Below are 57,671 nucleotides of genomic sequence, written 5' to 3' on the forward strand. Positions count from 1 at the left end.
CGCATGATTGCGCGCGAAGCCACCGACCTCTACGAGTTCCGTCGCGTGAACTACGCCGACGGCTGGGACGGCGACGACGCCGATCTCGGCTGGGTCGACGAAGAGATCGTCAAACGCCCGCGTCGTCGCGCCGCGCACTGACGTCGCGACCGGAGCACCGCCTAGCCGCGGTGCTCCAGCGCGAGGTATTCGGCCGACTGCATCTCGATGAGCCGTGATGCCGTGCGCTCGAATGCGCCGGCGAGTTTCTGCCCCGAATACAGCTCCGTCGGGCCGCCGTCGGCGGCGCAGACCAGGTTGACGTGCCGGTCGTAGAGCTCGTCGATCAGGTGCACGAATCGGCGCGCGGGATCGGCTCGGGTGTCGTCGAGTTTCGGAATGCCGCCGACGAACACCGTGTGGTGCTCGGTCGCGATCTCGATGTAGTCGCTGGCCGCGCGCGGGCCTTCGCAGAGCGCGGCGAAGTCGAACCAGACATGGCCGTCGCTGCAGCTGCGTACCGGGATTTCGCGGCCTTCGATGTGCAGCGGCGCATGCGGCACCGGTGCGTGCGCGGTGAGCTCCTGCCAGCGCGTCGCCAGCCACGCGTCGGACCCGGCATCGAGCGGCGCGCGGTAGACGGGTGACTTCGTCAGCGCACGCAGGCGGTAGTCGGTGACGCTGTCGAGGTAGAGCACCTTGGTGTTCGCTTCCAGCAGCCGGATCGCGGGCAGGAAGCGGTCGCGTTGCAGTCCGTCCTTGTAGAGGTTCTTCGGCGCGGTGTTCGAGCTCGTCACCAGCGCGACGCCTTCGGCGAACAGGCGCTCGAGCAGGCGGCCGAGCAGCATCGCGTCGCCGATGTCGTTGACGAAGAACTCGTCGAGCACCAGCACGCGCAGGGTCTCGCGCCACTCCTTCGCGATGATCGCCAGCGGGTCGCTCGCACCGGCATGCGTACGCAACGCCTCGTGGATCTCCCGCATGAAGCGATGGAAGTGCGTGCGCTGCTTCTCCGGGAACGGCAGCGATTCGTAGAACAGGTCGATCAGGAAGGTCTTGCCGCGCCCGACGCCGCCCCAGAGATACAGACCCTGCGGCGCGGGGGGGCGCTTGCCCGACAGGCGATCGAACAGACCCAGCTTCGGCGGATCGAGCAGCGCGGCCTGCAGACGGTCGAGTTCGGCGAGTGCGGGGCGCTGGGCCGGATCGGCCTGCCAGTCGCCACGCGCCACGCCTTCGTCGTAGAGCCGGGACGGCGTGCGGACGCCGCTCATGCCGCGCCGGCGCCCGGCGCCGCGTCGGACGAGGTTGCTTCGTGCAGCACCGCATGCACGCCGTCCTTCATCGCCTGCCGTAGCTCCATCAGCTTGCCGTGGAAGAAGTGGCTGGCACCCGGGATGCGGAAGACCGTCGGCGGCGCGCGCATCTCGGACAGGCGATCGAGCCAGTCGTAGACGCGCTGCGGCTCGACGATCTCGTCCGCATCGCCCTGGATGACGAACCACGGGCCGGTGTACAGGCCCATGTTGTCGAAATCCCAGGCGCGGCCGGCGGGCGGGGCGATCGAGAACAGCAGGTCGGGCTGCAGCTCGTCGGCCATGCGCAGCGAGACGAACGCGCCGAAGCTGAAACCGCCGAGCCAGAGCGACGCGCCCGGCTTTTCGCGACGCACCCAGTCGACCACCGCGCGCAGGTCCTCGGACTCGCCGATGCCGTTGTCGAAGGTGCCCGCGCTCTTGCCGACGCCACGGAAGTTGAAGCGCACCGTCGTCGCACCGAGCTCGCGCAGCGCGCGCGCGGCCATGGTCACGACCTTGTTGGTCAGGCTGCCGCCTTCGGTGGACAGCGGATGGCAGACGATCGCGACGACGTCGCGCGCGGCGACGTCCGCATCGGGCGTATCGACGACGGCTTCGATCGGGCCGGCCGGGCCGTCGAGGGTGACGGCTTCGACACCGGCCGGCGGCGGACTGGGGAATGCGGGATTCGACATGCGCGGCAGCGTACGCGGCGGGGCGTGGAAACGACGACGCCGCCCGGAGGCGGCGTCGTGGCGCTCGGTGTGCAGGGCCTTACTTGAGGTTGGCCAGCATCCAGTCGACCGTGGCCATGACCTGCTCGTCGGTCAGCGCCGGGTTGCCGCCCTTGGCCGGCATCACGCCCGCCGCGCCCTGGAAGCCTTCGATCGCGTGCTTGTGCAGCGTGTCCTTGCCCTTGGCGAGGCGCGCATCCCAGTGCGAGTGGTCCAGCGTCGGCGCGCCGCCGGCGCCCGAGCCGTGGCAGCCCGAGCACAGGTTGCCGAAGATGACCGAGCCGTCCTTGGTACCGCCGTAGGCGACCTGCGAAGCGGCCGCGGCTGCGGCGGCCGCAGCCGCGGCGGCCTGCTGCGCGGCGCCGGTCTGGCCGGCATAGACCGCGCCGGTCGGCGCGATGCGGTCCTCGGTGAGGCGCTTGACCGCCGGATCCTGGTCGTGCGGCAGCGTGCCGTTGATGTACATCGCCGCGAGGATGAGGCTCAGCATGATCAGCACGAGGAAGCCGATCACCATCGAAAACTTCTTGAGGAACACCAGGTCGTAATTGCGCACGATCCACCTTGGGCGCGCTTGCGGGCGCGCGGGGCCGAAATTGGGTCGGAGCGGTGGACGTCGCGGGGCGCCGCCACCAGGCGCGGCAGTTTATCACCGGCCCCGTGGCGGCGGACCTGCACGGTGCCTCAGGACATGGGATTCGCCGGCGGCGGCGGGTCCGGCGGCAGCGGGATGAACTCGCCGTGGTCCAGATCCGGCAACTTCATGCGCCCGGCGCGCCAGTCGGCCTTGGCCTCCTCGATGCGGTCCTTGCGCGAGGACACGAAGTTCCATTCGATGAAGCGCGGCCCCACCGCCTCGCCGCCCAGTGCCATCACCGTGGCCGGCCCGCGCGCAACGACCTCGGCGCTGCGGCCCGGCGTCAGCACCGCCATCTGGCCGACGCCGAAGCGCTGGCCGTCGATCTCCGCCGCGCCGCGGGCGACGTAGAACGCGCGTTCGGGATGATCCGGCGGCAGCACGAAACGTGCGCCGTCTTCGAGGTCGAGGTGCAGGTAGAACAGCGGCGACGACCCCGGCACCGGTGCGATCAGGCCCAGCGCAGTGCCGGCGATCAGTCGCCCGCGCACGCCGGCCTCGTCGAACGCCGGCAGTTGCGCCGCGTCGACGTGCACGAAACCCGGATCGGTTTCCTCCAGATGGTCCGGCAGCGCGACCCACGCCTGCAGCCCGTCCAGCCGGTCGCCCTGCGCGCGCGCCTTCTCGAAGCGCTCCGAATGCGTGATGCCGCGGCCGGCCGTCATCCAGTTCACCTCGCCCGGGCGGATCGCCTGCTCGGAGCCGACGCTGTCGCGATGCATGATCTCGCCATCGAGCAGGTAGGTGACCGTCGACAGGCCGATGTGCGGATGCGGCCGCACGTCGACCGTGCGCGGGATGCCGGGCGGAAAGTCGGCCGGGCCCATGTGGTCGAAGAAGATGAAGGGCCCGACCATGCGATGCAGCGGCGCAGGCAGCACGCGGCCGACCTCGAAGCCGCCGAGATCGCGACGGCGGGCGGGAATGACGAGCTGGATCATGGACGCGGCTCCGGTGCGGACGTCGTCGTTATAGGCGCGATGCGCCGCGGCCGCGAGGTCGATGGATGGAACGGGCCGGTGCGGCATTACGACCGGCGGTTGCGCCGGCGGCGGTGCGCTCCACAATCGGCGCATCGAAGGGGAGCGGCATGATCGAAGTCGAAAGCCTCACCAAGCGCTACGGCGAGTTCACCGCCGTGGACCGGTTGTCCTTTGCGGTGCGGCCCGGTGAGGTCATGGGCCTGGTGGGCCCGAACGGCGCGGGCAAGACGACGACGCTGCGCTGCGTCGCCGGCATCATCCCGGCGTCGCTGGGCACGATCCGCCTCGGCGGGGTCGACCTCGCGAGCGATCCGGTCGGCGCGAAGCGCACGATGGCGTTCATTCCGGACGAGCCGCGCCTGTTCGACTACCTCACCGTCGCGCAGCACCTCGCCTTCATCGCACGGCTCTACGGCGTCGGCGACTACAAGGCGCGTGGCGACCAGCTGCTCGCGGATCTCGAGATGTCGGACAAGCAGGATCTGCTGCCGGCCGAACTCTCGCGCGGCATGAAGCAGAAGCTCGCGATCGCCTGCGGCCTGCTGCACGGCCCGAAGGCGGTGATCTTCGACGAACCGCTGACCGGCCTCGATCCGCGTGGCATGCGGCGCATGAAGGACATGATGCGCAGCCTCGCGGCGCAGGGCGCGTCGATCATCCTGAGCTCGCACCTGCTCGGGCTCGTCGAGGAAGTCTGCACGCACCTGCTCATCCTCAAGGACGGCCAGGCGATGGCGAACGGCCCGGTCGCCGACATCCGCGCGAAGTTCGCCGGTGACGGCGCGACGCTGGAGGACGTGTTCTTCCTCGCCACCGAAGACGCACCGGGCGCGACGCCCGGATGAATACCGTCGTTGGCGCATTGGCGTACATGCAGACGCTGTCGCTGGCCAATCGCGTCCGCCAGCGCGTGCGCCGGCTCAAGCAGCCGAAGTACCTGATCGGTGCGATCGCGGGTGCGGCGTATCTGTATGCGTTCGTGTTCCGCCACATGCTCGGTCCGCACAGCAACGACGTGCGCTTCATGATGCTGCCGCCCGGCATGGGCGAGGTGATCGCATCGCTCGCGGCCGTGGGCGTGCTGCTGTTCATGCTGTCGGCCTGGATCTTTCCGAGCGATCGCGCGGCGCTGCGTTTCAGCGAAGCCGAGGCCGCCTTCCTGTTTCCCGCGCCGATCTCGCGCACGGGGCTGATCCACTTCAGCGTCATCCGTTCGCAGCTGCTGCTTTTCGTCTCGGTGTTCCTGCTCTCGCTGCTGCTGCAGCGCGGGCGCGCGATGGGAATCAACCCGTTCCAGTACGCGACCGCGCTCTGGCTGATCGTCGCGACCACGCGCCTGCATTTCCTCGGTGCGTCCTTCACGCGCGAACGCTTGCTTGATCTGGGCGTGCGCCCCATCTGGCGACGCCTGGTCGCGATCCTCGTGCTCGTCGCGATCGCTGCGCTGTGCATCGTCTGGGCACGCGACCACGCGCCGCTACCCGCCAATCTCGAAGGCCCGCGCGAAGTCACCGCCTATGTCGCGTCGGTGCTCGATGCCGGCCCGATGCACTGGCTGTTGATGCCATTCCGCGCGCTCACCGCGCCGATGATCGCGACGTCTACTGCCGCGTTCCTGCGCGCGCTGCCGTGGGCGCTGCTGATGTTCGTGCTGCACTACATCTGGGTCGTGCGTTCGCAGGTGTCGTTCGAGGAAGCGAGCATCGACCTTGCGCGACGCCGCGCCGAATCCGCCGCGGCGAATCGCGACGGCCGCACTCGCCTGCGCGCGGCGCCGACGCGTGCGCGCAAGGCGCCGTTCAACCTCGCACCGCGCGGGTTCGCACCGATCGCGTTCCTCTGGAAAGGCCTGATCGCCGCCGGTCCGTTCTGGCGTGCGCGCACGCTGCTGGTCGCGGTCGTGCTGCTGCTGGCCGCCACCCAATGGCTGGGCGCGCATCCGATCGGTGCCGCGTTCCTGAAAGTGATCGGCGTGGTGAGTCTCGCGGTCGCCGGCTGGAGCACGGTGGTGGGCCCGATGCTCGTGCAGGGCAGCCTGCGCACCACGCTTGATCATCTCGACGTGCTGCGCGCGACGCCACTGCGCGGCTGGCAGATCGCGCTCGGCCAGCTGCTCGCGCCGATCGCGATGCTGGTGCCGGTGCAATGGTTGATGCTGCTCACCGCCGAGCGCGCGTTCTCGAACCTCGCATGGCTGACGCCGGGCCTCGTCGCCGCATTCGCATTGGCTGCGATCGTGCTCGCGCCGGTGGTGTGCGCCGTGATGCTGTGCGTGCCCTTCGCCGGCATGCTGGTGTTCCCGGGCTGGAGTCCCGGCGGACGCGGTGGCGGCGTCGAAGTGATGGGCCAGCGCATGATTTTCGGTGGCGTGTACCTGGTCACGCTCGCGATCGCGCTGGTGCCGGCGACGATCGTCGCCGGCGCCCTGCTCTGGGGAATCAAATTGATTGGCGGCTGGGCGCCCGGGATCGCGGTGGCATCGATCGCGGCGGCAGCGGTCCTCGGTGGCGAGGCGATGCTGCTGGTGCGCTGGCTCGGCGGGCGCATCGAACGCTTCGACGTGTCGACCGAGCTGCGCTGAGCGCAGCGTCGAGGCGTCCCGTCGCGCACATCGCCGCGCGTCGCCCACCGGCGCGCGCGATGTCGACGCCCGCTACAGTCGGCACAACGCCCGACGGAGCCGCGTCATGTCCATGGCCCACCACGACACCGCCGCGCGCCGCTGGTTCGGGCGGGCGTATGCCGAGCTGCACGAGGGCGAGCAGCGCGTGATTCAGCGCGCGGTGGAGCGACGCCTGCTCAGCACCGACACGAATGCCGCGTTCGCCGGCAAGCTCACCTTTGGTGAACGGCTCGCCGACCGCGTCGCGCAGTTCGGCGGCTCGTGGACCTTCATCATCCTGTTCGCGCTGGTGCTCGTGGCGTGGGTGCTGGTCAACGCCCGCCTGCTCGCGAATCCGTTCGACCCCTACCCTTTCATCTTCCTCAACCTGATGCTGTCGATGCTCGCCGCGGTGCAGGCGCCGATCATCATGATGAGCCAGAACCGGCAGGCGTCGAAGGATCGCCTCGATGCCGCGCACGACTACGAGGTCAACCTCAAGGCGGAAATGGAGATCATGGCGCTGCACGAGAAGCTCGACGCCATGCGCGATGCGCAGCTCGCCGATCTGCTGCGGCGTCAGGAAGAACAGCTGACGATGATCCGCACGATCGTCGAGCGGCTCGACGCGCGCTGAAGCGAACGCTCAGAACAACAGGCGCACGTTCGCCTGCACCTGCAGTTCGCCCTGGCGCGGGTCGACGCCGTCGCGGCGGCGCTGGTTGCGGGTGCTATCGATCTGCAGCACTTCACCGGTCACGCGCCAGCGATCGTCCGGTCGCCAGTTGAGTGCGAGCGTGAACGCGTGGCCGTGCTCGTCCATCGCGAACATGCCGCCACCGGGCGTCTGCTTCGCCTGGAACAGATCGATGCGCGCGGCAGGCCGCCATGCGCCAACGTCGTACGCGGCAAGCAGATAACCGGCGGCGAAGCGCGTATCGACCTGCAGGTCCGGCACCGGCTCGATGATGGTGCTGCCGCGCATGGCCTGCGCGATCACCAGCGTGTCGCCAAAGCGATGCTGCCCGCCGACGCTGGTGAAGCGGGTGCGCCAGCCGTACAGCTCACGCCCGGCGTAGTCGACCTCGCGCGCCGGGTCGGTGCGGTTGTCGTAGACGATCGCGGTGAGGCGATCCTGCGCGGGTGTCTGCCAGTCGATCGCTGCATAACCGCCGATGCGGTGATCGATCTCGAGATAGGGCCGGAAGCGCACCGGGACGGTGCCGCCGAACAACGCCACCACGGAATCCGGCTCGCGCAGGCTGCCGTCGAGGCCCGACACGATGTCGTGCATCGCCCAGCCACGCGTCGCCAGCAGCTCGCCGGCCGGATCGTTCTTCTGGAACAGCGCGAGGCTCGCGCTCAACGTACCGCGTACACCGCGGTGTTCGACGCGGCCTTCCACGCCGAGCGTGCGCAGCTCTTCGCCCACCCAGGTGTTCAGCGCGGACGGCGTGATCGTGTATGGACTGGTCCAGCCGATCGCATCGTTCTCCAGTGAGATCGGTGGGAAGAACATGCCGGCCTTAACCGAGCCGCGCCACGCACTCGTCGAGACCGGGCGCCAGCGCACCCAGGCATCGAGGACATCGAGCGGCTTGCGCGACTCCGGTGCGTAACGCACCTCGGCGGAAGCGAGCAGTGCGGGCGTGATCTGCCAGTCGGCGAGCAGCGCGCCGTGCACGTCGAAGTGCCCGTCGCCCGCGCCAAGACGTCCCTTGCCGAGGCCGCCGTCGAATCCGCTCGCGCTGTCGGCCGTCGTCGTGCCGACGCGTCCATCGATCGCGCCCTGGACATGGAACGACTGCGCAGCAACAGGCGTGCACGTGATGCACAGCGTCGCGGCGACCGACAGCGCGCGGGGACGAAGGCGACGGAGTGCGCGCAACGTCACGACGACACCTCGCGCGCGGCGACGAACGCATCGAACGCCGACACCGCCATCGGTCGCGCGATCAGGAAGCCCTGCGCGTGGTCGCAGCCGATGCCGGCGAGATAGTCGAGCGCGGCCGGATCCTCCACGCCCTCGGCGGTGACGTGATAGCCGAGCGCGTGGGCGAGCTCGACGATCGACTTCACGATCATGCGGTCCTCGCGCGAGTGCGCCAGTGGCGCGACGAACGCGCGGTCGATCTTGAGCTCGCGCACGGGCAGGCGGCGCAGGTAGGCGAACGAGGACTGGCCGACGCCGAAGTCGTCGATCGACAACGCGATGCCCTGGTCGGCGAGGCGGTGCAGCACCGGCAACGCGGCTTCGGGATCGCGCATCAGCGCGCTCTCGGTGATTTCGAGGACGACGCGATCGGCGGCAAGGTGGTGCGTGGCCAGCAACGTCGCGATGCGACGCGGCAATTCAGCATCCTCGAGGTCGCGCGCCGACACATTGAGCGCGACGCGCACCGCACGCCCCGCGCTCTGCCAGCGGCTGGCCTGCGCGATGCCCGCATCGAGCACCCAGCGCGTCAGGCGGCGGATGTTGCCGGTTTCCTCGGCGAGGCCGACGAAGACATCCGGTGCCAGCGGCCCGCGCTCGGGATGCGACCAGCGCACCAGGCCCTCGGCGCCATCGATGCGTCCACTGGCGAGATGCAGCTTGGGCTGGAAATGCAGCGCGAGCGCGTCACCACCGAGCGCGCGTTGCAGGTCGCCCATCAGCGAAAGACGTTCGGGACGATGCGGATCCGTCGCGGCGTCGTAGATCGCGACCGGCTCGTCGGCGCCGAGTGCGGCGATCAGCGCGACATCGGCGCGACGCAGCAGCGTCGCCGCATCGCGCCCGTGCAGCGGCGACAGCGCGATGCCCACGGCCGGCGCGAGGTCGAGCCGCAACTCCGCTTCGCGATACGGGTCGGACAGCACGTCGATCAGGCGAAGCGCGCAGTTGTGTGCGTCGCGTGGCGAGGTGTTGGGGAGAAACACCGCGAACTGACTGTCGGTGACACGCGCGATGAGCGCGGCACCCGCGGGACCGCTCAAGCGCTGCCCGACTTCGTGCATCAGGCGATCGCCGACGCCATGACCGAGCGTCTTCACGATCGCCGGTGCACGTTCGAGGCCGACCATCAGCAGTGCCGCGTCGCCGTCGACGTCGTCGAGCGCGCGTTGGATCGAGGCTTCCGCCGCGCTGCGGTTCGCCAGGCCGGTGACCGGGTCGTGCGTCGCCTGGTGGACGATGTGCGCTTCGCGTTCGCGGATCGCCTGCGTCATCGAATCGAACGCGGCGGCGAGCGCACCGATCTCGTCGTCGCGTGCGGGTGCATCGACGGGCGCGTAGTCGCCGGCTTCGATGCGGCGTGCCGAGGCGGCAAGACGCTCGACCGGGCGCGACACGCCCCGCGCGATCAGCCATGCACCGATCAGGCCGACGACGAGGCCGAAGCCGAGCAGGCCGGCCCAGGCGATCGCGACCGCGCGGTACGGCTGCAGCGCGGCGTCGACCGAATAGCCGAGCACGGCCGCCACCGCCGGGCTGCTGCGCGAATGATCGAGCGGCACCGCCTGCACCACGTATTCGCGGCCATCGAGCGTGGCGAGTTCGGGCGAACGGGGCAGCGTGTCGCCACGAGCGGCGATCGCCGGTGTCAGCGCGCTGTTGCCGGTGCCGCGCGCGATCGCATGCCAGCGTCCACCTTCGCGCGCGGCGAGTTCGACTTCCTTGGGCAGCGCCGACTGCGCCTGCAGCTTCGCGAGCAGCGCGTCGTCGACCGGGATGGCGGCTGCGATGTAGCCGACCAGATCCGGCGCGAACACCGGCACGACCACCATCCAGTTCGCACGTCCGTTCGCCGCGACCACCGCCGCCGCCGGCTGCTGCGGCGCGCGCGCGACGAGGTCGGCATACGGGAACGCGGCACCTTCTGCGAAGCGCCCCGCGGTGTCGGCTTCGACGCGGCCGTCGAGGCCGACCAGCAGCATCTGCGTCGCACCGACGCGGCGTCCGTGATTGCGCAGTGCCGACAGCACCGTGTCGCGATCGCGTTGTGCGATCGCCGATCGCAGCGCGAAGTCGAGCGACAGCACCTGCACGCTGGACGCGACGCGCGCGGACAGATCGTCGAGCTGGCGTGCGAATGCGCCCGAGGCGACGTCGAGCTGGCGGCGGCCTTCGTCGATCAACGCACGCCGCGTCACGCCGTAGACGAGCCCGGCCGTGAGCGCCTGCACCACGATCAGGATCGCGACGAGGAACAGCGCCAGGCGCGAGCGGAACGTCATCGCATCAGTACCGGGTGCGCTCGCGGTCGAACTGGAAGCGCAGGTCCGGCAGCAGCGTCAGTGCGAACGGCACGCGACGGCGATCGTCGGCCGCGAGTACCACGCCGTTCTGCACGAGGTCCGGCTTCGCGGGCGGCAGGCGCGGGTGCCAGACGCGGATGTCATAGGCACCCGCGGGAAGATCGTTGAACACGACGTGGCCGCCTGCGTCGGCATGCGCGCTCCACGGGGCGTCGGTGACGTAGAGGTAGGCGATCATGCCGTCGTGGATGTTGCAGCCGATCGCGACGACCCCCGTGCGCGGCAGTTTCATCGCCGGCGCGCTGTCGTGCGGCGCGATCACGTATTCGAACTGCTTCACCGGCGAGAACGAATAAACATGATGGCGCGTGGTGTCGCTGTTGCGGAACACCACCGCATCGCCCGGGTGCGCAAGCTCCACGTAGGGCTGGAACATCAGATCCTTCTGATCGATCGAATGCGTCGTCGCCGCGCCGGCTTTCGCACCGCTGCCGTCGCGACGCAGCAGCGTCACGACCGCATCGGGCACGGGTTTGCCCTGGCGATCGGTGATATCGACCGTGAGCTGGGCCGCCGCGGCGTGGCCGCCGGCGAGCATCGCCCCAAGCACGATCAGTGCTGCCCCTGCCCGCATGCCGTCCCCTCGAATTGCCGCCGGACTGCAGTCCGAACCCAGCCTACACCGGCCGCGGTGCGCGGCAACGGTACTCCATCAGACGTTGTCGACCGGCGGCGCGGAAGCTTGAGCGGGGAACGATGTGCACTTCAGTCCGCGAGCGGGGCGTCGTTGCACGCGGGCGCGTCGTCGCGACCCGTGTTTTGATGGGCGAGCGGTCGACGTCCAAGCGCGTGCACGCACACGCTCGCGGTACCCGTCGCGCAGGCGGACGATGCCGCCGCGCTCGCTGGTATCGCGCGTGCGTCGCGTTGCGCAGGCTTCGGGCAAACGACGGATTGCACGCGGCACGAGCCGATGCCATGCGCGAGCGATGCACGCGTCGACCGCACCTCGCACCGACGAGGTCGCTCAGGGCGCACCGCCTACGATGGGCAGCCCGAGCGGACGCCGCGTGCCATCGATGCCGAGCCCGTACATCAGCGAACGCGCGATGCGCTCCGCATGCTCGACGAAGCGCTCGGCCTGGCCCGGCGTCAGTTCCGCGCGCGCGGTGGCGGCCCATAACGCCAGCCAGTCTGCGAAGTGCGCGGCCGCGATCGGATGCGGCCGATGCACGGCCATCGGCCGCCCCCGATAACGCCCGGTCTTGAGCTCGATCGACGACCAGAAGTCCACCAGCGTCGCCTTGTGCGCCGGCCAGTCATCGACCGCGCGCGCGAACACCGGCCCCAGCGTCGGATGCGCCTGCACGCGGTCGTAGAAGCGGTCGACGAGCCGGGCGATGTCGGCTTCGGTGAGGGGCGTGTCGGTCATGCGCCCAGTGTTGCGCGCGGGGGCTGCATCGCGCCTTGACGGTGGGTCAAGTGGAGCGCGAGGCGCACACGGCATCGCGATGGGCGTCGGGGAACAGACGGACGACTTCTATCCGCGGGCAACAAGACCATCCGCAAGCGGGCTGCGATCGAAACCTTCAAGTTAAAGGCGTTGCGACGTCCGATGGCCTCGGGAGTCGCACATCCTCTCTACGGAGTTCGACGGGGCATGCATCGCATTCAGCAACCCTCGGGACGGGGCTGATATAGTCTTGTGACGTCGGACACACCCGAAGTGTGCCGGCATAGGGGGAATGTTAATGATTACGGACGCGGGATCGCTGGCGGCGATCCGGCCGGAGGCTGTGCAGCCTCCTCAGGATTTGGCGCTGGTCGGCCTCGTTACGCTCGCCCAGTTCCACGGCATCGCGGCGGACGCCGCACAACTGTCGCATCAGTTTGGCCGGTGCGATGGAGACGACGGCGGGGTAGCGCTGCTGCTTGTCGCGAAGTCGCTTGGACTGAAAGCAAAGCTGATCCGCCAGCCTGCGCATCGCTTGGCGATGGCCGCGTTGCCCGCCCTCGCGTGGGATGTCGACGGCAGCCCCTTTGTCGTCGCGCGCGTCGCTGAGGACGGGGTTCTGATCCATGACCTCGCGGAACGACGCCCGCGGCAGCTGTCGCGCAGCGACTTCGAGGACCGCTATGGCGGCCGCCTGCTGCAGCTCGCTTCCCGCGCGTCAGTGCTCGGCGATCTGGCGAAGTTCGACTTCACCTGGTTCATTCCGGCCGTCGTGAAATACCGCAAGTTGCTGATCGAAGTGCTGGTGGCCTCGCTCTTCATCCAGCTGCTCGCCTTAGTGACACCGCTGTTCTACCAGGTCGTCATGGACAAGGTGCTGGTGCACCAGGCGTGGACGACCCTGCACGTCATTACCTTCGGTCTGGTGTCGATCGCGATCTTTGATGTGGTGCTGACCGGCCTGCGCACCTTCATCTTTTCGCACACCACCAGCAAGATCGATGTCGAGCTCGGCGCGCGGTTATTTCGACACGTGCTGTCATTGCCCCTCAGCTATTTCGAGTCACGGCGCGTGGGCGACACGATCGCTCGCGTGCGCGAGCTGGAGAACATCCGCAGCTTCCTGACCGGACAAGCGCTGACGTCGGTCCTCGACCTGGTCTTCACCGTCGTCTTCCTCGCGGTGATGTTCAGCTACAGCGTATGGCTGACGTTGATCGTGTTGCTCTCGCTGCCGATCTACGCCGCGATTTCGGCGGGTATCACGCCGGTGCTTCGCAAGCGGCTGGATGAGAAATTCAAGCGCAACGCGGACAACCAGTCCTTTCTCGTCGAAACCGTCAGCGGAATCGGCACCGTCAAAGCGATGGCGGTGGACCCGCGCGTGACGCGCACGTGGGACAACCAGCTTGCGGGTTACGTCGCGGCGAGCTTTCGGGTGACCCGACTCGCCATGCTTGGGCAGCAGGGGATCCAGCTCGTACAGAAGCTGGTGAGCATCGCGCTGTTGTTCTTCGGCGCGCAGCTTGTCATTTCCGGCAAGCTCTCGCTTGGCCAGCTCATCGCGTTCAACATGCTATCGGCGCAGGTCGCCATGCCGATCCTGCGGCTCGCGCAACTCTGGCAAGACTTCCAGCAGGTCGGAATCTCCGTCCAGCGGCTGGGTGACATCCTCAATACGCGCACGGAGTTGCCCGGTAGTCGCCTCGCGCTTCCGCCGATCCAAGGTCGCATCACGTTCGAGAGCGTGGCGTTCCGCTACCGCCCGGATGGCAAGCAGATCCTCGACGGCGTCGATCTGGATATCAAGGCGGGCGAAATCATCGGCATCGTCGGGCGCTCGGGCTCGGGGAAGAGCACGCTGACCAAGCTCGTGCAGCGGCTCTACACCCCGGAGCGCGGCCGCGTTCTGGTCGATGGCCAAGATCTCTCGCTTGCCGACCCGGCGTGGCTGCGGCGCCAGCTGGGTGTCGTGCTGCAGGAAAACTTCCTGTTCAACCGTAGCGTGCGCGAAAACATCGCCATGGCCGACCCGGGCATGCCGCTCGAGCGTGTCATCGCCGCCGCGCAGCTCGCCGGCGCACACGACTTCATCGTCGAGCTGCCCGAAGGCTATGACACGGTGGTCGGCGAACACGGCACCGGCCTGTCGGGCGGACAGAGGCAGCGCATCGCCATTGCACGGGCGCTGATCACCAATCCCCGCATCCTCATTCTCGACGAAGCCACGAGCGCGCTCGACTACGAGTCAGAGCACGCGGTAATGAGCAACATGCGTGACATCTGCAAGGGACGCACGGTGCTGATCATTGCCCACCGGCTTTCGACGGTGCGCGGAGCCAACCGCATCGTGGTGTTCGAGAAGGGCCAGATCATCGAGAGCGGAAGCCACGCAGAGCTCGTCGATCGGCCGGGCGGCGCGTACGCAAACCTGTATCGCCTCCAGCAGGGATAAGAACATGAAGCACCTGATCGACGCCGGGCGCGATTTCGCGGACCGGTACGCACGCGTGTTCAAGGCGGCGTGGAGCGCTCGCGGCGAACTGGAGTCGCCATCGCGCACCGCCGACGAGCTGGCATTTCTTCCGGCACATCTCGAGCTGGTCGAGACGCCGACATCGCCGCTGCCACGATGGACGTTGCGCATCCTGATGGCGCTGATCGCAGTGGCGATCGCTTGGGCCTGCATTGGCGAGCTCGACATCGTCGCCGTCGCGCCCGGCAAGGTCGTCGTCGGTTCGCGGAGCAAGGTCATCCAATCCGCCGAAACCGCGGTGGTCACGCGCATCCATGTACAGGACGGCCAGGCTGTCAGGAAAGGCCAGTTGCTGATCGAGCTCGATCGCAGCGCGACGGGTGCCGACTACGCCAAAGCGGACGAAGCACTGATTGCAGCAAAGCTGGCGGAGTTGCGCTTGCAGGCGCTTGCCGATGCGCTGGCGAGCGGCAAGCCCCCCAGCCTCGGATCCGCTCAGGGTCTACCGGCGCTTCGCTATACGAACGAGCAGGCACTCGCGCGCAGCCAGTTCGACGCATTCAATGCGCGACGCGACAGCCTGATCGCGGCGATCAATCAGCGGCGCGCGGAACTCGCCACGGCGCAAGGGCTCGTCGAACCGCTTGCCGAAACCGCGCGCATCGCGGAAACGCGTTCCGCCGACTACGCGAAACTCGTCGAAGACAAGTACGTCACTCGCCACGACTACCTCGCCCGCGAGCAGGAACGCATTGCGGCCGAGCGCGACCTGGCCGCGCAAAAGAGTCGGCTCGCCGAGATCCGCTCAACGTTGAGCGAAGCGCAGGAACAGCTGCGCGTGCTGATCACGGACACGCGTCAGCACACGCTGGATCAGCTTCGCGTAGCACGCGAACAGGTCGGCCAGTTCGAGCCCGAACTCGCGAAGGCCGACAGTCGCAACCGATTGATGCAGCTGCGTGCGCCGACCGATGGAACCGTGCAGCAGCTTGCTATCCACACACAGGGCGGCGTCGTGACGCCCGCCCAGCCATTGCTGGTGCTCGTGCCGAAGTCCGATGCACTCGAAGTCGAAGCTACAGTGCTGAACAAGGACATCGGCTTCGTGCGCGCAGGCCAGCCTGTCACGGTGAAGATCGACAGCTTCCCCTATACGCGGTACGGCTATCTGCGTGGCGTTGTCGAAAGCGTCTCGCACGACGCGGCGCAAGACGAGAAGTTGGGATTGGTATTTCCCGCGCGAATTCGTCTGCAAACGGCCACGCTCGACGTTGATGGTGCAGTTCTCCGAGTAACCCCAGGCATGAGCTTGAGCACTGAGATCAAAACCGGCAAGCAGCGCTTGGCTGCCTACTTGCTAGGGGCGCTGCGTAAGCAAACGGGCGAAGCGTTGCGTGAGCGCTGACTGGGTCGGCTCGTGCGGGGTTCTTGCCTCGAAAGAATTGATCGGCGATCGAATTCGTAACTGCCCGCGTTAGTCCCCACGCTAAGGCGCCATAGGAAATTCAAATCATGCTTTTCGCCTGGTCCGCAACGTACATCGTGATCTCCGGCATATCGGGGATCATTTGCCGTCTCTACATCGCGTCGTTCAGCCGGGCCGTGGACACGGTAGACCACGCGTCCACTGCGAGAAGAATCTTCTGGCGATACCAGGTGTTCTCTGCCTGTCTGCTCGGCTCGTTCTTTGTGTCGCCCGTCTTTCTCTATTTCGTTGACTGGGGATCACTTCGCGGAACTCCAGTAGCGCAGGTTCTCTATGTCCTGTGCCTAATGCCGATCGCCATCGTCTCGTTCGTGTTGGAAATTCGACGTATGCGGCGGGTTAGTCGGAAGAAGTCACGCGCTCGCCAAGAGTCCAGACGCCACCTGTAACTCAATCGCAGACCCAACCACATAGGGAAGTGCTATGTCTAAAAACGACGAAAGTATCTATTTCATTGTCGGAGATACCCAAGACCCCGTGCTTCCCGATGCTCCCGCATCGCCGGAAGCCAAGCGGCTAGGGCTCGACGCGTACGTACTGACGTTTAAGGAGTTTCTCGAAGACGAGGATCTGCGCGAATTCGGCGTTTCCAGCGCCAAAGATCTCACGGAAGAGGGCATTGAGCACTTGTCAGAAGTGGCAGAGAAGAAGCTTGCCGCCCGGATCATCAAGCGTATTTCCTCGTCCGCGGAGTATCAGGCTCGAGTAGCGGCAGTCGGTGGCATGGCGGCAGTCGTCACCAAGTGGCGTGATTTGGCGGAGAAGAGTGGATCTGCCGACGCGAGAGGCGTGCTCCTATACGCGAACACTTTTCTGGACACGCATGAAAAGGCGCTCGCGGACTTGACCGATCCCAGCCGGATCAACGCGACAACGTCGGTTCAGTCCGTTCGTACGCTTTCCTATTTGGCGGGAAAGGCCTTCGATGTTCTCGATCTTAAGAACGCTGTTGAAACAGCATCGGAGAATCCCGACGAAGCCTTCGGCGGCCTTTTTGCGGGTTGGGTCGGTTCGCTCGTAATGATGCCTATCGTCGGAGCAATTGAGGGAGGTCTATTCGCGGGCTTCGCGGTGTCGGTAGGCACGGGTGTGGCGGTTGCCGCCACTTTGTTGGCGGCGGGATATGGTGCGGAAAAGCTGGGCGTCTTCTTGTGGGACGCAGTAGGATCGCCACTCTTCTGGGGTGCACTTGAGCAAGCTGGTGTAAAGGACGACTTCCAGCGGTTCGTCATTGAGAAAAGCGATTGGGTGACCCACCACATCCCAGGCTTTGATCCCGTCGACTATCATGCTGAGACGACTCACAACGGAGTCGCCGTCGCCAGCAACCCGAAGAGCAACGTCGTTGTCGGAAACGACGGGAACAATGAAATTTCCTTTCTATACGGACGCACCGTTGCCTTCGGCAAAGGCGGTGACGACGTCTACAAGATTGCTAACACTGCTACCGGCAATCAAATTATTTCGGACACTGACGGAGCAAATCAGCTCTGGTTCGGCGTGGAGGACGTTGCCCAGCTGCAGCTCCACGCGGTAGGTAAGAACATTTATCAGTCGAGTGGCGGCAACTATCGCGCCACCCTCGTCGGCGAAGGCGACAATGCCTCGCTCGTGATTTCCAGTAAGTACTACCCGACTGCGGTCCTCCTCAACTGGAAGCAGGGCAATTTCGGGATCAACTTGCCGGAATTCGACGCGCCGGGTGCAAGCGGTCTATCCGGTCTCACAACGGAAGACGATGTCTTCGGTGAGCCCGGCACGAATCTCGGCGCGGATAAGGTCTCCGGCGGCGCCGGCAATGATGGCCTGGCGGGCGGGCAAGGCGACGACGAGCTCGACGGCGGCGTCGGTGACGATCTGATCCTCGGCGGCGCCGGCGCTGACCATCTCTATGGTGGCGACGGAAATGACTTCATCTATGACGGCTCCGAGATGTTTTCCCTTCGCGATTGGGATAACACGGATGTCGACGCGGATGGCAAGACGCAACTCACGCGCGTCAACGAGGACATCGCGCGATATGGCGCGGACGTTCTCGCTAAGGGTCGCGGATGGTACATACGACGCCGAACGGATGCTGGCGGACTCTACGTCGTGGCCCGCGACGTGGCCTCGGTCGATGCAAATGCGTTGCCTAGCGGCGACGACGTCATTGATGCGGGCGCCGGCGACGACCTCGTAGGGGCCGGAGAAGGCAACGACATCATTGACGGCGGGGCTGGCAATGACACGCTCCGCGGCGGCCACGATGACGACTCAATCAGCGGTGGTGACGGTGATGACTACATCTATGGCGACCTCTCGGCCGCGATGGCCTCGCCGTGGCTCATCTCGGAGAACGTGTCCCGCAACGCACGTATTGCGGGCAACGACCAGCTCGACGGCGGCGCCGGAAACGACCACATCTTCGGCGGTGGGGGCAACGACGTCATTTCCGGCGGCGCGGGCGACGACGAATTGAGGGGACGCGGACTCGATACGCCGCCGTCGGATCCCGATGAAAAGGACGATGACGTCATTTCCGGTGGTGATGGAAATGACCACTTGATTGGTGACGGCGGGGACGATTGGCTGTCGGGCGACGCTGGGGTGGATGTCCTTGAAGGGGACGGCAACAACGTGGTCGATGGCCGCGATCGCCTCGACGGCGGCGGCGGCAATGATTTGCTGCAGGGTGGCGGATCAGATGACGTCTTGATCGGCGGCGAAGGCGACGACGAGCTGCAAGGCGATAGCAACACGATCGATGCGTCCAGACACGGCAATGACCTCCTTTTCGGAGGCGCCGGCGCGGATCGCATGTACGGCCAAGGCGGAAACGACGAACTTCACGGCGGCGATGGCAACGACGAAATGTCGGGTGACGAAGTCGGCATGGACGTCGCCTATCAAGGCAGCGATCGCCTGTTCGGCGACGCCGGCAACGATCGCATGTTCGGTCAAGGCGGTAACGACTATCTCGACGGCGGCGACGGCGACGACGAGATGTACGGTGATGAGGGCGACGACGTCCTCGTCGGCGGCGCCGGCAACAACTATCTCGACGGTGGCGTCGGTGACGACGTGCTGCAGGCCGGCGATGGGCAGGACTACCTTGTCGGCCGCGATGGGAACGACCAAATCAGCGGTGGTGGTGGGTCCGACAACCTCTACGGCGGTGCCGGCGACGACGTACTGGACGGCGGAGACGGCATCGACCGACTCTCCGGCGGCGATGGCAACGATAGCATCACCGGCGGCGCAGGCAGCGACGTGATGTGGGGTGACGCCGGCAATGACTCGCTCTTCGGCTCGGAGGGCGATGACCAGATGGATGCAGGTGACGGCGATGACATGCTCGACGGCGGCGCTGGCGCGGACATGCTTATCGGCGGCTTGGGCAACGACCGGCTTATCGGTGGTGCCGGCGCCGACATCCTGTGGGGCAACGCCGGCGACGACGTCATGTCCGGCGGCGCGGATGCGGACGTCTTCTACTTCAACAGCGGCTTCGGCCATGACACGGTGGAGCTGGAGGCGGGAAGCACTGATACCGCGATCTTTCTGGACAACATGCGTGCGGAGGCGCTCACCTTCGTTCGCGATGATCTCGACCTGATCGTTCGCGTCACCGCGACCGGAGACGATGTTCGGTTCAAGGGCTACTTCAAGGACGGCATGAACGTCACCATCCGCACGGCGGATGGGTATGAGCTCGGCCACCAGACGTTCGTCAATGGCGCGTACTTCTTCGCGCCCGCGACGACGGGGTCGGCAGGAAACGACTCGCTGGTCGGTACCGACGGGGCCGATCGTCTGTACGGCGGCGACGGCGCCGACACGATCGACGGCAAGGCCGGGGACGACCTCCTCGATGGCGGGGCAGGCGATGACATCCTCAATGGCGGTGCCGGCGACGACACGATCTTCGGCGGCGCAGGCAATGACACGATCCTGCTCGGCTTCCAAGCGACCGATACCGGCGACACGGTGGACGGCGGGCAGGGCAACGACACCTACGAGATCGGCGCCGGCGCCGGGTTCACCGAGATCACCGGGCTGGACAAGGCAGACAGCGGGACCGATCTGATCAAGTTCGGTGCGGGCCTTACGCAGTCGGCCGTGTTGAACTACCAGCTCAGCGGCAACGACCTGATCATCTTCTTCGGTACGGCGTCAGGTACTTCGGTTGACGCTGCAAACATCGTCGTGCTGACCGGGTTCATGGCGACGTCCGCTGGCGGGCACGTCATCCAGTTCGCGGACGGAGCCCAACTTCGTGCTGCGGATTTCCGTACGCAGTATTGGAGCGGGACGGCGGGCAACGATACCTACAGCGGCACGTTCGGCCCGGACTCGATGGACGGGCAGGCCGGCGACGACGTCTTGTCGGGAGGAGCCGGGAATGACTTCCTGTACGGAAATACGGGCAACGACGTTCTACACGGCGACGACGGCAACGACACGCTCCAGGCGAGTGATGGCAATGACGTGCTTTACGGCGATGCTGGCGATGACACGTTCACATCCCAGAACGAAGCCTACTTCGGCGATCGCCTGATCGGCGGGACGGGCAACGACACCTACATCTTCCGGCAGAGCTACTACTACACCAGCAACCCGACCACGGTTAATGGCGGTGGCATCGAGGAGGTCGCCGGCGAGGGAGTCGATACCGTCGTCACGAACTACCACAACTTCTATCTCGGGGCGAATGTCGAGAACCTGGTCGTGGAGTGGGTCAGTTTTTGGTTTACGGAAAATGGGATCCCGGTCAATCAGAACTACGTGGGCAACGAGCTCGACAATGTGATTCGCATTGCAGCCCCGTCATACTTCGCGAATCACCAGGGGCGCCACTATCTCCTGGATGGCGGCGTCGGCGCGGATACGCTGATCGGTAGCGACGCCGATGAGACCTACGTCGTGGATAACGCCGGTGACACGATCATCGAGACGACATCGCCTTCGTACAATTCAAACGACACGGTTCGCTCGTCCATCAGTTACTCCATTGCCAATCGTCTGGAGCTCGAAAACATCGAATTGACCGGAAGCGAGAACACCACCGCGACCGGTAACAGCCGCAATAACCTTCTCAACGGCGCAATGTCGTCGGGTGCCAACCTTCTGATCGGCGGCGATGGCGATGACACCTACATCGCTGGCGCCGAGGACACTATCGTCGAGCTCGCCAATGGGGGGCACGACACGGTCATCGTCCACGCCGGGTCGTACGAGCTGTACAACGTTGTCTCTGCGCCCAACATCGAAGCCTACAAGCTCGACGAGAACAGCTGGGGTGGGCTGCAAGGTGATAGCCAAAACAACGAGCTCGTTGGCAATTCGCATAGCAACCAGCTCTTTGGCGGCGCCGGCGACGACATCCTCGACGGCCGTGGCGCGGACTATGGCGGCACCGATTCGTTCAGCGGCGGCGACGGTAACGACTGGATCAAACTCGGAAGCGGAAACGCGACCGTCACCGGTGGAGCGGGCGACGATGTCATTACCCTCGGCTACGGGTCCTCGCAGGTCCGAATCAGCTATAGCCGTGGTGACGGGCACGATGTCATCAACGCCCTGCCATCCACGATGTCGAGCAGCACCGGGCGCGTCGTGCAGTTCGATGCATCTATCCGTCCGGACGAGGTGACGTGGACGCGGGACGGAAACGATCTCTTGGTATCGATCGCCGGAGACGCCGGCAATGCCATCCGCGTGGCGCGTTACTGGACGCAGGACGAGCGCGGCGACGTCGTTTCGGGGGTCGTCACCGGCTTCTATTTTGCGTATGACTGGTCGACCCACAGCGGTGGGCTGGACCGCCTCCCCTATGTAAACAACCCGCCGCGCGCGACGGCGCAGTTCGACATGACGCTCGCCGAGGGAGAACAGTTCGTGCAGCCGTTGCCGGCTGACCTGTTCACCGATCCGGGCGATACGCTGAGCTATTCGCTTGGTTCCGGTGCGCCGGACTGGCTGAGCATCGATGTCGCGACCGGAACGCTCAGTGGTACTCCACCGATCGGCGCCGGAGCGCCCTGGATCACGGTCATCGCGACCGATACGTGGGGGCAGACGGCTTCGACGAGCGTGAGCGTGCACGTCACGCACTTGGTCGCAGGCAGCAACGGTACCGATGACCTGGTCGGCACGTCGGCAGACGAGGAACTGCGTGGGCTCGGCGGCGACGACCGTCTTGATGGCGGTGGCGGCCATGACCGCCTCGTCGGCGGCGATGGAAACGACACCTATCGCGTCTACGGCTATGGCGAAGTGGTCATCGAGGCGGCCAATGGTGGCCATGACCTGGAAGAGTCCGACTCCGATATCGTTCTCGCAGCTAACGTCGAGGACGGGCGTCTGCTCGAATCCGGTGGATGGTCGCTGGTTGGCAACGATCTCGCCAACGTGCTGTATGGCAACAGCATGTCCAACTCATTGGACGGCGGTCTCGGAGCCGATCGCATGGAGGGCGGCGCAGGCGACGACATCTATACGGTAGACAACGTCGGCGATGTCGTCGTGGAGCTGGCGAACGAAGGTCGTGACCTTGTCACATCGAGTGTGACCTACGTTCTCGGCGCCAACGTCGAGGATCTGAGCCTCGCCGGTAGTGCCGATATCAATGCGACCGGCAACGCCCTCGACAACACGCTGAATGGCAATTCGGGCGCCAACCATCTGGACGGTGGTGGCGGTGCTGACCAGATGTACGGCGGCGATGGCGATGACTACTACATCGTCGACTCGAGCACGGACCGTGTGCGCGAGTACAGCGGCGGCGGTGTCGATACGATCGAACGTCGCTACGAGACGAACTACCTCCTCGGGTCGGAAATCGAGAATCTCGTGCTCGGTGCCGGCGTCGTTACCGGGCATGGCAATGGTCTGGATAATGAAATCACGCTCAACGCCGCTGCGAATTCGTCGTCCGGCCAGGCCGGCGACGACATCATCCATGGTCTGTCAGGAAACGATCAGATCTGGGGCGATGACGGCTGGGATGAACTCTACGGCGACGATGGTGACGACTATCTCGACGGTGGCGCAGGAAGCGATTACCTCGAGGGCGGCATCGGTAACGATCAGTTGCGTGGCGGTGCCGACACGGACGAGGACACGCTGATAGGCGGTGCCGGCGACGACAAGTACGTGTGGACGGGTGGTCTCGACATCATCGACAACACCGGCGGCGGTAGCGACGGACTCTTCTTCAGCGACTCGACTATCACGTCCGCACGCCTGACATTCAAGCGCGATGGAGACGATCTGCTCGTCCTGGTCGACGGTGATGCGGGGCGCGGCGTTCGCGTCGTCAACCACTTCCTCGGGGGGGATTTCGCACTCGACTACGTGCAGATTCCCAATAGTTCGCAGCTGAACACGGCCCAGATCAACCAGCGTGCTTTGTATGCCGGCTATGACAATGTCATCCAAGGTACGTCTGCTTCGGAGACGTTGAACGGCACGGCGGGTCGCGACGTGCTGTTGGGCGGTTCCGGCAACGACCAGCTCAACGGCGCAGCAGCGAATGACTGGCTGAAGGGCGAGGCCGGCAATGACACGCTCTACGGTGGTGCAGGCGCTGACCAGCTGGAAGGTGGACTCGGTGACGATGTCTACACCATCGACGATACGCTCGATACCGTGATTGAAGCCGCGGGTGAAGGCATCGATCTGGTCAACGCATCGGTGACCTACGCGCTGACTACGAATGTCGAAAACCTGACGCTGACGGGTACAAATGCCATCAACGGCACCGGCAATGCGCTGGACAACGTGCTGACCGGAAATTCGGCCTCCAATACTCTCAATGGTGGAGATGGCAACGACACCCTTGACGGTGGCGCTGGGACCGACACGTTGGTCGGCGGCCTCGGCAATGACACCTACACCGTCGACTCTGCAGGCGATGTGGTAACGGAGCAGGCGAATCAGGGCACGGATACGGTGAAGTCGTCCGTGACGTACACGCTCGCCGCCAATGTCGAGAACCTGACGCTGACGGGTCCGAATGCCGTCAACGGCACCGGCAATGCCGCGGACAATCTGCTGACGGGCAACGGCGCCGACAACGTCTTGGATGGCGGCGCTGGCAACGACACGATGGTGGGTGGCCTCGGAAACGATACGTATGTGGTCGACTCTGCCGGCGATGTGGTGACCGAGCTGGCGGGCCAAGGAACGGACACGGTGAAGTCGTCCGTCAGCTACCTCTTGGGCGCAGACGTCGAAAATCTGACCCTTACGGGCGCCGCTGCGATCAACGGCACCGGTAATACGCTCGCGAACGTGCTGACGGGCAACGATGCCGACAACAGCCTCGACGGCGGCGCCGGTAACGACACGCTGGTGGGCGGTCTTGGCAATGACACGTACATCGTCGACTCGGCGAGCGATGTGGTGACGGAGCAGGCGAGCCAAGGCACGGATACGGTGAAGTCGTCCGTGACGTACACGCTTGCTGCGAACGTCGAGAACCTGGTGTTGACGGGAACAGCGGCGATCAACGGCACCGGCAACACGCTGGCGAACGTGCTGACGGGCAACGACGCCGACAACACGCTCGATGGTGGTGCAGGCAACGACACGCTGATCGGCGGACTGGGCAACGACACCTACATCGTCGACTCGGCCAGCGACGGCATCACCGAGCAGGCGGGCCAGGGCACGGACACCGTGAAGTCGACGGTGACCTATACGCTGGCGAATACGGCCAACGTCGAGAACCTGACACTGACCGGCAGCAACGCGATCAACGCCACGGGCAATTTGTTGGACAACGTTCTGACCGGAAACTCGGGTGTGAACACGCTGAGCGGTGGTGCAGGCAATGACACGCTGGACGGCGGTGCAGGCACCGACACGCTGGTGGGTGGCCAGGGCGACGACACCTACATCGTCGACTCCACCACGGACGTGATCACTGAGCAGACCGGCGAAGGCACGGATACCGTGAAGTCGACAGTGACCTTCGACCTCACGAACATCGCGAATGTCGAGAACGTGACGTTGACCGGTAGCGGGGTGATCAATGCCACCGGCAACGCGCTGGCCAACGTACTGACCGGCAATTCAGCAGCCAACTCGCTCAGCGGCGGTGCGGGCGACGACACGCTCGACGGCGGCGCCGGCAACGACACATTGGTCGGTGGTCTCGGCAATGACACGTACATCGTTGACTCGACGGGCGATGTGGTGACGGAGCAGGCGAGCCAAGGCACAGATACGGTGAAGTCGTCCGTGACGTACACGCTTGCTGCGAACGTCGAGAACCTGGTGTTGACGGGAACAGCGGCGATCAACGGCACCGGCAACACGCTGGCGAACGTGCTGACGGGCAACGACGCCGACAACACGCTCGATGGTGGTGCAGGCAACGACACGCTGATCGGCGGACTGGGCAACGACACCTACATCGTCGACTCGGCCAGCGACGGCATCACCGAGCAGGCGGGCCAGGGCACGGACACCGTGAAGTCGACGGTGACCTATACGCTGGCGAATACGGCCAACGTCGAGAACCTGACGCTGACCGGCAGCAACGCGATCAACGCCACGGGCAATTTGTTGGACAACGTTCTGACCGGAAACTCGGGTGTGAACACGCTGAGCGGTGGTGCAGGCAATGACACGCTGGACGGCGGTGCAGGCACCGACACGCTGGTGGGTGGCCAGGGCGACGACACCTACATCGTCGACTCCACCACGGACGTGATCACTGAGCAGACCGGCGAAGGCACGGATACCGTGAAGTCGACAGTGACCTTCGACCTCACGAACATCGCGAATGTCGAGAACGTGACGTTGACCGGTAGCGGAGTGATCAATGCCACTGGCAACGCGCTGGCCAACGTACTGACCGGCAATTCAGCAGCCAACTCGCTCAGCGGTGGTGCGGGCGACGACACGCTGGACGGCGGTGCCGGCAGCGACACGCTGACGGGTGGCGTCGGTCGAGACACCTATCTGATGGGTCGTGGTTATGGGGCGGACACGGTCGTGGAGAACGACACGGCTACCGGACAACTTGACGTCGCGAAGTTCCTGTCCGGCGTCGCCTACGACCAGCTGTGGTTCGCACGTCCCTCCGGTACCAACAACCTCGAGATCAGCATCATCGGTACGAGCGATGCTCTCGTCATCAAGAACTGGTACTTGGGCGCCGCGTATCAGGTCGAGGAGATTCGCACCGTGGACGGCGCGAAATTGTTGACGGCGGGCAAGGTCCAGACGCTGGTTGATGCCATGGCCAAGTTGACGAAGCCATCTTCGGGCCAGACGACGCTACCGGCGAGTTATCGCACGCAGCTGGACCCGGTGTTTGCATCGACCTGGACGGCGTCGACCGCACTGACCGCCTCTCTTGCCGCTGACCGTTCCTACAGTGGATTGAATCCCACATCGGTCCAGACCCCGGCAAACGAGCAGTTCGTCGCAGGCGAGCTGGAGCCGACACTCGGTTCACGGCCGGGTCGTCGAGTCGATGTAGGCAGGAATCGCGGATACGTCGATGGAGTTGCTCGCGTGCGGGACATCTTGGATCCGCGGAGCGGCTCGTTCGAACGACAGCCGCTGCAAGATGTCGGAGCGCACCTCGAAGCCCTGCTGCATCAGTCGGTTTCTTTGCCGCCCAGCCGAATCTCCGCGACGTTGCCCGCAGGCGGATGCGGCCCGGCTGAAGTTGTCGCCAGCTCGCTTCACTCGACCGTATGCCCTCCGCAGCTCATCGAAGGGGGCATGGCGCAAAGTCCGTTGGAGGGCCATGCCCAAGTTGCCGCGGGCAATTTGGACGTTGACTGGCTCCGGGACGGCGATCACCTCGAGTTGACTGGTGCTATCGGGCATCCGATGGCGGTGAGTTGTGCGGGGGCTCCGGCCGATGCCGACGCATCCATTCTGTCCAGCTGCCACGCGCTCATCGGATTGATGGCGGTCTCAGATAGTCGAGATGCGCATGTGGGCGTATTCCCGCCGACATTGCGCCCAGAGGTGAGCGGCATTCAAATCCTGGGTTGATCGGGCGAGCCGTCGCCTAAGCGCGACGGCCGCTTCGGCCGCGGTGCCCAAGTCGCCTTCGGGGCGACTTGGGCTTCTCTTGTTCGCGCTCGCTGAGCGTGCCGGCTTCGCAGCCCCAACTTGCCTTGGGGCATGCGAGCAGTCGCGGCGACCGCGCAACGTGAACTCAGCCACGGGGATGCTGGCAGCGTCGCAAGTTCCGCCAAATTCCTAGCGCCTAACGGCCTTTTCCAGCCCTGCTTCCTTTTCGTGAAACGTTAGATCGATAAATATCGCCCGCCACATCGAGCACGTATCTTGGTGCCAAGAAGGGAAGCCAACATCTTCGATGAGCGTGACGCACAAGTCCGATGCCACTTGGCCACTCGTTATCGAGTACGGATCGCTCTTGATCAGATCGCCCCGTCGCTGCCGGTGCGGGCTAAGGCTCGAAGGAGTGGCGCGCCTGGAGGGATTCGAACCCCCGACCAACGGCTTCGGAAGCCGCTACTCTATCCGGCTGAGCTACAGGCGCACTGCGGACCGCACGCGGCGTGGCCGCGGGGGACGGGCATTCTAGCCGCATTCGTCCGCACCGGGGCCGCACCGGCATGAATGCGGGAGGCGACGCCCGGCGCGTACCCTGTCCTGCCGCACGATGGTCCGATGAGCGTGTCGTCTTCTGCCCGATCCGAGCCTGCCGGCTGGCGCCGCAAGTTGTCGCTGTACTGGGCGCTGGTGCGCGGCGATCGCCCGATCGGCTGGCTGCTGCTGCTGTGGCCGACGTGGTGGGGGCTGTGGCTCGCGGCGCGCGGACTGCCACCGCTCTGGACACTCGTCGTGTTCTCGCTGGGTGTCTGGCTCACGCGTTCGGCCGGCTGCGTGATCAACGACTACGCCGATCGCTGGCTCGATCCGCACGTCGAGCGGACGAAGGATCGCCCGCTCGCGACCGGAGAAGTGCGCGGCCGCGAGGCGCTGGCGGTGTTCGCAGTGCTGATGCTCGTCGCATTCGCGCTCGTGCTGACGATGAACACGCTGACGATCGCGATGAGCGTGGTCGGAGTCGTGCTCGCGGCGAGTTATCCCTACCTCAAGCGCTACACGTACTTCCCGCAGGTCTACCTCGGCATGGCTTTCGGCTGGGGTATTCCAATGGCGTTCGCGGCGATCCGTGGCCACGTGCCGACGGTCGCGTGGGTGCTGTATGCGGCGAACATCGTGTGGTCGACGGCGTACGACACCTGGTACGCGATGGTCGATCGCGAGGACGACCTGCGCATGGGCAGCAAGTCCACGGCGATCCTGTTCGGGCGCCACGACCTGCTCGCGCAGGCGCTGCTGTATGCGCTGTTCTTCGTGTTGCTCGCCGCGGTTGGCACGATGGCCGACCTCGGCATCGCGTACTGGACCGCTCTCGCGATCGCGCTGGCACTCGTCGCGTGGGAATTCCGCATCGCGCGAACGCGGGAACGCGCTGCCTGCTTCCGCGCCTTCCTGCATAACCACTGGGTCGGGATGGCGGTGTTCGCTGGGCTCGCGCTCGATTTCGTGTTGCGCTGATCAGCCCCAGCTGATGCGCGACGCGTCGCGATGCGGGGCATCGATCGGCGCGTCAACGTCGTCATCGACCACGTCCTCCTCGTCTTCCCAGCTGTAGCGAACGCGCGGCGGCATCGGGTCCGCATGGCGCGCCCACAGGCCGCCGATCACACCACCCACCGCGCCGCCCAGATGCGACTGCCACGACACGCCCGGCTCGTGCGGCAGCACCGACATCAGCGCGCCGCCGAACAACGTGAGGCCGAGCATCGCGGCGGCGACCGCCGGCCGATCGCGGCGCACGATGCCCAGCGTCAACACCATGAACAGCAGGCCGTTGATGACGCCGCTGGCGCCCAGATGCGACGAGCCGGCTTCGCCCAGCCACCACGCACCCAGCCCGGAACCGATCCACGCCAGCGGCACCGTGCGCACCAAGGCGCGCGGGTACTGCGCGATCGTCAGCGTGCCCAGCAGCAGCAGTGCGATCGCATTGCTCGCGATGTGATCGACCGACCCATGCAGTAGCGGCGCGGTGAGCACGCCGCGCAGGCCGGCGACGAGATGCGGCCGCACGGTCCACGCATTCACGTCGAAGGCGGACTGCGCGGAATAGACCGCGAGCAGCGCCAGCACCGCGGCCAGCGACAGGTTGAAGGCCCGTCGCCAGCGTCGCCGGTCGAGCTGGCGTTGCTGCGCGGGGTCGATTGGCGGTGCGGGCGTGTGCAGGTGCATTCAGGCGACGTGGCGCCGCCGGCCGGGGTTTGCAAGGCCGGCGGCGCGGTCCGTCAGGCGGCCGGCGTGGAACGCTGTGGGCGCAGCAATGACAACGCCACCGTCGCACCAATGATCGCGACGACCGCACCGAGCGACACCATCACCGGCAGGTGGATGACGTCGATCGCCAGCATCTTCGCGCCGATGAACACCAGCACGACCGCGAGGCCATACGGCAGCAGGTGGAAACGATCGGCCAGGCCCGCGAGCAGGAAGAACATCGCGCGCAGGCCGAGCACCGCGAATACGTTCGACGTCAGCACCACGAACGGATCTTTGGTGATCGCGAAGATCGCGGGAATCGAATCGACCGCGAAGATCACGTCGGTCACCGCGATCAGCACCATCACGACGAACAGCGGTGTGTAGCGACGCAGGCCCGACTCGCGCACGACGAACGCATCGCCGCGATAACCCTCGGTGAGGTTGAGGTGCCCGCGCATCCAGCGCAGCACCGGATTCGCCTCGAGGTCGGGCTCCTTGCCGGCGGCCGCCCACATCTTGACGCCGGTGAGCAGCAGGAACGCGCCGAACACGTAGAGGATCCAGTGGAACTTCGCGAGCAGCACCGCGCCCGCGAAGATCATCACCCCGCGCAGCAGAATCGCGCCGAGCACGCCCAGCACCAGCACCTTCTGCCGCTGCTGTTCGGGCACCGCGAAATACGTGAACAGCATCAGGAACACGAAGATGTTGTCGACCGCCAGCGATTTCTCGATCAGGTAGCCGGTGAGGTACTCGAGCGCGATGCGCTGCCCTTCGGCGTCGCCGTAGCGCTGCGCGGCGATCCACCACAGCCAGCCACCAAAGGCGAGGGCGACCGCCACCCAGCCGACGCTCCAGCCGAGCGCCTCCTTGAAGGTGACGCGATGCGCCCCGCCGTGGCGCATCAGCACCAGGTCGGCGAGCAGGGCGAGGACGACGAGGCCGCCGAAGGCGGTCCACATCAGGGGTGAGGCAATGGTTTCCATGGCGGGCTCCGGAAGGCGGGTCGGACCATGGCGAGGGGATCGGAAGACGCACCTTCGCCACGACGGGCGAAGGTCTTGCTCACAGCCTTGCGGCTGCCGCTGGACCGGAGCGGATGCTCGTATTGACGATCCAGGCGCGTGGGAGCTACTCCCCTTCAGCGGCTGATGGTAACCGTTCGGGACGAAAACGCCACGCCACCTACAATAGGCAGATGAACGAACTGCCCGTCGTACACCTCAAGAACGCGTGGAAGTCCACGCATCCGTGGATCTTCCAGCGCTTGGTCGAAAAGCCGGCGCAGCGTCCCAAGCCGGGCGCGATCGTCGACGTGGTCGGTGTCGACGGCGAGTGGATCGGCCGTGGCTTCTACAACGGCCATTCGCGCATCGCGGTGCGCATTCTCGAAACGCATCCGGATGTCGCGGTCGACGAGGGCTGGTTCCGCCGCAAGATCGCGGCCGCCGTGTCGCTGCGCCGCGACGTGCTCAAGCTCGACGACGTGAGCGATGCCTGGCGTGTCGTGCACAGCGAGGGCGACGGGCTGTCGGGGCTCGTCGTCGACCGGTATGCCGACCTGCTCGTCGTCGAATTCTTCTCCGCCGGTATGTTCCGCCACCGCGAGTGGATCTACGCCGCGCTGAGCGAGCAGTTCCCCGGCTGCCGCTTCTTCAGCTTCGCCGACGAGCACGTGCAGAAGCAGGAGAGCTTCGACTTCCGCGTGCAGTCCGCCGTGCCGCCGGCGATCATCACCGAGCACGGCATCCGCTTCCGCGCCGATCCCTCGGGCGCCCACAAGACGGGTTTCTTCGCCGACCAGCGCGAGAACCGCCAGTGGCTCAGCCAGCACGTGCACGGCAAGACCGTGCTCGACCTCTGCTGCAACACGGGCGGCTTCGGCGTGTATGCGGCCGTGCGCGGCGCGAGCGAAGTGACCGGCGTCGACATCGACGACGACGTGCTGTCGATCGCCAAGGGCAACGCCAAGCTCAACGATCAGCGGATCAGGTTCGTGCAGGCCGACATCTTTCCGTGGCTGCGCGATGCGGGAAACCGTGGCGATCAATACGACGTCGTGATTCTCGACCCGGCGAAGATGACGCGCGATCGCGACCAGGTCATTCCTGCGCTCAAGAAGTATCTCGACATGAACAAGCTCGCGCTGGGCGTGACCAAGCCCGGCGGCCTGCTCGCGACATTCTCGTGCACCGGCCTGGTCAGCGAGGAGCAGTTCCTCGACATGCTGCGCCGCGCGGCGTTCTACGCGAACCGCACCGTGCAGATCCTGCGCGTGTCCGGCGCTGGTGCCGACCATCCGGTGCTGGCGAGCGTGCAGGAGTCGCGCTATCTGAAAGCGGTGTTCTGTCGCGTGCTGGATTGATGAGCGTGCCGTCTCGCCCGGCGAGACGGCGTGGCCTTCGACTATCGTCCTTCCCATCACGCCACTTGCCTGAGGCGCGCGAACGTCATGACCGATGTCCTGTTGATCGTCCTTACGCTCGGCGTTCTGGCACTGTTGGCAATGTCCATCCTGCACGCTCGCCGCGCGCGCGCGCCATCGGCCGCGCTGCTGGGCGCACTGCGTGAGTCGATGGAAGCGGGGGCTCGCGATCACCGGCAGGAACTGCGCCAGCAGATCGACGCGATGGCGATGCAGCAGCAGCAGCGCATCGATGCATTCGGCAACAGTCTCGAGGCGCTGCGCGAGCGCCTCGGGGAGGATGCGCGTGCGGCGCGCGGCGAGATCAACCAGCTGCAGCAGGCCAATGGCGAGGCGCTACGCCAGCGCATCGACGCGATGGCCGAACGCAACGACGAGCGCATGCGGGTGCTTCGGGAATCGCTCGTCGACGGTTTGCGACTCGCACGCGTGGACGCCGCCGACGAGCAGAAGCGCTTCGGCGAGGCGCTCGGCACTCGCCTGGCGGAGTTGACGCAACGCAACGACCAACGCCTTACGGAGCTGCGCGAGACGCTGGAAAAGCGCCTGGTCGAGCTGCAGGCGGACAACGCACGCAAACTCGAGCAGATGCGCGAGACGGTCGACGAGAAGCTGCACCAGACCCTTGAGACCCGGCTGACTGAAAGCTTCGGCAACGTCGCGGAGATGTTGGCGAAGGTCCACCAAGGGCTCGGCGACATGCACAAGCTCGCGGCCGACGTCGGCGGGCTGCAGCGTGTGCTGACCAATGTGAAGTCGCGCGGCGTGTTCGGCGAGGTGCAGCTGGCCGCCCTGCTCGAACAGGCGCTGTCGCCGGATCAATATGCGAGCAACGTCGTCACCGTGCCCGGTAGCAACGAACGTGTGGAGTTCGCGATCCGTTTCCCCGGCAGTACCGGCGATTCGACGGTCTGGTTGCCGATCGACGCCAAGTTTCCGCGCGAGGACTACGAGCGCCTGCTGGACGCGCAGGAGCGCAGTGACGCCGATACGGCCCGCAGCGCAGGCGAGGCGCTCGAGCGGCGTGTGCGCAATGAAGCCGCACGCATCACGGCCAAATACGTCGCGGCGCCGCACACCACCGAGTTCGCCATCCTCTTTCTTCCGACGGAAGGTCTATACGCGGAAGTGCTGCGACGACCGGGTCTGGTCGAGGCCATGCAACGCGACTGCCGCGTCGCGCTGGCCGGCCCGACCACGCTGCTCGCGCTCTTGACCAGTTTCCAGATGGGCTTCCGCACCCTCGCCATCGAGAAGCGTTCGAGTGAGGTGTGGCGCACGCTGGGCGCAGTGAAGACCGAGTTCGCCAAGTTCGGAGGCGTACTCGACGGGGTGAAGAAGAAGCTCGTCGAGGCGACCAACAAGATCGATGCGACGCGCACGCGCACCAACGTCATGAATCGCCAACTGCGCGACGTCGAGGCGCTGCCGTTGGTCGAAAGCCTCGAAGTCCTGGGGCTAGCGGTGCAGGCAGGCGACGACGCCGATGCCGCGTCGGCCGATGACGAGTAAGCAGGCGCGTGCCGATGCCGAGCGCGGAATCGGCACCGTCTTGAAGCCGTGAGCCCGTAGCAGTCGCTGAGGTGCGAGTGCGGGGTCGGCATCTGCGCCCACATGCAGACCGGGCCGATCGCTGACCGTGTTGCCATTGCACATCGCCGGTTGGGCGATGCGCCGCGTCGATCAGTTACCCGGCCGCACCGGCATCGCGTTGACGGGCACGATCGGTGCGTCGCGCAGGTAGTCCGGCAGGTTTTCGCCGGCCTCGCCGTTGATCTGGTACATGCGGCGCTGCATCCAGGCATCGCGCACCAGCGTGTAGTCGTCCTGCACGCCTTCGCGCAGGGCGTCGGTGGACATCAGCTGCGCGCGCAGGTCGACCAGCTGAAGGCCCTGCAGCGGGATGCGGATCTTGTCTTCCTCGAGCCCACGCATCGGCGACAGCGGCGCGTCGCCGACCATGCCGACGATGTCACGCAGTGTGCGCGGGCCGAACAGCGGCAGCTCGAAGTAGCGCGACCGCCGCCAGCCCCAGACGCCGAGCGACTGGCCGAAATCCTCGTTGCCGTTCTCGAGCTTCGCGTCGGTGGCCGGATCGAAGATGCCGCCGATCCCGAGCGTGGAGTTCAGCAGGAAACGGCCCGCGGCATGCGCGGCGAGCTTGGGCTTGCCCTGCAGCAGTGCGTTGACCGCGGTGATCGGCTGGCCGAGGTTGCTGAAGAAATTGCTGACACCGCTGCGCATGGGCCGCGGCACGACCTTGACGTAGGCCTTCGCGAGCGGATGCGCGACGTAGCGGTCGACCGCGTTGTTGAGGCGGTGGATCTTGCGGTTGTACGGCTCCCACGGATCCCAGATCACGCCGGCTTCGCCGCGCGTGACGTCGGTGCTGCCGGTCGGGCCGTACAGCGCTTCGAAGTCGGCCTCCGCTTCGGCGGCCTTCGCGTCGGAGTTGGTGACGGGTGTTTCGGTTGCCGGGTTCGCGTTCGCGTCCTGCGGCGGAGGTGTATCGCTTGCAGCCGTGGCGTTCGACGTCGCGGCGTCCGCCTCCGTCGTTGCGGGGGGCACTTCCGTGTCGGCCGCCGGTTCCGTCGGCGGCGGCACGTCGGCCTGCGCTGTCGTGTCCTGCGCGGCCGCGCCGGTCATGGATGCATCGGTCGGCGTGGATGCCGTGGCATCCGCCGGCGCCGAAGCCGGTGCGGTGGCTTCGACCGGCGTGGCGGTCGCGGTGCTGGTCTGCTGCGCCCACGCCGACGACGTCGCGATCAGGAGGGCGGCGGCGAGCAGCGATCGGGCCGGCGCGCCCGAAGGGCGGCCGTTGCGGGAGGCGGAGCGGGTCATGCGGTCATTTTAACGAAGGGTTCCGGCCGGACAGCCGCGTCCGTCGTTCAGCCACTGAAACCGAGTGATCCATCGAGCCGGTAGGCCAACCGCAGCTCGGCGAGGCCGGCGGGTTCGCCGTCGATGGCCAATCCGGCGGCCGCGAGTTCCGCCAGCAGTGCCACGCCCGCGCTGTCCACGGCGTCGACCGCGGTCACATCGACGCGTTGAGCGCCGGCGCGCTGGGCCTCGATCGCACGCCAGGTCGCGGCGACGGCCGCCCGGTCGAGGCGGCCGTCGATCTTCAGCACGTCGCCGTCGCGGCGGACGCGCGCGGCGCTCATCGCTTGTTGGCCTGCGCCTGCAGCTTGCCGGCCTTGAGGTCGGCTGCGACCTGCGCGACGGACGCGCGCGAGAGCGGGCCGTCGAACTGGTTGCGGAAGGTCTGCACGAAGCTCACGCCCTCGACCAGCACGTCGAACACCTTCCACTGGCCGTTGACCTGGTGCATCAGGTAGTCGACCGGCACCGGCTCGCCGCCCTGGCGCAGCATCTGCGTGGACACGCGCGTGGCGCGGCCGTTGCCGATGACGGTTTCCGACTTCACCTTGACGGTCAGGCGCGTGTTGAAGTCGAGCAGCGACGAACCGTAGCGCTGCATCAGGTTCTCGCTGAGCGCATCGGCGAACGCACTGACGTCGGCATTCGACACACCGGCGCTGTGCTTGGCGAGCACCAGGCGCGCTGCGTAGTCGCGATCGAACATCTGGTTGAACTCACCCGACACGAACTGCTTGAGCGCGGTGCGGTTCTTGGTGAACTCGGCGCGACGCGTCTCGAGCGTGGCGAGCACGCGCGTGCTGTTGTCGAGCACGAGCTTGGACGGTGTGCCGAGCTGCTGGCTGGCGGCGGGCGGCGCGGCGGAGGCCATCGCCATCGGCACGGTGGCGGCGAATGCGGCGGACAGCAGGACGAACAGGGCGGTGCGCTTCATGACTTACTCCTTGGGTGCGGCATCCGAGCCGCTGTCGCCGGCAGCGTCGGTCTTGCCCGCGCCGCTGAACATGTACTTGCCGACGAGCTGGATCAGGTCGACGGCGGGTTGCGTGAGGTAGATCTCGTCCCCCGGCTTCAGCGCGTCGGGCGCTCCGCCCGGCGTCAGGCCGATGTAGCTCTCGCCGAGAAGACCATTCGTAAAGATCCCGGCAGCGGTGTCGGACGGCAGGTTCTTGTACTTGCCGTCCATGGAAAGCGTTACAACGGCGTCGTATTTAGCGGGATCGAGCTGAATGTCGGCCACCTGCCCGACATTCACCCCGCCGATCTTCACTGGCGCATTGGGACGCAGCGCACCGATCGCGGTGAACCGCGCCTTGATCGCGTACGTGTCGCCGTGACCGCCCCAGCGGCCGTTGGTCGAGGCCACGGCCAGCGCCAGCAGCGTGGCGAGCGCGAGCAGCAGGAAGGCGCCGACGGCGAATTCGATTCGTGGACTGCGCATGGAATGGGCTTCCGATGTGACGTGGCGCGCATCGCGCCGGATTCAAGGGAGCGGGGCGACCGCTTATCGAAACAGCAGTGCCGACAGCACGAAGTTGAACATCAGCACCAGCAGCGAAGCATTGACCACCGCGCGCGTCGTCGCGAGCGACGTGCCTTCGATGGTGGGCTCGGCGTGGTAGCCGACGAACGCCGCGACCCAGGCCGCGAGCGCGCCGAACACCGTCGCCTTCTGCAACGCGACGAGGAAGTCGTCGTGGAAGTCGACGGCATCGCGCATCACCTGCCAGAACGGGCCGGCTTCGAGGCCGATGACGTGCACCGCCTCGAAATAGCTCGCAACGATGCCGGCCGCGCAGAAGAAGCCGGTGAGCAGCGGCACGCTCAGCACAGCGGCCCAGAAACGCGGCGCGACCGCCTTGCCGACCGGATCGATGCCCATCAGCCCGAGCGCGGTGATCTGGTCGGTGGCACGCATCAGCCCGAGTTCCGCGGCGATCGAACTGCCGGCGCGACCGACGAACAGCAGCGCGGTGAGCACCGGCGCGAGTTCGCGATACATGCCGAGGCCCAGCAGCGCGCTGACCTGGTTGGCCGCGCCGTACGTCGTCAGCGCCTTGTAGCCGAGCAGCGTCAGCGACAGGCCGACGAAGGCGCCGCCGACGAGGATGATCGGCAGCGAACGCGCGCCGATCTTGTAGACCTCGCGCACGAGTTCGCGCAGGAAGTCGGCGGTCGGCCGGCTCGCGCGCAGCACCGAGAATGAGAACAGCCCGGCCTGGCCGAGCGTGCGGACGGTCGACGCGAACATCAGGCGGCGGCTCCCGCCGCGCGCGGCGCGGCATCGAAGGCGATCGGGCCGTCCGGCGCGCCGCGCAGGAACTGCTGCACGAACGGATCGGTGGACTGTTCGAGTTCCGCCGGCGTGCCGGCGAACACGATGCGGCCGTTGGCGATGACGAGCGCGCGGTCGGCGACCGGCAGCGTCTCGTGCACGTGGTGCGTGACCACGATCGACGTCAGCCCCAGCGTGTCGTTGAGGCGGCGCACCAGCGACATCACCACGCCGGACGCGATCGGATCGAGGCCGGTCAGCGGTTCGTCGTAGATCATCAGCGGCGGATCGAGCGCGAGCGCGCGGGCGAGTGCGACGCGGCGCGCCATGCCACCCGAGAGTTCGCGCGGATACGCATCGGCGGCGGCGCGCAGGCCGACCGCGTGCAGCTTCATGTCGACCAGCCGACGGATGATCGCGTCCGGAAGATCGGTATGCGTGCGCAGCGGCAGCGCGACGTTGTCGGCGACGGTGAGGTCGGTCAACAAGCCATTGCCCTGAAGCATCACACCGATGCCGCGGCGCAGTTCGAGCAGTGCGCGGCCGCCGGTGGGCATCGGCTGGCCGAGCACCTCGACGCTGCCCGCGGCGGGCGCGAGTTCGCCGGTCAGCGCCGACAGCAGCGTCGACTTGCCGCAGCCCGACGGGCCGAGCACGGCGACGATTTCGCCCGGCGCGACCTCGAGGTTCACGTCATGCAGGATCGTGCGTTCGCCGCGCGCGAGGCGCAGCCCGCGAAGGGCGACGATGGGCGAAGTATCGGTCATGGGGTCGGTCACGTGCACGCGCGCACGAAGGCGGCGCGAAGGCTACGGGCGCGCGGCTGAATGGGCCGGGAGTGCAGGCATTGTCGCAGGGCGGGCGCCGGCGCACCAATCGCGGCTGCAACGGCGTGTGCCGCGCCGGTCGACGCTGAATCTCCCGCACAAGCGAGACTCGCGACGTTCGCGTCGTTCCCGACGCACCGGGCGATGCCGCGAGCCGCGCATCTCACCCGCTGCGACGTCCTGCGGCAAGATGACCGGATGGCCGCGGCCTCCGATTTCCGCCTGTACCACTCGAATTCGCTGGAAATCCTCGCCGGACTGATGGCCGAGGAACTCCGGCGGCCGGCGGCTGGGCAGTCGCTGCTGACGCCCGACATCGTGGTCATCCCGCAGCCGTCCATGCGCCGCTGGCTGCAGGCCACGCTGGCGCAGGCGCATGGCGTCGCCGCGAACATCGTTTTCCTCACGCCGGGCGAGCTGGTCGCGCGCCTGCTCGACGCCAATGTCGACGGTCGCGATCAGGATCTCGATGCCGACGCCCTGCGCTGGCGGCTGTACGCGCTGCTGCAGGACGAGCGCACGATGCGCGATCCGGTGCTGCGCCCGTTGCGTGCGTACCTGTCGCCGGAGACGGGCGAGATCGATGCGCTGAAGGCGTGGTCGCTGGCCGGCGCGCTCGCCACGACGTTCGATCGTTACCAGGCCTGGCGTCGCGACTGGCTGCTCGCTTGGGACGCCGGCGCGTCGCCGCGCGATCCGCAGGCAGTGCTGTGGCGGCGCCTGGGCGCTGACCGCCCGCATCGCGCGCGCCGCATCCAGCGCTACCTCGAACGCTTCGGTGTCGACGGCGACGGGACGCCTGCCGGATTGCCCCCTCGACTATTCGTGTTCGCCACGCTCAATGTCTCGCCCGACACGCTGCGCGTGATCGCGAGCGCGTCGCGCGTCGGTCCGCTGCACTTCTACCTGCCGTCGCCGGTCGCCGCGTACTGGGGCGACGTGCGCACGCTGCCGCATCGCCTCGCACTCGGCGACGCCGCTGCGTTCGGCGACGTGCTCGACACCGACGACAACCCGCTGTTGCAGGCCTGGGGCGCGGCCGGTCGCGACTTCATGGCGGTGCTCGGCGGTTACGAGACCGTGCATCCGTCGTTCGACCTGCCGGCGTACGACGATCCCGAGGCGCGCGGTTTCGATGCATTGCGCGAGCCGCTGCTCGGGCGCATCAAGCGCGACCTGCTGCATCGTCGCCCCGTGCCGACGACACCGTGGCGCGCGACGCTCGACGTCACCGACGCCAGCCTGCAGGTGCATGCGGCACCGACGCGGCTGCGCGAAGTACAAGTGCTGCACGACCAGCTGCGCGCGCTGCTCGAGGACGCGCGTTTCGATCCACCGCTGGAGCCGCGCGAGATCGCCGTGCTCGCGCCGGACATCGACCCTTACCTGCCCTACATCGAAGCCGTCTTCGGTGGCGTGCACGGCCGCACCGACTTCATTCCCTATACCGTCGCCGACACCAGCCCGCTGGCCGACGAACCGCTGGCCGACGTGTTCTCGCGCCTGCTCGCGCTGCCGGTGTCGCGCCTCGGCCTGCACGAAGTACTGGACCTGCTCGCGACTCCCGCGATCGCGCAGCACGCGGGACTGGACCCTGCATCGCTCGACCGCCTGCGCGACTGGCTGCAGGCCGCCGGTGCGTGCTGGGGCCTCGACGCCGCGCATCGCGTCAAACACGGCGCGCCCGACGACGCTCTCTACACCTGGCAGTTCGCGCTCGACCGCCTGCTGATCGGTCATGCGACGGGTTCGGACGCGCTGCTCGGCGACGTCGCCGGTTTTCCCGAACTCGAAGGCAGCGACCTGGCTGCGCTCGACACGCTGATCGGTCTCGTCCGCGTTCTCGCGCGCTACGAGCGCGTGCTGTCGAACGCGATGACCGCCGAGCAGTGGCGCGAACGCCTGCTCGCGCTGCTTGCGGCGGTGTTGCCGGAACGTCCGCGCGACACCGCCGACGAGCGCGCGCTCGACCGCCTGCGCGCGCTGATCGACGACTTCGCTGATGCCGCGCGCCGTGCCGCGATGACCGCGCCGATCGAGCCCGAGGTCGTGCGTGCGCACTTCGACGCCAAGCTGGCCGAGCCCGACACGCGTGCGCCGTTGATGGGCGGCGGCGTCAGTTTCGGTCGCATGGTGCCGATGCGCCTCCTGCCGTTCCGCGCGATCTGCATCCTCGGCCTGAACGACGGCGACTTTCCGCGTCGCGATCCCGCGGGCGGTCTCAACCAGATTGCGCACGAACTCGACGGTCCGCACCGGCGTCGTGGCGACCGCTCGCTACGCGACGACGACCGCTTCATATTCCTGCAGTTGCTGGCGTCGGCGAACGACGTCTTCTACCTCAGCTACCTCGGCGCCGATCCCCACGACGGCAGCCTGCGTGAACCCTCGGCGCTGGTGCACGAGCTGCTCGACGTCGCGGCGGGTTATCACGCCGACGCACGGGACGCGCGCAAGCGTTTCGTCGTGCGCCATCCGCTGCAGCCGTTCTCCGCGGAAGCGTTCGGCGCGGACGGCCACGGCATCGAGCCGCGGCGTTTCAGCTACCGCGGCGAATGGCAGCAGGCTGCGCACACATCGCCGCTGCGGCGTCGCGAGCTGCCGCCGTGGATCGGCGCGCCGCTGCCGCACGCGGAACCGCCGACACGCGACGTCGCCTTGCGCGACCTTGCCGCATTCCTGCGCAGCCCGCCCGACGCCTTCCTGCGCCAGCGCCTGCAACTGCGCCTGCCCGACGCCGGCGCGCCGCTGATCGACGTCGAACCGCTGGTGCTGGAGCGCCGTGCCACCGATCTGCTGCGCGACGCGGTGTTCGACGCGCAGGTGAGCGGCCGCACGCAGCAGCTCGCACGTCGCCTGCAATCGCAGGGGCTGTTGCCTGCGGGCGTGTACGGCCAGCGCGTGCTCGACGAAGTCGTCCACGAGGTGCGCCCGTTCTCCGAACTGTTCACCGGCTGGCGTGGCGACGCGGGCGCGGACGATGTCGCGATCGACCTCGAACTCGGCGCGCAGCGTCTGCACGGCCGCCTGCGCGACGTGCATCCGCACGGCCTCGCGCGCCTGCGTTTCGGCGAGTTGAACGGTCCCACACAGATCGCGCACGGCCTCGACTGGCTCGCCGCCTGCGCGCTCGACCGCGCGATGCCGCTGGTGCAGTTCGCGCTGCACGACGGTCGCGTCGCCGCGGTCGAACGCGCACCGATCGCGGCAGCGCAGGCGCGCGATGTCCTCGCCATGCTGCTCGCACTGCGCGAAACCGGGCTCACCGAACCGCTTCCCTTCGGCGCCTACGCGGGCTGGGCCTGGTACGACGGCCAGGACGATCGCGCCTGGAAAGCCGCGCGCGAACGCTGGCTCAACGTACGTGGCTGGGCCGAAGGCGGGACGCCGGCGATGCAACTCGCCCTGCGCGGTCGCGATCCGTTCGCGCGCGAGGATGCGGCGGCGCGGTTCCAGGCGCTCGCGCGTCGCGTCTTCGACGCCGTGCTGCATGCACGCGCGGAGATCGACGCATGAGCATCGTCGACCTGCCGCCGCCCGATCTCGCCGCGCACGACGAAGTCGACCCGTTTCTCGATATGCCGCTGACCGGCATCCGCCTGATCGAGGCGAGCGCGGGCACGGGCAAGACATTCACGCTGGCGACGATCGTCACCCGCCTCGTCGTCGAGCGCGGCCTGCGCGTCGGCCAGATTCTCGCGGTGACGTTCACCGAAGCGGCGACACAGGAACTGCGCGAGCGCCTGCGTCGACGTCTGCAGCTTCTGGCGCGCGTCGCTTCGGGTGCAGCCGTCGAGGGTGACGAATCGGAAGTCGCGCTGTGTCGCGAACTCGTCGAACGCCAGCAGCGCGTCGAGGATCCGGTCGCGTTGCGACGCCGGCTGCAGCAGGCGGCGGCCGAGATCGATGCCGCAGCGGTGCACACCATCCACGGCTTTTGCACGCGCGTGCTCGCCGACCACGCGCTGGAAACCGGCGCGTCCTTCCACGACGCCGGCACACCGGGCGACGATCGCGCCCTGCTCGAGATCGTTGCGCACGACCTGTGGCGCACGCTCGCCGCCGACGCGGGCGATGCCGAACTGCTGGCGACGTGGTGGAGTTCGCCCGAAGCGCTCGCCGCCGATCTGGGCGAGCTGCTGCGCGCGACGGCGCTGCGTCCCGACGCACCGACGAGCACCGAATCGCCGATGCCGGCGCTGCACGTCGCCGCCGCTGCGCTGCGCGATGCCTGGCGCACACACGGTGTGGAGCTGCGTGGCGCGATCGAAGCCGCACTCGCCGGCAAGGTCCTGAGCGCGACCAGTTACAAGGTGCCGACACTCACCGCGTTGTACGACGCGCTCGATGGTTGGCGCGATGAAGACATCGCCGCGCCCGCCAAACTCGAGCTGCTGTCGACCGTCAAGCTCGCCGCCTGCACCAACAAGGGCAAGGATGCGCAGCGCCCGCAGTCGCCACTGTGCACTGCGGTCGATACGTATCTCGCGCGTCGCGCCGATTACGACACCTGGCTCGATGCACGCCGGCTCGCGTTGCTGCATCGCGTGCGCACGCTCGCCGGCAAGCAGCTCGCGCAGGTCAAGCGCCAGCAGCACCTGCGCAGCTTCGACGACCTGATCGACGACGTCGCCCGCGCACTCGACGGCCCGCACGGCCGCGCGCTCACCGCGCAGCTGCGGCGCCAGTACCGCGCGGCGCTGGTCGACGAGTTCCAGGACACCGATGCACGGCAGTGGTCGATCTTCCGCCGTGTCTTCGCGGACGACGCCGCCAACGCGCCGCTGCTGCTCGACGATGACGTCCATGTGGCACCGTTCCTCGCATTGATCGGCGACCCCAAACAGGCGATCTACGGGTTTCGTGGCGGCGACGTGCACACCTACTTGCGTGCACGTGACGTCGCCCAGCCGGCGCCGTCGCTGCTGCGCAATTTCCGCTCGCGGCCCGGCGTTTTGCGTGCGATCGAGCGGCTCTACGCGAACGGTGGGGAGACGGCGTTCGTCGACGCACGCATCCGCTTCCAGTCGGTGGATGCGGGGGGACGTCGCGGTGACGACGCATGCCTGCGCGATGGCGCACCGATGCCCGCGCTCACGATTCGCCGGCTGCCAGCGACGGTCGACGGCAAGCCGCTCGACGCCGACGCGTCGCGCCGTGACGCCACGCGCGCGTGTGCGGCCGCGATCCGCGATGCGCTCGCATCGGGCGCGGACGGAACGTTCACCGTCGATGGCCGCGCGGTCGAGCCGGGCGACATCGCCGTGCTGGTGCGCAAGCACGACGAGGCGCTGCGCATGCAGCGCGCACTCAGCGCTCTCGGCATTCCGGCGGTCACTGCGGGACGCGCCAGCCTGTTCGCGACGCCGCAGGCAATGGAACTGCTCGCGATATTCGACGCCCTGCTCGCGCCCGCCGACGTGCCACGTCTCAACGCCGCGCTCGCGACGGTCCTGATCGGCTTCGATGCCGCGCGCATCGACGCGCTGATGCGCGACGACGTCGCCCGCGCGCGTCAACTCGCGCACGCGCTGGCATGGCGCGAACGCTGGCTGCGCGCCGGCCCGCTCGCACTGGTCAACGAGCTGTGCTCGGCGAATGCACCGCGCCTGCTGGAACTCATCGACGGCGAGCGTCGCCTGTCGGACTTCATGCAGCTCGGAGAAGCGCTGCAGGACGCCGGGCAACGCGCGCTCGGGCCACAGGGTCTGGTCGACTGGCTGCGCGCCCGCATCGCCAGCGCCGACGATCGCGATCCCGAACAACAGCTGCGACTCGAATCCGATGCGCGCCGCGTGCAGATCCTCACCGTCCACAAGAGCAAGGGCCTCGAGTTCCCGCTGGTGTATCTCCCCTTCGCCGCGATCGGCAGCGCCGCGAAATCGCCGCGCTGGTGCAACGTGCACGATGGCGACACGCGCGTGCTCGACCTGCAGCCCGACGATGCCTGCAAACGCCAGTGGCGTGACGACGAAGCCGCCGAGGACGCGCGCCTGCTCTACGTCGCCCTGACTCGCGCCGAACACGCGCTCTGGCTGTGCACAGGGCCGCTGTATGCGCAGGCGTCGACGCCGCTCGCGAAGCTGCTCGGGGATATCGATGCGCTCGCCGATGGCGATGTGGTCATCGAAGACGGCCCGGTGGATGGGGTCGAGCGGATGCTGATGGCTGGCGACCGCACGGCGCAGCCGCCGCGCGCCCGCACGGCACGGCGCACGCTCGCGCGCGACTGGGCGGTCTACTCCTTCAGCGCGCTCGCGCGCCTCGGCAGCGGCAGCGTGGAAACGCTGTTGCCGCGCGATGAGCGCGCGGCTGCGCCGGACGAACCGCTGCCGGCCGCTGCGCCGCTCGACGTCGCCGCCGAACTCGTCGCCGCGGCCGCCGACGATCCACGCTTCGCCGGCGCACGCTTCGGCGACGTGGTGCATGCCGCGTTCGAGACGGTCGACTTCGCGGCATGGCGCGGCTGGCGCGAGGGTCCGCCACCGAGCGGTCAGTCGGACGCGCTGGTCGACGCGTTCCGCGGCGAAGGCTATTCGCAGGCCGAGATCGACGACGGCCTGCCGCTGCTCGCCGCCCTCGTCGGCCACACGCTCACCGTCGCACTGCCCGAAGGCGCGCGCCTGTGCGACGTGCCGGCGGACGCGCGTCGCGCCGAAATGGAATTCCATTTCGCACTCGACCACGTCGGCGTCGACGCGCTGCTCGCCACGGTGCAGGCGCACGGCCTGCTCACCGCGCGCGAAGGCTTCGGCGCACGACGCACGCTCGATGGCCTGATGACCGGCAAGATCGACCTGATCTACACGCACGGCGACCGCTACTTCGTGCTCGACTACAAGACCAATCGCCTGCCCGACTACGCACCCGCGTCGCTGGCTCGTGCCATGCACGACGGCGAGTACACGCTGCAGGCCGCGATCTACACGCTCGCGCTGCATCGCTGGTTGCGCTTCCGGCTCGGCGCGGCCTACGACTACGAGCGCGACATGGGCGGTCTGCGCTACGTGTTCTGCCGCGGTGTCGATGCGCGTCGCGCGTCGTCGCCCGGCGTGTATGCCGATCGTCTGCCGTTCGCGTTGATCGATGCGCTCGATCGCCTGTTCGGAGGCGTGGCATGAGCCTGCTCGATACGCTCCAGCGAAGTGGTGCGGTGCGGCCGATCGATCTCGCACTCGCGCATGCGTTGCAGCGCGTGGATGGCGCCGTCGCCGAGCCGGTGCTGGTGGCGGCCGCGCTGGCGTCGTATGCGGTGGCCCAAGGGCATGCCGCGTTCGATCTCGACGGCGCGCGCGATCTGGTCGAAGGGACGATCGACTGGCCCGATACGATGGACTGGCGCGAGGCGCTCGCCGCCTGCACGTGGATCGCGAAGCCGGATGCCGACGTCGAGAGCGATGCCGCCGCGCCGCTCGTCGTCGAACAGGGCCGCGTCTACCTGCGCCGCTATCGCGAATACGAGCGACGCCTGGCGATCGCGCTGACGCGGTTGAGCGCTGCGACGATTCCGCCTGCACTCGCCGATATCGATGCGTTGCATGCACGGCTTTTCCCGCAGCGCGACGCCGGCGACGCGCAGGCCGAGGCGGCGCGCCGCGCGCTCGAGTCGCCGGTGCTGCTGGTCACCGGCGGCCCCGGCACCGGCAAGACCACCACGATCGCGCGCGTGCTCCTGCTGCTGGCCGCGCAGGCGCGTGCGACCGGCGCCGCGCCGCTGCGCATCGCGCTGGCCGCGCCCACCGGCCGCGCCGCCGATCGCATGGCCGGCAGCGTGCGCCGCATCGCCGACGACCTGCGCGGTGCGGGCATCGACGCCGAACTTTGCGATGCGCTGCCCACCACCGCGTCGACGCTGCACCGCCTGCTGGGTCTGGTGCCCGGGCAGACGCGCGCGCGCTTCGATGCGAAACAGCCGCTTCGCGTGGATGTGCTGGTGGTCGACGAAGCGTCGATGGTCGACCTGCCGCTGATGTGCAAGCTGGCGGAAGCCTTGCCGACCGGCGCGCGCCTGCTGCTGCTCGGTGATCGCGACCAGCTGCCGTCGGTCGAGGCGGGCGACGTGCTCGCCGCGCTCGCCGACGCAGCCGATGTGGCGCCATCCCCGCGCACGCCGCTCGCGGGCCGTCGCGCGCATCTCGATCGCGGTTACCGGCAGACCGACGCGCTGCGGCTCGAACCGGTCGCCGACGCCGTGCGCCGCGGCGATGTCGATGCGACGCTAGCGCGCCTGCGGGGCGGAGCGAGCGGCGTGACGTTCCACGAGGACGCGCTCGATCCACTGACACCGTCCCTGCGTGAGCAGCTGCTGGCGCCTTGGCGCGAACTGCGCGATTGCACGGATCCGCGCGAAGCACTCGCGCGCGTCAATCGCACGCGCCTGCTCACCGCGCTGCGCGACGGACCGCAGGGTGCGACGCAACTCAATGCCCGTATCGAGGCCGCGCTCGCCGGCACGCAGCGCGAGACCTACTTCCCCGGCCGCCTGTTGATGATCACCGAGAACAGCACGCGCCACGGCCTGTTCAACGGCGACGTGGGCGTCTGCCTGCGCGATGACGACGGCACGCTGCTGGCATGGTTCGAAGGCGCCGATGGCGTGCGCGCCTTTCCGCCGGGCGCGCTGCCGGCGCATACCGGCGGGTTCGCGATCACTGTGCACAAGGCGCAGGGCTCGGAGTTCGATCGCGTCTGGCTGCAGTTGCCGGCGGTCGACACGCGCGTGCTGTCGCGCGAACTGCTCTACACCGGCATCACGCGTGCACGCAGCACGCTGCACGTGCTCGGGCCGGCGTCGGCGATCGCGTCCGCGCTGTCGCGCCATGCGCGGCGCGTTTCCGGCCTCGCGCGTCGACTCGGTGCGTAGAACGCGAGTCGCGCGCAAGACCATCTCGGATCAAGGCCGCGTCAATGAATGCGCGCAGCGTCGCGCGTTAAGCGGCCATTTTCCAAAACGACGCATTTCTTCACTCGCGATGTACCGGTCGCTGCACACAGTCGTTGCGCCGCAGCGAATGCGCTGCCGGTCCTTCCCCACGTAGAAGAACACGGAGTCCAACGATGAGCGATGTCAAGAAAGACCATAACCTCGGTTCCGGCACGGGCGCAGTGGCGGGTGCCCTCACGGGTGCAGCAGTCGGTTCGGCCGCGGGCCCGGTCGGCAGCCTCGTCGGTGCGGTCGCCGGTGGCGTGATCGGTTCCAAGGCGGGCGACTCGATCGCCGAAGCCGTGAATCCGACGGGCTACGAGAAGCACTTCCAGGACACCTACACGAAGACGCCGTACTACAACAGCTCGCGCGACTGGAACGACTACCAGCCCGCGTACAAGTACGGCTACGACACTTACGGCGAGTATCGCGGCAAGCAGTTCGACTCGGTCGAGCCGGAACTCGAGCGCAAGTGGGACGCCACGAAGGGCAACTCGCGTCTGGCGTGGGACGAAGCCCGCGGCGCGGTGCGCGACGGCTGGCACCACATCGAGCGCGCCATCCCGGGCGACGCGGACAACGACGGCCGTTAAGAGGCGGCTTGCGCGGCATAGCCGCGCAGCCTCGCAACGCGCGGCGCGTGCTACGCGCCGCAGGAGTTCGAAGACCCGCCGCATCAGGGCGAATCATCGAAATCCGTCACCGGGAGTCACCACCGGTCGCCGCACGCGCCACGCGCGGCGACCGGTTTCTGCTCCAAACGCTGCGACTGCTACCCGCAGCACGAAGGCCGGCCTCGTCGCCGGCCTTCTTCTTTTTCGACGCGGCGGGACGCCGCATTCCGCGCGCGCCGCGCCTCGCGTCCGGCCGCCCGCGGTACGATGCGCGCGTTCACGAGCAGGACGTTCCCATGGCCGACACCGACAAGCCCTCCCGCGAAGACGCCGAAGCCGCGGTCCGCACACTGTTGCGCTGGGCGGGCGACGATCCCGATCGCGAGGGACTGCTCGATACGCCGCGTCGCGTGGTCAAGGCCTACGGCGACTGGTTCAGCGGCTACGACACGTGTCCGCGCACCTATCTCGAGCGCACGTTCGAGGAAGTGGCCGGCTACGACGAGATGGTCGTGCTGCGCGACATCGACTTCGAAAGCCACTGCGAGCACCACATGGCGCCGATCATCGGCCGCGCCCATGTCGGCTATCTGCCGAACGGCAAGGTCGTCGGCATCAGCAAGCTCGCGCGCGTGGTGGAGAGCTTCGCGCGGCGCTTCCAGGTGCAGGAGAAGATGACCGCGCAGATCGCCGAAGTCATCGACCGCGTGCTGCAGCCCAAGGGCGTCGCCGTCGTCGTCGAGGCCACGCACGAATGCATGACCACGCGCGGCGTGCACAAGCGTGGCGTGAGCATGGCGACGTCGACCATGCTCGGCGCGTTCCGCGACGACGCGCGCACGCGCGCCGAATTCCTGCAGTTCATCCGCAACGGTCAGCCCCACCGCTGACCGCGACCGCGCGTTCACCGCCCGCCGCGTCCACTCGGCGGACTCACGGAGCACGCGCGATGGACGAGCCGCCGCAGTCCCAGCAGAAGACCGTCCCGACGCCGGGGGAGATCGCGCGCGACGTGCGCCGTCGCCAGGCGGACCCGTCGCTCGATCGCGAGGCCTTCCGCGACCGCTTCCGCGCGATGTTCGACGACCCCGCGTTCGAAAAGGACACCGACGCCTTCACGCGTTTCGAGGCGATCGCCTGGGACGGCTTTAACGCCTACCGCAAGTCGCCGCGCACCGCGAAGGCGGGACCGGAATTCGCCGATCCCGAGTACGACCTGTCGACCGAATGGCGTGCGACCCGCGATGCGCTGATCGAGATCGGACGCAGGCAGTGCGATCCCTCGACGCCGCGTCGCATCCTGCTGGTGTGCGCCTCACCGCGCAGCGAACACACCTGCCCCGGCGAGAGTTCGAAGACATGGCGCCTGCTCGAAGCCGTGCGCGACGTGGTGCGCGATGCGGGCGTCGAAGTCGACGTGCTCGAACTCAATCGGCTCACCTCCGAGTACGGCAAGCGCATCTTTCCGTGCAAGGGCTGCGTGTCGACGGCGATGCCGCTCTGCCACTGGCCGTGCTCGTGCTATCCGAATCACGCGATGGCGCAGGCGCCGGACTGGATGGCGGAGATCTATCAGCTGTGGACGGCCGCGCACGGCGTGGTGATCGTGACGCCGGTTCACTGGAACCAGGTGCCGACAGTGTTGAAGCTGATGATGGATCGCCTGGTCTGTGCCGACGGCGGCAATCCCGATCCCACGCGGACGCACGGCAAGGACCCCCAGCGCGCGAAGCAGCTCGAACTCGACGGCTGGGACTATCCGAAGCATCTTGCCGGCCGCGCCTACGGCGTCGTCGTCCACGGCGACACCGAAGGCACGAAGAACGTCCGTCACGCGCTGTGCGACTGGCTCGGCGCGATGGAGCTGGTCGATGCGGGCGCCACGTCGCAACTGGATCGCTACATCGGTTACTACGAACCGTATGCGACCAGCCACCGCGCACTGGATGCCGACGAAGCCATGATCGAAGAAGCGCGCAACGTGGCGCGTGCGGTTGTCACGCGCGTCATGCAGTTGCGTGACGGCATCGACGAAGCGGATACCGGTCTCCCACAGCCGCGCATGAAGTGACGCTCAGTGCGCGCCGATGATCGCGTCGGCGACACGGTCGATGTCGGCCTCGCCGATGTGCAGGTGCGGGGCGAGCCGGAACACGCGATCGCGTTCGATGCACGCGACGCCCGCACTGGCGAGCGCGGCGCGCACGGCGTCGACGCGACCGGCCGGCGGCGCCAGCCCGAGCAGATGGGGCGACGATGGTTCGACGTACCACGCCGCAAGCCCTGCCTCGGCGAGATGGCGTTTCAGTCGATCGAGCAGCGCGCCGAGACCGGCGGAGATCGCGGATGGCGTCCACGCCAGCACGTCGTGCAGGCCGGCCCCGGCGATCGCGAGGCGTAGTGGATCCGCGATCTCGCCGCCGTCGAAGCGTCGTGCACCGGGGCGATACGGCGGCGCGTGTGCGCTGTCGAAGCGCCACGCCAGCGCGGGCGCACGGCCCTGCCAGTGCTGCTCGAGCGGCACGAGCCGTTCGCGCCATTCCGGTGAGACCCAGAACGCGCAATGGCCTTTGTGGCCGAGCAGCCACTTGTAGCCGACGCTCATCGCGAAGGCGGGGCGCCAGCGTTCGACGTCGCAGGGCAACACGCCCAGGCTCTGGCTGAGGTCGAGCACCACCGGCACACCGCGCGCCTGCGCGCCCATCGCGACGCGATCGAGATCGAGCAGGCGGCCGTCGCGCCAGTGCGCGTTCGACAGCACCAGCACGCTGGGCGTCGCGTGCTCGATCAGATCCAGGAAGCCCTGCGTCGCGTTCTCGCGCGCCACCGCGTGCACGCGCGCGCCGACCGCCGCACAGCGCGCCTGCCAAGGCAGCAGCGCCGACGGGAACTCACCGTCGACGATTCCGACGACGTCGCCCGCGCGCAGCGGCCAGCCGGCGGCGATCGTCGACATCGCATGCGCGACCGACGGCACGATCGCGACCGCATCGGGGTCGGCGACGCCGTCGACGCGGAACAGCCGCGACATCTGCGCGCGGACGTGTTCGATGTCGGCCTCCCAGTCGGCGAAGGAGAGACGCCACGGCGCGGCCTGCTCCGCCCACGCGCGCTGCAGGGCGGCGTCGACGCCGCGCGTTCGTGGCGCGTTCGAAGCGGTATCCAGGTAGATCGCGCCCTCGGGAATCAGGAAGGCGGCGCGCACGTCGGGCGGCAGGCTCATGCGCCTACTGTAGGCGGGCCATCGTCGTCGCGCGCCCGTCACTTGGCCGTCGCGGTCGCTTCGTAGGCTTTCGGGATGCCCACGTCCACCGACCTGTCGCCTGCCCTCCGGCAGGCCGAAGCCTGCACCGCCGATGCATTGGCGGCGCGGTACAGCGCGGTGCGGGAACGCAGCATCGAGCTCGCCGCGCCGGTGTCCGCCGAGGACGCCATGGTGCAGTCGATGCCCGATGCGAGTCCGACCAAGTGGCATCTCGCGCACACCACCTGGTTCTTCGAGACCTTCGTGCTGGCGACGCTGCCGGGGTATCGGCTGGTCGACGAGGCGTGGCAGGTCCTGTTCAACAGCTACTACCAGAGCGTCGGCCCGCAGCATGCGCGACCGATGCGCGGCGTGCTGTCGCGGCCGTCGCTGGCGCAGGTGCTCGACTACCGCGCACGGATCGATGCCCGCGTCGCCGACGCATTCGCGCGCGACGAATTCGACGTCGCGCTGCGTCGACGCATCGAACTCGGCCTGCACCACGAGCAGCAGCATCAGGAACTGCTGCTCACCGACATCCTGCACGCGCTGTCCTGTAATCCACTGCGACCGGCGTATCGCGACGACCTCCCGGCGTCGCACGCCACTGCCGGCCCGTTCGACTGGGTGACGTTCGACGAAGCGGTCGTCGACATCGGCCGGCCGCGCTGGCCCGAGGATCCCGACTTCGCGTTCGATCTCGAGTCGCCGCGGCATCGTGCGCTTCTGGGCGCGTACGCACTGGCGACGCGGCCCGTCACCTGCGGCGAGTTCCGCGACTTCATCCGCGACGGCGGCTATGGGACGCCGACCCTGTGGCTGAGCGAGGGCTGGGCGCGCGTACAGGCCGAGGACTGGCAGCGCCCGCTGTACTGGATCAACGACGAGACGCAATTCGGACTCGCCGGCGTGCGCGCGATCGACGACAACGCGCCCGTGTCACAGCTCAGCTACTACGAGGCCGACGCGTTCGCGCGCTGGGCGGGCGCGCGGCTGCCGACCGAATTCGAATGGGAGCGCGCGGCGCAGCAGCGAGAGGTCGACGGCAACTTCGTCGAATCAGGACGGCTGCACCCCGTGGGCGACGCACGCGATGGCCTGCGCCAGTTGTTCGGCGACGTCTGGGAATGGACGTCGTCGTCATTCCTGCCGTATCCCGGCTTCCGCCCGTGGGACGGCGCACTGGGCGAGTACAACGGCAAGTTCATGGTGGGCCAGCAGGTGCTGCGCGGTGGCAGCTGCGCCAGCCCGCGCGACCACCTGCGCGCCGCGTACCGCAACTTCTTCCCGCCGCATGCGCGCTGGCAGTTCAGCGGCCTGCGCCTCGCGAAGGATCCCGCATGAACCTGCTCGACACCCGCCTCCAGCGCGCGACGTTGACGCCGACGCTGCTCGACCTCTGCCCCACGCCCGACGACCTGCGCGGCGACGTGCTCGCCGGCCTGGCGTCGACGCCGAAGACGCTGTCGTCGAAATACTTCTACGACGCGCGCGGTTCGGAGCTGTTCGAGGCGATCACGCGCCAACCCGAGTACGACCTCACGCGCGTCGAGATTGCGCTGCTGCAGGACGTGATGCCGCAGGTCCGCGATGCGGTCGGCGGCGATGCGCACGTCGTGGAATATGGCAGCGGCAGCGGGCGCAAGACGCAGCTGCTGCTCGCGGGTCTCGATTCGCCGGTGGCGTACACGCCGGTCGAGATCTCGCGCGAGATGCTGCTGGCGTCGACGCAGCGCCTCGCGCAGGCGTTTCCCGATGTGCAGATGCTGCCCGTCTGCGCCGACTTCACCCAGCCGGTGCCGGTGCCGCCGTCGCTGATGCCGGCCGCGCGGTCACTCGTGTTCTTCCCGGGTTCCACGTTGGGCAATTTCGATGATGTGCAGTCGCTCGACCTGCTGCGCGCCATGCGCGAGACCATGGGCGACGACGGCGCGGCGCTGATCGGCCTCGACCTGGTCAAGGACGTCGCCGACATGGAGGCCGCGTACAACGACGCCGCCGGCGTCACCGCCGAGTTCACCCTCAACCTGCTCGCGCGACTCAACCGTGAGCTCGACGCCGACTTCCATCTCGACGCGTTCGCGCATCGTGCGGTGTGGTCGGCGCGCAACAGCCGCATCGAGACGTCGATCGTCAGCCGGCGCGCGCAGGTCGTGCACGTGGCCGGGCACGCATTCGCATTCGACGCGGACGAAGCCATCGCCGTCGAGATCTCGCACAAATACACCGACGCGTACTTCGACGATCTGGCACGGCGCGCAGGCCTGCGCGTGGTGCGTCGATGGAATGCACCCGCGAGCCGCTTCGGCCTGCGCCTGCTCGAGAGCGCATGAGCGACGCCGACGACGTTCTCGACTGCCTGATCATCGGCGCCGGGCCGGGCGGCCTGACGGCCGCGACGTATCTGGTGCGCTATCACCGGCGCATCCTCGTCGTCGACGCCGGCAAGAGCCGTGCGCGCTGGATTCCGACCAGCCACAACTGCCCCGGGTTTCCACGCGGCGTCGCCGGCACCACGCTGCTGGCGCAGCAGCGCGAGCAGGCCGTCGGCTACGGCGCGACGATCGAGGACGGCTGCATCGCGCAGCTGCGTCGCGACGGCGACGCGTTCGAAGCCGTCGCCGCGGATGGCCGCCGCTGGCGCGCGACCTACGTGATCCTGGCGACCGGCATCGTCGACGTGATGCCGCCGCTGGACGATCTGGAAAACGCGATCGCGTCTGGCGCGGTGCGTCTGTGTCCGGTCTGCGACGGCTACGAAGCCAGCGACTGCCGCGTCGCCGTGTACGGGCCGGTCGATTCGACGATCAGCCACGCGCTGTTCCTGCGCACGTTCTCCGACGATGTGACCGTGGTCGCCAGCAACGAGGAGCCCGCGTCCGACGACTGCCTCGAGCAGGCACGCCGCGCCGGCATTCCGGTGCATCCGATGCCGGCGAAACTCGCGTTCGACGACGGCAAGAGCGTGGTGCGTTTCGCCGACGGCAAGGACGAAGCCTTCGACACGCTGTATCCGACGCTGGGCAGCACACCGAACAACGATCTCGCCGTGCAGCTCGATCTCGAACTCGACGACTGCGGCGAGATCGTCGTCGGCGAGGACCAGCAGACCAGCGTCGACGGTATTTACGCGGTCGGCGACGTGGTGAGTGCGCTGAACCAGATCGCGGTCGCGGTCGGGCATGCCGCGATCGCCGCGACGAAGATCCACAACCGCCTGCCGCGCAACTGGCGCGAGCGGCCGGAGCTGCAGGGGCCGAGTGCGCAGGACCTGCCGTCTCCGCCGGGAACGGTGGCGGCGGCGACGCCGAAAGCGGTGCGGGACTGAGGCGCCGAGCGGGCGCGCGTCACGCCCGCGGCGCAGAACATCATCAGAACGGGGAGAGGCGATGTCGAACACGATCAGGATGCATCCGGTCGCGGGCTTCGTGGCATGGATGGCGGTGACCTTCGTCGCGGCAGCGGCGGGCGCGGCGGCATCGGTGGATGCCGCGCCGTTCTATGCGGCGCTCGTGCGCCCGTCATGGGCACCGCCGTCCGGCCTGTTCGGGCCCGTTTGGACGCTGCTGTACGCGCTGATGGGCGTGGCGGTGTGGTGGGCGTGGCGACACGGCGCATCGCGTCGCGTGCTCGGGTTGTACGTCGTGCAACTGGTCGCCAATGCGCTGTGGAGCTGGCTCTTCTTCGCGTGGCACCGCGGCGCACTCGCCTTCGTCGACATCCTGGTGCTGTGGTGCCTGATCGTCGCGACGGCCGTCGGCCTCTGGCGTGTGCGGCCCCTCTCCGGTGCCCTGCTGCTGCCTTACCTAGCCTGGGTGACGTTCGCGTCCGCGCTGAACTGGGCGGTCTGGCACCTCAATCCGGCCGTCCTCGGCGCGTAGCGCGGGCGTCGTGTCCCGGCGCTAGACTGCACCGACCTTTTCGACTCGAACTGCCGTGGACGCCCAACCGTCGCCCGCGCGCCGCGCCGCGCTCGCCTTCATCTTCGTCACCGTGCTGATCGACGTGCTGTCGTTCGGTCTGATCATTCCCGTGCTGCCGCACCTGGTGCAGCAGCTCAATGGCGGCGACACCGAACACGCGGCCTACTGGGTCGGCATCTTCGGCATGGTCTTCGCGGCCGTGCAGTTCCTGTCGTCGCCGGTGCAGGGCGCGCTGTCGGATCGCTTCGGGCGTCGCCCGGTCATCCTGATTTCGTGCCTGGGCCTCGGGCTGGACTTCATCTTCATGGCGCTGGCGCCGACGCTGGCGTGGCTGATGGTCGGCCGCATCATTTCTGCGATCACCTCGGCGAGCTTCACCACCGCGAACGCCTACATCGCCGACATCACGCCGGCGGACCAGCGCGGCAAGGCGTTCGGCATGATCGGCGCGGCGTTCGGCTTGGGCTTCATCATCGGTCCGCTGATCGGTGGCGTGCTGGGCGGCATCAACCTGCGCTATCCGTTCTGGGGCGCGGCGATCCTCGCACTGTGCAACTTCACCTACGGCGCGTTCGTGCTGCCGGAGTCGCTGGCGCCGGAAAAGCGCGCCGCGCGTTTCGACTGGTCGCAGCTGCGTCCGTTCGCGTCGCTGGCGCTCGTGCGCCGCTATCCGCAGATCACCGACCTCATCGTGATCATGCTGCTGGCGGCGTCCACGCACTACGTCTACCAGAGCACCTTCGTGCTGTACGGCGACGTGCGCTACGGCTGGGGCCCGGCCGGCGTGAGCTACGTGCTCGCGGTGGTGGGCGTGCTCAGCGTGATCGTCAACGCGCTGCTGGTCGGTCGCATGATCAAGCGCTTCGGCGAGCAGCGTGCGATGACCATTGGCCTCGCCTGCGGTGTCATCGGTTTCGCCATCTACGGTGCAGCGGCAAAGCCGTGGCTGTTCTATCTCGGCCTGCCGATCAGTGCGTTGTGGGCGGTGTCGCAACCGGCGGCGCAGGCGCTGATGACGCGCGAAGTGGGCGCGGACGTACAGGGTCGCCTGCAGGGCGCGATCATGAGCCTGGTCAGCCTGATCGGCATCGTTGCACCGATGACCTATGCGGGCACGTTCGGCTTCTTCATCGGCAAGCGCGCGCCGGTGCATCTGCCGGGCGCCGCGTTCTTCCTCGCGGCGACCGTGCTCAGCGTCGCCTGGCTGATCGCGCTGCGGCATGCGCGCCGCCACGCGGCGGCCGCGGAACCCGCCGCCGCCTGAACGATCGCGACCGGTTGGCGCGTCCTTGACGAGGGCGTGCCGATGCTCGGTCGTCATGAGTGTTCCTGCGCCCACACCCGAAAGCGCGCGCGCCGCGCGCGAGGCCGGACTGGTCTACGTCAGCGATGCCGAACCCGGCATCCGTCGCCGCAAGAAGGGCGACGGCTTCAGCTACGTCGACATCGACGGCAAGACGATCAGCGATGAGGCCACGCTCGCGCGCATTCGTGCGCTCGCGATTCCGCCCGCCTACACCGACGTGTGGATTTGCACCGATCCCGATGGCCACCTGCAGGCGACCGGGCGCGATGCAAAAGGCCGCAAGCAGTACCGCTACCACGCGGACTGGGCGGCGGTGCGCGGCGACGGCAAGTTCGAACGCATCATCGCGTTCGGCGAGGCGCTGCCCAAGCTGCGGCGTCGCCTGTCGAAGGATCTGAAGCTGCCCGGCTTTCCGCGCGACAAGGTGCTCGCGATCGTGGTGTCGGTGATGGCGCGTACGCTGATCCGCGTGGGCAACGACAGCTACGCGCGCAGCAACCGGTCGTTCGGGCTGACCACGCTGCGCAACCGGCATGTCGGCTTCCTCCGCGGCGGGCGCGCGAAGTTCGCGTTTCGAGGTAAGTCCGGCCTGGAGCACGAGATCGTGCTCGACGACGCGAATCTGGTGAAACTGGTCAAGCACTGCCAGCAGCTGCCGGGGCAGTCGCTGTTCCAGTACCTCGACGACGACGGCGCGACGCAGCCCGTGGGCTCCGCGCAGGTCAACGACTACCTGCGCGATGCGCTGGGCGAAGCGTTCACAGCGAAGGACTTCCGCACCTGGGGCGGCACGCTCGCGGCGATCGAGAAATTCGAAGCCATCGACGTGCCCGAGGACGCGAGCGAGCGCGCTCTGGCATCGATCGAGAAGCAGGTGCTCACCGAGGTGGCGGACGTGCTCGGCAATACGCCGGCGGTGTGCCGCAAGGCCTACGTCGACCCGGCCGTGTTCGAAGGTTGGCGTAGCGGGCGACTTCGGCAGTTCACCGAGGGCGCGCGCAGTGGTCGAAGCTGGGAACTCGCCGCCCTGCGCTTCCTGCGTGATGCGCGCCGTCGTGCCGCGGCCGAATCGCGTGCGGCGAAGAAGGCGCTGCGCACCACGCGGCGCCGCACGCGTGCGGGTGCCGAACAGGCGCCGAGACGGGCGACGCGCACGCGCGCCCGCTCACCGCAGGCGCCGGTCACCCAGCAGGGTGCGGCGCCCCCGGTGTAGCGGACTCAGCCGCAGGTGATGGCGAGGATCACGTTCGCGCCATCGACACGCACGTTCAGCCGCACCGCGCTGTATTCCATCGTGACCATCTGGCCAGGCTTCAGCACGCGCACCACCTGCGCGCCGGCCCGCAAGCGGGCGGCCTCGACGTTCTGCGGCGTGGCCGGCTGGCCGACGTACGACTGCGCGGCGTCAGCATGGCACTGCGCGGCGGCGTTCGGCGGTAACGGATCGGACATGGGCGGCGCGGTCGGCGTGGAAGTGCAGGCGGCAAGGATGACGGCGAGCGACAGCAGCGGGGCCATGCGGACGAAGCGATTCATGCGAACTCCGGCAGTCGAAAACGCGGTCCAGACTGCCGGCTTCCGGCAGAACGCCGCGTCAACGCGCCCGCGGACGTTCAGCCGCACTGCGTGCGCGTGATCAGTGCACCGTTATCGACGTAGAGATTGAGGCGATCGGCGCGCGGGCCGTCGTCGGGTTCCCGGTCGGGCATTACCAGCCGCGTGCTGCGGCTGCCGCTGGCCACGCGCGCTTCGTCGACGATGGCGGCACTCGCGGCGCGGCCGATCCATGCATCGGCATTGCCCGGGCGACACACGTGGGCGACGCCCGCATCCGCCGGCTGCATCACGCTGCAGGCAGCGACCGAACCCAGCAGGACCGCGACCGGCACGCTCAGGCGGACCCACTCCGCGCGCGGCGAAAGATTGAACGGCATGTCGGCGTCTCCCGACTTCAAAGCGACGCGGTCAGGCTCCGTTGTGCGACGTTGCGTGCACGTCAAGACGGTGTATCGAATTCCGTTGTGTCGTCGCAGAGGCGCAGCAGCAGTTGCGCGAGCGTCGCCACGTCCTGGCGGTTGTG

The 57,671-nt window shown here is 67.6% G+C and carries 41 protein-coding genes, 1 tRNA gene and 1 pseudogene (2 of these 43 running past the window's edge); 22 read left to right on the plus strand and 21 right to left on the minus strand.

From position 1 onward, the window contains the following. Positions 1-141: the 3' portion of a hypothetical protein gene (locus tag DWG18_RS13820; RefSeq protein ID WP_162823864.1), read on the plus strand. It extends 57 nt beyond the left edge of the window; only the last 141 of its 198 coding nucleotides appear in the window; its start codon lies off the left edge, out of view; it ends in the stop codon at positions 139-141. 20 nt (positions 142-161) lie between these two features. On the opposite strand, the gene zapE is transcribed toward DWG18_RS13820, so the two are convergent. The 4 genes from zapE to DWG18_RS13840 all read right to left on the minus strand — a co-directional run bounded on the left by zapE (position 162) and on the right by DWG18_RS13840 (position 3,589). Next, positions 162-1,253 (minus strand): cell division protein ZapE, encoded by a 1,092-nt coding sequence (gene zapE, locus DWG18_RS13825; RefSeq protein ID WP_115647728.1) that lies wholly within the window; start codon positions 1,251-1,253, stop codon positions 162-164. Continuing rightward, positions 1,250-1,972, minus strand: coding sequence for an alpha/beta fold hydrolase (locus DWG18_RS13830; protein WP_115647729.1), 723 nt, complete (start codon positions 1,970-1,972; stop codon positions 1,250-1,252). The genes zapE and DWG18_RS13830 overlap by 4 nt, the downstream gene beginning before the upstream one ends. Before the next feature lie 79 nt (positions 1,973-2,051). After that, complete coding sequence (locus tag DWG18_RS13835) at positions 2,052-2,567, minus strand: c-type cytochrome (RefSeq protein WP_115647730.1); 516 nt, start codon at positions 2,565-2,567, stop codon at positions 2,052-2,054. Positions 2,568-2,695: 128 nt separating this feature from the next. Further along, positions 2,696-3,589 carry a pirin family protein gene (locus DWG18_RS13840; protein WP_115648203.1) on the minus strand — a complete coding sequence of 298 codons (894 nt, stop codon included), beginning with the start codon at positions 3,587-3,589 and terminating at the stop codon, positions 2,696-2,698. 149 nt (positions 3,590-3,738) lie between these two features. Here DWG18_RS13840 and DWG18_RS13845 point away from each other — a divergent pair, with 149 nt between their 5' ends. From DWG18_RS13845 to DWG18_RS13855, 3 genes are all read left to right on the plus strand, one after another. Then, complete coding sequence (locus DWG18_RS13845) at positions 3,739-4,476, plus strand: ABC transporter ATP-binding protein (RefSeq protein WP_115647731.1); 738 nt, start codon at positions 3,739-3,741, stop codon at positions 4,474-4,476. Further along, a complete protein-coding gene (locus DWG18_RS13850; RefSeq protein ID WP_115647732.1) occupies positions 4,473-6,212 on the plus strand; it encodes a putative ABC exporter domain-containing protein in 1,740 nt (579 codons plus the stop codon). Before DWG18_RS13845 ends, DWG18_RS13850 begins: the two co-directional genes overlap by 4 nt. A gap of 106 nt (positions 6,213-6,318) precedes the next feature. After that, entirely contained in the window at positions 6,319-6,870 is a 552-nt protein-coding gene (locus DWG18_RS13855; RefSeq protein ID WP_115647733.1) for a DUF1003 domain-containing protein, read from the plus strand. Positions 6,871-6,879: 9 nt separating this feature from the next. Here the strand turns inward: DWG18_RS13855 and DWG18_RS13860 are convergent, their stop codons facing one another. The 4 genes from DWG18_RS13860 to DWG18_RS13875 form a co-directional block, all read right to left on the minus strand. Next, a complete protein-coding gene (locus DWG18_RS13860) occupies positions 6,880-8,127 on the minus strand; it encodes a hypothetical protein (protein WP_115647734.1) in 1,248 nt (415 codons plus the stop codon). Further along, positions 8,124-10,448 (minus strand): EAL domain-containing protein, encoded by a 2,325-nt coding sequence (locus tag DWG18_RS13865; protein WP_115647735.1) that lies wholly within the window; start codon positions 10,446-10,448, stop codon positions 8,124-8,126. Before DWG18_RS13865 ends, DWG18_RS13860 begins: the two co-directional genes overlap by 4 nt. Positions 10,449-10,452: 4 nt before the next feature. Then, a complete protein-coding gene (locus tag DWG18_RS13870; RefSeq protein ID WP_162823865.1) occupies positions 10,453-11,103 on the minus strand; it encodes a carboxypeptidase regulatory-like domain-containing protein in 651 nt (216 codons plus the stop codon). A gap of 393 nt (positions 11,104-11,496) precedes the next feature. Beyond that, on the minus strand, positions 11,497-11,901 hold the full coding sequence (locus DWG18_RS13875) for a group III truncated hemoglobin (RefSeq protein WP_115647737.1): 405 nt from the start codon (positions 11,899-11,901) through the stop codon (positions 11,497-11,499). Positions 11,902-12,220: 319 nt separating this feature from the next. On the opposite strand from DWG18_RS13875, the gene DWG18_RS13880 reads away from it, so the two are divergent. From DWG18_RS13880 to DWG18_RS15665, 3 genes are all read left to right on the plus strand, one after another. Then, complete coding sequence (locus DWG18_RS13880; protein WP_115648204.1) at positions 12,221-14,377, plus strand: type I secretion system permease/ATPase; 2,157 nt, start codon at positions 12,221-12,223, stop codon at positions 14,375-14,377. 4 nt (positions 14,378-14,381) lie between these two features. Further along, positions 14,382-15,803: an HlyD family type I secretion periplasmic adaptor subunit gene (locus tag DWG18_RS13885; RefSeq protein WP_115647738.1), complete on the plus strand. Its 1,422-nt coding sequence runs from the start codon at positions 14,382-14,384 to the stop codon at positions 15,801-15,803. 504 nt (positions 15,804-16,307) lie between these two features. Continuing rightward, the gene (locus DWG18_RS15665; protein WP_115647740.1) at positions 16,308-26,888 is read left to right on the plus strand and encodes a calcium-binding protein; all 10,581 of its coding nucleotides are present in this window, start codon (positions 16,308-16,310) and stop codon (positions 26,886-26,888) included. 437 nt (positions 26,889-27,325) lie between these two features. Here DWG18_RS15665 and DWG18_RS13900 read toward each other — a convergent pair. Continuing rightward, a tRNA-Arg gene (locus tag DWG18_RS13900) sits at positions 27,326-27,402 on the minus strand. A gap of 137 nt (positions 27,403-27,539) precedes the next feature. Here DWG18_RS13900 and ubiA point away from each other — a divergent pair. Beyond that, on the plus strand, positions 27,540-28,430 hold the full coding sequence (gene ubiA, locus DWG18_RS13905; protein WP_240318538.1) for a 4-hydroxybenzoate octaprenyltransferase: 891 nt from the start codon (positions 27,540-27,542) through the stop codon (positions 28,428-28,430). Here the strand turns inward: ubiA and DWG18_RS13910 are convergent, their stop codons facing one another. Beyond that, positions 28,431-29,144, minus strand: coding sequence for a rhomboid family intramembrane serine protease (locus DWG18_RS13910; protein ID WP_115647741.1), 714 nt, complete (start codon positions 29,142-29,144; stop codon positions 28,431-28,433). A 53-nt stretch (positions 29,145-29,197) separates the two neighbouring features. Then, entirely contained in the window at positions 29,198-30,157 is a 960-nt protein-coding gene (locus tag DWG18_RS13915; protein WP_115647742.1) for a TerC family protein, read from the minus strand. 212 nt (positions 30,158-30,369) lie between these two features. On the opposite strand from DWG18_RS13915, the gene DWG18_RS13920 reads away from it, so the two are divergent. Together DWG18_RS13920 and rmuC are read left to right on the plus strand one after the other, a co-directional pair. Beyond that, entirely contained in the window at positions 30,370-31,536 is a 1,167-nt protein-coding gene (locus DWG18_RS13920) for a class I SAM-dependent rRNA methyltransferase (RefSeq protein ID WP_115647743.1), read from the plus strand. Between the two features lie 141 nt (positions 31,537-31,677). After that, positions 31,678-33,108 (plus strand): DNA recombination protein RmuC, encoded by a 1,431-nt coding sequence (gene rmuC, locus DWG18_RS13925; RefSeq protein ID WP_240318539.1) that lies wholly within the window; start codon positions 31,678-31,680, stop codon positions 33,106-33,108. 171 nt (positions 33,109-33,279) lie between these two features. Here the strand turns inward: rmuC and DWG18_RS13930 are convergent, their stop codons facing one another. From DWG18_RS13930 to DWG18_RS13955, 6 genes are all read right to left on the minus strand, one after another. Beyond that, complete coding sequence (locus DWG18_RS13930; protein ID WP_240318540.1) at positions 33,280-34,437, minus strand: VacJ family lipoprotein; 1,158 nt, start codon at positions 34,435-34,437, stop codon at positions 33,280-33,282. 47 nt (positions 34,438-34,484) lie between these two features. Continuing rightward, positions 34,485-34,760 (minus strand): STAS domain-containing protein, encoded by a 276-nt coding sequence (locus DWG18_RS13935; protein ID WP_115647745.1) that lies wholly within the window; start codon positions 34,758-34,760, stop codon positions 34,485-34,487. Continuing rightward, on the minus strand, positions 34,757-35,410 hold the full coding sequence (locus DWG18_RS13940) for an ABC transporter substrate-binding protein (protein ID WP_115647746.1): 654 nt from the start codon (positions 35,408-35,410) through the stop codon (positions 34,757-34,759). Before DWG18_RS13940 ends, DWG18_RS13935 begins: the two co-directional genes overlap by 4 nt. A 3-nt stretch (positions 35,411-35,413) precedes the next feature. Then, on the minus strand, positions 35,414-35,917 hold the full coding sequence (mlaD, locus tag DWG18_RS13945; RefSeq protein WP_115647747.1) for an outer membrane lipid asymmetry maintenance protein MlaD: 504 nt from the start codon (positions 35,915-35,917) through the stop codon (positions 35,414-35,416). 63 nt (positions 35,918-35,980) lie between these two features. Further along, positions 35,981-36,730: an MlaE family lipid ABC transporter permease subunit gene (locus tag DWG18_RS13950; RefSeq protein WP_162823903.1), complete on the minus strand. Its 750-nt coding sequence runs from the start codon at positions 36,728-36,730 to the stop codon at positions 35,981-35,983. Continuing rightward, a complete protein-coding gene (locus tag DWG18_RS13955) occupies positions 36,727-37,518 on the minus strand; it encodes an ATP-binding cassette domain-containing protein (protein WP_115647749.1) in 792 nt (263 codons plus the stop codon). Before DWG18_RS13955 ends, DWG18_RS13950 begins: the two co-directional genes overlap by 4 nt. Positions 37,519-37,776: 258 nt before the next feature. On the opposite strand from DWG18_RS13955, the gene recC reads away from it, so the two are divergent. The 6 genes from recC (at position 37,777) to DWG18_RS13985 (ending at position 49,189) form a co-directional block, all read left to right on the plus strand. Beyond that, the gene (recC, locus tag DWG18_RS13960; protein ID WP_162823866.1) at positions 37,777-41,094 is read left to right on the plus strand and encodes an exodeoxyribonuclease V subunit gamma; all 3,318 of its coding nucleotides are present in this window, start codon (positions 37,777-37,779) and stop codon (positions 41,092-41,094) included. Then, on the plus strand, positions 41,091-44,699 hold the full coding sequence (locus tag DWG18_RS13965; protein ID WP_115647751.1) for a UvrD-helicase domain-containing protein: 3,609 nt from the start codon (positions 41,091-41,093) through the stop codon (positions 44,697-44,699). Before recC ends, DWG18_RS13965 begins: the two co-directional genes overlap by 4 nt. Further along, positions 44,696-46,441, plus strand: coding sequence for an exodeoxyribonuclease V subunit alpha (recD, locus tag DWG18_RS13970; RefSeq protein ID WP_115647752.1), 1,746 nt, complete (start codon positions 44,696-44,698; stop codon positions 46,439-46,441). Before DWG18_RS13965 ends, recD begins: the two co-directional genes overlap by 4 nt. Positions 46,442-46,635: 194 nt before the next feature. Further along, positions 46,636-47,097, plus strand: a complete 462-nt coding sequence (locus DWG18_RS13975) for a glycine zipper domain-containing protein (protein ID WP_115647753.1) — start codon at positions 46,636-46,638, stop codon at positions 47,095-47,097. Positions 47,098-47,414: 317 nt separating this feature from the next. Continuing rightward, a complete protein-coding gene (folE, locus tag DWG18_RS13980; protein WP_115647754.1) occupies positions 47,415-48,008 on the plus strand; it encodes a GTP cyclohydrolase I FolE in 594 nt (197 codons plus the stop codon). A gap of 59 nt (positions 48,009-48,067) precedes the next feature. Then, positions 48,068-49,189, plus strand: a complete 1,122-nt coding sequence (locus DWG18_RS13985) for a flavodoxin family protein (RefSeq protein ID WP_115647755.1) — start codon at positions 48,068-48,070, stop codon at positions 49,187-49,189. Between the two features lie 3 nt (positions 49,190-49,192). Here DWG18_RS13985 and DWG18_RS13990 read toward each other — a convergent pair whose 3' ends face one another. Continuing rightward, positions 49,193-50,341 (minus strand): aminotransferase class V-fold PLP-dependent enzyme, encoded by a 1,149-nt coding sequence (locus DWG18_RS13990; RefSeq protein WP_115647756.1) that lies wholly within the window; start codon positions 50,339-50,341, stop codon positions 49,193-49,195. A 75-nt stretch (positions 50,342-50,416) separates the two neighbouring features. Between DWG18_RS13990 and egtB the strand changes: the two genes are divergently transcribed. The 6 genes from egtB (at position 50,417) to DWG18_RS14020 (ending at position 56,804) form a co-directional block, all read left to right on the plus strand. Continuing rightward, on the plus strand, positions 50,417-51,706 hold the full coding sequence (gene egtB / locus DWG18_RS13995; RefSeq protein ID WP_115647757.1) for an ergothioneine biosynthesis protein EgtB: 1,290 nt from the start codon (positions 50,417-50,419) through the stop codon (positions 51,704-51,706). Continuing rightward, positions 51,703-52,695: an L-histidine N(alpha)-methyltransferase gene (gene egtD, locus DWG18_RS14000; protein WP_115647758.1), complete on the plus strand. Its 993-nt coding sequence runs from the start codon at positions 51,703-51,705 to the stop codon at positions 52,693-52,695. The genes egtB and egtD overlap by 4 nt, the downstream gene beginning before the upstream one ends. Next, positions 52,692-53,690, plus strand: coding sequence for an NAD(P)/FAD-dependent oxidoreductase (locus DWG18_RS14005; RefSeq protein ID WP_115647759.1), 999 nt, complete (start codon positions 52,692-52,694; stop codon positions 53,688-53,690). The genes egtD and DWG18_RS14005 overlap by 4 nt, the downstream gene beginning before the upstream one ends. Positions 53,691-53,751: 61 nt before the next feature. Continuing rightward, a complete protein-coding gene (locus DWG18_RS14010) occupies positions 53,752-54,243 on the plus strand; it encodes a TspO/MBR family protein (protein WP_240318541.1) in 492 nt (163 codons plus the stop codon). Positions 54,244-54,298: 55 nt separating this feature from the next. Beyond that, entirely contained in the window at positions 54,299-55,549 is a 1,251-nt protein-coding gene (locus tag DWG18_RS14015) for a TCR/Tet family MFS transporter (RefSeq protein WP_115647760.1), read from the plus strand. 55 nt (positions 55,550-55,604) lie between these two features. Beyond that, positions 55,605-56,804, plus strand: coding sequence for a DNA topoisomerase IB (locus DWG18_RS14020; protein ID WP_115647761.1), 1,200 nt, complete (start codon positions 55,605-55,607; stop codon positions 56,802-56,804). Between the two features lie 5 nt (positions 56,805-56,809). On the opposite strand, the pseudogene DWG18_RS15615 reads toward DWG18_RS14020, so the two are convergent. From DWG18_RS15615 to DWG18_RS14035, 3 genes and pseudogenes are all read right to left on the minus strand, one after another. Beyond that, positions 56,810-56,995, minus strand: a pseudogene (locus DWG18_RS15615) (I78 family peptidase inhibitor); the annotation flags it as partial. Between the two features lie 209 nt (positions 56,996-57,204). Then, positions 57,205-57,525, minus strand: a complete 321-nt coding sequence (locus DWG18_RS14030) for a hypothetical protein (protein WP_115647762.1) — start codon at positions 57,523-57,525, stop codon at positions 57,205-57,207. A gap of 62 nt (positions 57,526-57,587) precedes the next feature. Further along, positions 57,588-57,671, minus strand: the 3' portion of a protein-coding gene (locus tag DWG18_RS14035; RefSeq protein WP_115647763.1) for a ribonuclease H-like domain-containing protein. It continues 927 nt past the right edge of the window; the window shows 84 of its 1,011 coding nt (coding positions 928-1,011); its start codon lies beyond the right edge, outside the window; the stop codon is at positions 57,588-57,590.

Source organism: Lysobacter sp. TY2-98 (assembly GCF_003367355.1).
In the GTDB taxonomy this organism is placed as follows: domain Bacteria; phylum Pseudomonadota; class Gammaproteobacteria; order Xanthomonadales; family Xanthomonadaceae; genus Cognatilysobacter.

Coding starts and splice junctions, on each gene's coding strand:
- DWG18_RS15665 (WP_115647740.1), top strand. CDS start 16,308: ATGTCTAAAAACGACGAAAGTATCTATTTCATTGTCGGAGATACCCAA.
- DWG18_RS13935 (WP_115647745.1), bottom strand. CDS start 34,760: ATGAGCGCCGCGCGCGTCCGCCGCGACGGCGACGTGCTGAAGATCGAC.
- DWG18_RS14005 (WP_115647759.1), top strand. CDS start 52,692: ATGAGCGACGCCGACGACGTTCTCGACTGCCTGATCATCGGCGCCGGG.
- egtD (WP_115647758.1), top strand. CDS start 51,703: ATGAACCTGCTCGACACCCGCCTCCAGCGCGCGACGTTGACGCCGACG.
- folE (WP_115647754.1), top strand. CDS start 47,415: ATGGCCGACACCGACAAGCCCTCCCGCGAAGACGCCGAAGCCGCGGTC.
- zapE (WP_115647728.1), bottom strand. CDS start 1,253: ATGAGCGGCGTCCGCACGCCGTCCCGGCTCTACGACGAAGGCGTGGCG.
- DWG18_RS13975 (WP_115647753.1), top strand. CDS start 46,636: ATGAGCGATGTCAAGAAAGACCATAACCTCGGTTCCGGCACGGGCGCA.
- DWG18_RS13830 (WP_115647729.1), bottom strand. CDS start 1,972: ATGTCGAATCCCGCATTCCCCAGTCCGCCGCCGGCCGGTGTCGAAGCC.
- DWG18_RS13880 (WP_115648204.1), top strand. CDS start 12,221: ATGATTACGGACGCGGGATCGCTGGCGGCGATCCGGCCGGAGGCTGTG.
- recC (WP_162823866.1), top strand. CDS start 37,777: ATGGCCGCGGCCTCCGATTTCCGCCTGTACCACTCGAATTCGCTGGAA.
- recD (WP_115647752.1), top strand. CDS start 44,696: ATGAGCCTGCTCGATACGCTCCAGCGAAGTGGTGCGGTGCGGCCGATC.
- DWG18_RS13955 (WP_115647749.1), bottom strand. CDS start 37,518: ATGACCGATACTTCGCCCATCGTCGCCCTTCGCGGGCTGCGCCTCGCG.
- DWG18_RS13940 (WP_115647746.1), bottom strand. CDS start 35,410: ATGAAGCGCACCGCCCTGTTCGTCCTGCTGTCCGCCGCATTCGCCGCC.
- DWG18_RS14020 (WP_115647761.1), top strand. CDS start 55,605: ATGAGTGTTCCTGCGCCCACACCCGAAAGCGCGCGCGCCGCGCGCGAG.
- mlaD (WP_115647747.1), bottom strand. CDS start 35,917: ATGCGCAGTCCACGAATCGAATTCGCCGTCGGCGCCTTCCTGCTGCTC.
- DWG18_RS13840 (WP_115648203.1), bottom strand. CDS start 3,589: ATGATCCAGCTCGTCATTCCCGCCCGCCGTCGCGATCTCGGCGGCTTC.
- DWG18_RS13855 (WP_115647733.1), top strand. CDS start 6,319: ATGTCCATGGCCCACCACGACACCGCCGCGCGCCGCTGGTTCGGGCGG.
- DWG18_RS14030 (WP_115647762.1), bottom strand. CDS start 57,525: ATGCCGTTCAATCTTTCGCCGCGCGCGGAGTGGGTCCGCCTGAGCGTG.
- DWG18_RS13850 (WP_115647732.1), top strand. CDS start 4,473: ATGAATACCGTCGTTGGCGCATTGGCGTACATGCAGACGCTGTCGCTG.
- DWG18_RS13865 (WP_115647735.1), bottom strand. CDS start 10,448: ATGACGTTCCGCTCGCGCCTGGCGCTGTTCCTCGTCGCGATCCTGATC.
- DWG18_RS14010 (WP_240318541.1), top strand. CDS start 53,752: ATGTCGAACACGATCAGGATGCATCCGGTCGCGGGCTTCGTGGCATGG.
- DWG18_RS13920 (WP_115647743.1), top strand. CDS start 30,370: ATGAACGAACTGCCCGTCGTACACCTCAAGAACGCGTGGAAGTCCACG.
- DWG18_RS13910 (WP_115647741.1), bottom strand. CDS start 29,144: ATGCACCTGCACACGCCCGCACCGCCAATCGACCCCGCGCAGCAACGC.
- rmuC (WP_240318539.1), top strand. CDS start 31,678: ATGTCCATCCTGCACGCTCGCCGCGCGCGCGCGCCATCGGCCGCGCTG.
- DWG18_RS13870 (WP_162823865.1), bottom strand. CDS start 11,103: ATGCGGGCAGGGGCAGCACTGATCGTGCTTGGGGCGATGCTCGCCGGC.
- DWG18_RS13915 (WP_115647742.1), bottom strand. CDS start 30,157: ATGGAAACCATTGCCTCACCCCTGATGTGGACCGCCTTCGGCGGCCTC.
- DWG18_RS13875 (WP_115647737.1), bottom strand. CDS start 11,901: ATGACCGACACGCCCCTCACCGAAGCCGACATCGCCCGGCTCGTCGAC.
- DWG18_RS13885 (WP_115647738.1), top strand. CDS start 14,382: ATGAAGCACCTGATCGACGCCGGGCGCGATTTCGCGGACCGGTACGCA.
- egtB (WP_115647757.1), top strand. CDS start 50,417: ATGCCCACGTCCACCGACCTGTCGCCTGCCCTCCGGCAGGCCGAAGCC.
- DWG18_RS13930 (WP_240318540.1), bottom strand. CDS start 34,437: ATGACCCGCTCCGCCTCCCGCAACGGCCGCCCTTCGGGCGCGCCGGCC.
- DWG18_RS13845 (WP_115647731.1), top strand. CDS start 3,739: ATGATCGAAGTCGAAAGCCTCACCAAGCGCTACGGCGAGTTCACCGCC.
- DWG18_RS13985 (WP_115647755.1), top strand. CDS start 48,068: ATGGACGAGCCGCCGCAGTCCCAGCAGAAGACCGTCCCGACGCCGGGG.
- DWG18_RS13965 (WP_115647751.1), top strand. CDS start 41,091: ATGAGCATCGTCGACCTGCCGCCGCCCGATCTCGCCGCGCACGACGAA.
- DWG18_RS13990 (WP_115647756.1), bottom strand. CDS start 50,341: ATGAGCCTGCCGCCCGACGTGCGCGCCGCCTTCCTGATTCCCGAGGGC.